This window comes from Shimia sp. R9_3 (genome assembly GCF_017743755.1).
Taxonomy (GTDB): domain Bacteria; phylum Pseudomonadota; class Alphaproteobacteria; order Rhodobacterales; family Rhodobacteraceae; genus Shimia.
Genome location: NZ_JAGHRP010000002.1, coordinates 681553 through 736025 on the forward strand (window position 1 = coordinate 681553; position 54473 = coordinate 736025).

Genomic DNA, 54473 nt, shown 5'->3' on the forward strand with positions numbered 1-54473 from the left:
GGACCAATGGCTACAAATCAAGTGTTCACGCTATCTTCTTTCATTCGCCTTTGTCAGTTGGACACCGACCAGAAGATTGCCGCCATTGACAAGAAGATAAACGGTGGAGCGAGCTATAACTTCTATCAGAGCTTAACGCGAGCCATCCGGGCTCATCTTGCAGGTGAGAGTAGCGATGTAGTCGACGATATATTGCAATCACCCACTAATGCAGTTGAGCGCGAGTACAACACAGCCGCGTACCAAGGATTTTCTGAGAGATATGCCAGCAAACGCAAGATCGAAGCCATTAAGAGGCCGCGCACATACGACATTCCCGGACACAATATTTCGATTGCCTGCGATCCGCTCTTCCTAACAGTTGAGAAGGACACCAGCTGGGTGCATTCGATTTGGGCTGCAAGAACTCCACAGCTCCAAAGAAAGTACGCCGCTGTCGGCTGTTTATTGCTGCGCGAGTGCTACCGAAGCACCGCACTTGCCAACAGCACTTTCGCAATTGCTAACCTCACCAATGGAAGCAGAACCGGGGAGAAGTCTGTATCCAATACTACACGGGCTATTCTGCGAAGCGACGCCAGCACCATTGCAAATTTGATAGCGGACGTAAGCTAATGACCCGTAAGACGTTGATCTTCGGCAATGGGCTGGGTATGGGCCTGTCGCCTGAGTTGTTTTCTCTCGACAATGCGCTTGCTTATGTGTGGGAGGATGACATCCTTTCTGATGCTCAGAAAGGAATGATCCGCGCCTGTCTTCCCGAAGATACAGAGTATGAGCGACCCAGCAGCGAGGAAGACTTGTATGTCCTGCAGCGTGTGTTGGCTTCTTGCGATTTCCTAGATGGTATTGAGCTAGAGGACGAGGCGCACTGGCTGTCAGAGCACGGTAGAGAGTTTCCGTCTTCGATCCGAAAGTTCGTGCATCAGGTTGCATGCTGCTTTCACGATACCGGAGAGGAATTGCCATATGAGTTTGTTGAGCCCCTCACTGATTTCATCCATGAAACGAAATCGCACGTGGCGACACTTAACTACGATCCTCTGCTATACGAAGCGTTTCTCGGTTCGCATGTTCTGCGCGGGTACAACGGTGACCTAATAGACGGTATGACACGGACCGGGTTCTCCAAAAACAACATGATGAGGAAAAACCCCGACAGGCTTGGTTGGTATCTACACCTGCATGGGTCACCTCTATTCTATGATGCGCCAAACGGACGTATCAAAAAGTTTCGGAGGCACCAACTCATTGGTGAGCAGGTTGACAGCACCCACTTAGTTCTCACTCATGTAAGGCATAAGACCGCTATCATTTCTGCATCAAGTTTATTGTCAGAGTATTGGCGCTTCTTGGGTAAGGCTTTGAAGGAGAGCAGTGAGGTCGTGCTCTTTGGTTACTCTGGCTATGACACTCATCTCAACAATCAGCTAGCAAGTAGGTGCGCAAACAAACATGTGCGTGTGGTGGAGTGGAGCGGGTCACAGCCCGACAATGACAGGTTGGCCTACTGGCGAGACAAACTCAAGAACGATGTCGAGGTCGTTCACTTGGATAGCATCCTTGACTTTGTCGACTGGTAGCAAGTTGTCGATTTAGATTTTTTGACAAATTTTTTCATGCCCCCATCTATGTGAGGCGACAGTCGAACGGCCCCCATACCCCTTCACTCGGTTGCATGAAGATTGCTGAGTGTATCATGCACAACCAACGTTGACGATTGCAACATCGGTGCGTACCTTGACCTCCAAAGGCAGAGTAGGGGCCAGCGGTCATGCAGCAATACATCATCTACAAGCGGGTGAGCACCAAGGAACAGGGGCGCAGTGGCTTAGGCTTGGATGCCCAAGAGCGCGACATCGACCTGTACTTGGAGCGGTTCAGTCCAGCACCCTATGACGTGGTGGGCACCTTCACCGATGTCCTCAGCGGTGCTGACAACACTAGGCCTGAGCTAGAGGCGGCATTGGCGTTGGCGCGACAGACCGGAGCCATCCTCCTCGTCAGTAAGTTGGATCGGTTGTCACGCAAAGTGTCTGTCATCGCCGCACTTATGGAAGACAAGAAGGTCACCTTCCGAGTTGCTCAGATGCCCAACGCCGACAACTTTCAGCTTCACATCTATGCGGCATTGGCAGAGCAAGAGCGCGCCTTCATCTCAGAACGTACCAAGGCGGCACTGTCGGAGGCAAAAGCACGCGGTACAAAGCTAGGTGGTTTGAGAGACAAGACCATGAAGCGCAACGATGCCGTCAAGGCCAACGCAAGAGCCCGGGCAGAGAAGGTCGCAGGACTGATCATACCTTTGCGCGATGCTGGTAAGTCATTGAGAGAGATAGCAGAACACCTCAACACAGCAGGCGTTGTAACCGCTCGGGGCGGTCGATGGCAGGCGTCGCAGATCAAACGCACTTTGGACCGATTGGAAGTGCCCCAAGAGCCGCTGTGAGCGCCTTCAGAGATGCTCAGAGGCCGCTGGGGTGTCTGGGGTTGGAACACGGTCAGAGCATCACTCTGCCGCCTCTCCGGCGCTTCCGGTTTCTTGTAGGTCATCCGAGTGTTTGATGCGCGGCGCTGGGCGTTGCCATGCTTTGAGTTCTGAACCCACAGTGCCGTAGAAATCAGGCACGATGGCTTCAAGGTCAGCGATAAAGTTGCCCTGCTGTGTGAAGCGTCCACCGAGCCTCTTGCTGTGGAACACATGAAAGCCATGAGCAACGAGATGCTCCTTGCCCTCGTTGCACAGTTCCACATTCTCACGCAGGTCTGAGACGAGGTGTTGCGTTGGCTCGCTAGCTCCGGGCCACAACAATCTCACATGTAGGTCTGTCGTGTCCTCTGTCTTTATCTGACGTAGTAGCCAGTTCACGCGGGCTTTTGTGGTCTTCTTGTCATCCGGGGCGCGCAGGCTCATTCCCACCTCTACAGTGCGACGCATAAGGTCGGCTGTGACATCCACATTCGCAGCTGCGTCAGGCACGTTGAGTGAAACGGATAAGCGGCAGTTATCTTTAAGATCGGTGAGCTCATCCTTCTGCCTCAGTGCTGGATCGCTCTGGTGCTTCCGAGGAAGCTTTTCTAGCACGATGGTCTCCGTCATGCGGCTCAATATTAAGGTCAGGTCTCGCGTCTCTTGGTGCCAAGCATAGATCACTTCTTTGGCTTCGGGTGACCGTGCGGGAATGACCCCACCGCTGGAGACAAGCCTGTTGAGCTCTGTCCAAGCCTTCGGCATCTTATCGAACCCTTTGACGCCTGCACTCTCATGGCTCAGGAAGCGGTGAAGCTCATGCAGCAAGAATGTCTGGTCGTCGTCATCGATGCCTTCTGTATTCAACAGCAGATCGGCAGTGGTGAGGACATGCATCCAAGACCAATGGTAGACAGGTATCTTAGAGCGGCTCTTCCGCACGTCCTCAATGGGGTGAGCATCAGGAGAGGTTGCGAATTGGTTTGATATGGTGATGACGCAGTCGATGCCATTCTCTTTTGCCAAAGTCCGATAGCGTTCTATCTGATCAGCATCGAGATCTGAGTTTCCAACCTTGGCTTCTACCAAAGCCTTCCACTCTCGCGAGCCGACTTTGACAACGATGAGGCCGTCTGGTCTATCACCCGACTTGCCTGTCTGGCTCTTAAAAACGACTTCTGTGTAAGTGCTGACCTTGGCCCTTGTGCCCAGCTTTTGTCCAACTCCGCCAAGCAGCGTCGCGCCAAACTCCCGCACCAAACTCAGGCAGGAAAGCACTATGGCCGTGGTGCGCCCTTCTTTCGACGTGGTTGCGAGAACAGGAAAGAGCCGAGCTTGGTCGCCTTGTACGACATTTTCGGGGAGATCAGTATTGGGCATGACAAATTCCACTTGGAAGAAATGCAGGTATTCAACGCTCTAGCCGTCAACTCTGTCAACCTTTAGGGGAATGTGCGGGTGATGCGTCGCCTTGACGCTTGGGGAGGTATTCCGGCTGCGGGGCTGGCACTTGGGCTTTTTGGGGGAAACCCGGAAGCCCATTTCGCAGGGGGAAGCTAGGGCACCATAGAAGCGCCTGAGAGCATGTTCAGAGCCTCAGAGACTGCCTTGGCCTCAGGCTTGCCGACAGAGCCTCTGAGCGGCGCTCCGGGGCGCGTCAATGGCTGCAGTCCGGGGTGGCCAATCCCCATATGATCAATCCTCTGCGCCCGGTATCTGTCTCAGCTAGTATAAATACTTAGGTCTAAAAAATGCTATCGCATGAAGATACCTATTTGAAAATCCAGCAAGTGAGCTTTACTGCTTAAAATATTGATATTAATATATAATAATGAATTTCATGTGTTTGAATATACAGGGAATACTTCTAGCCATTAGGGCTAAAGAATACCTGAGGCGTTTATGTTGGACAGTGCTCCTTGGGTTGCTGTGGTATCATACAGTTAGCTCATAACCGGATTAATAGAGTGGATTATACTAATCCGGTACAACTCGGAACTTATTGACCTCCGGATATAACTGATCGGGCAGAAACCCAGCGGTGAAATAAGTGTCATACGTCATGCCGTTCTGCTTGTGACCAAGAATGGCTTTCTGAAGCTGCTCGGGAACATTCTTGCGGGCAAGCTGGGTATTCATGGTGTGCCGAAGGCTGTGGAACACTAAAGCTTCATCGTCGATCCCAAGACGCGGCAGGAAGCTATCGCCGAACCATCTCCCAACGTTGCGCCCATAGCCATTCTTTGGGCAATAGGAGAGTGCTGGAAAAAGACGCACTGTACCTCGGGCACGGAGTTGCTCAACGAACTCCAAGAAACCCAAAGCTATCAGATCGGCATGGATAGGTATGACACGTTTGGACGATGCGTTCTTGAGGCGCTTGTTGGGGCTACCTTCAGTTGTGATGTCGATACAGGCTATCCCGCCTAGGTCTTTGACATCGGACACGTCCAGTTGAGCAACTTCGTTGAGCCGCGCACCTGTGTACATCGCCACCAACGTCACCCACTTATGTTCTGGCTTTTTCACAAGCCCGTCTGGGTTGATGGTAAGATGATGGTGCAGGCGGCTCAGTTGATCATCGCTGAAGGCTTTTCTCGCGGGCTCTGAGGTCGCGCTCTTCAGCTTCAAGCGTAAGCCATCAAACACATTATCCTCAACGTAGCCATTCAGTTTCGCCCAGCCGAGAAGGGATTGGTAATGGCCGATGTAGACGTTCACCGTACGCGCCGTGGGCGTCTCAATACCTTTCAGGTCCAAGATGTCCCTGACGGGCTTACCGCGTGTCTGAGGGTTCTTGCTGCGGTTCTTGGGCATCCTTTGCAGGATGTCTTTGATGTCACGTGCGTCAGCCTTGGTCAGACTTGCCAGAGGCTTGCTGTCGGTGAGCTCAGCCAGCAGGTTGAGGGCTTCGATTTTTTCGGAGCGCGTCTTTGCAGCCCATTCTTGTGAGCGATCTTTCTCCCGCATGTAGCGATCCACCACGTCCCAGAAAGGTTCAGCCGGGATTGTCGCTGGTGTCGAGGCTGTAGGAGTAGGCGCAGCCGCCACATTGGTTGAGGGCAGGGCTTCGGTCTGTAGGTCGTCAAAAGACTGATTGTGGGCCACAGCCTGAGAAGTGAAGGCGCGCCACATCTTGTGCAACTCCTTCAACATGAGTGTTCGTGTCTTCTCAGTAAGATCGGGTTCAAGGTCCCGGGCTTCACAGAGCGACCTCAGAGCGCGCTCAGCCCCTTCGGCACCGATGGTGTCACACCACTCCTCAAACGGCATCTCTGAAGCCCACTGGCTATTCTGCAGCGCGGTAAGGTGCAGCCCCTCCATTGGCCCATCTTGACCAATGCCTTCCCTGAAGTTTGAGAGGGCGACTTTCAGATATTCTTGGACGTGGTGTCGGATTTCATCATAGCGCATGCCGCGAGCGGATGCCGCAGCCAGAGCGGATTGTCCAGAGACCGTGAGGAGGCGGGAAAGCGTCGCGGCCACTCTTGGTTCGCGGGTCGCCAAAGAGACCTTGAGATCGGTCCTACGACGCTCCGGATGGGCGGAACGGGGGATTGGAAGGCGGAGGTAAAAGACGCCGTGACGGGACGTGCTGAGGTAACTTGCAGGACGCATATGTGTCTCACCTGTGCGGCGCACTGGGTCAAAGCATATGCTAAGTCACTGATAAGATGGAAAGTGGTGGGCGACCTTGGAATCGAACCAAGCGTGCGTCTCCGCGAGGGAGTTACAGTCCCCTGCCACACCTTGCGGCCTGTCGCCCACTCTCCTGAGGCGCGCTGGCCTCGTTGGTGTGAGGGGGTGATTACTGTGATGCGCGGGGGGCGTCAACCAGAAAAGTGGTTGCGTGAGGCGCTTCTTTTGCCCATTGGTGAAACCCTCTTATTTTGAAGGTGCAGAGCGATGAAAAAACCCAAGTGGGTCGTGGAAAAAGAACAGGCCAAGCGCAAAGAGGCGTCAGAAACCGTCTGGTTGTTCGGTTTGCACGCGGTGCGGGACGCACTGGCGAATCCCGCGCGGGAAAAATTGCGCCTGATCGTGACCAAAAATGCGGCGGATAAACTGGCCGAGGTCATCGCCGCTTCCGGCATCACGCCCGAAGTGGTCGATCCGCGTAAATTCAAAGCCCCGATTGATCCGCAATCAGTGCATCAGGGCGCCGCGCTTGAGGTGAAACCGCTCAACTGGGGTCGCCTTGCTGATGTGGCGATCGCCTCTGATGACCGTCCGCAGCGGCTGATTCTGCTCGACCGGGTGACCGACCCCCATAATGTGGGTGCGATTCTGCGCTCTGCCGAAGTGTTTGGCGCGCTGGCCGTGATTGGCACCCGTCACCACTCCGCACCGGAAACCGGCGCACTGGCAAAAACCGCCAGCGGGGCACTGGAACGCCAGCCGTATCTGCGCGAGCGCAATCTGGCGGACACCATCACGGCCCTGCAGAACATGGGCTATCTGGTGCTGGGCATGGACGGCGAGGCGGAGCACACCATTGAACATGCGCTTGAGAGCAAACGCGACATGCCCATCGCGCTGGTCTTGGGTGCAGAAGGCCCGGGCCTGCGGCAGAAAACCAAAGAGACCGTGGACCAACTGGTGAAAATCAATTTTGCCGGGGCGTTTGGCTCGCTCAATGTCTCCAACGCTGCGGCTGTCGCGCTTTATGCCTCACAGCCGCAAAGCGCACAAAGTTGAGCGCGGCGCGATGCCTCTTCCTCTTGCCAAAAATATCCCCGCCGGAGGCTCCCAAGGGCGCGGCGCAGTGCTTAGGTAGAGGCAGAAACGCCAGAACGCGGAGGAGGGGCTCATCGCACACGCATCCAAAATCGCCACTTGCTGTTATTGCGGCACCCGCGCGGCCCTTGTGCTGCGCGGCGATGCCCGCCACGAGCTCGCCTGTTCCAATTGCGGCGCGCCTCTGCATGATCTCAAACACCTGCGCGTGAGCGCAGTGCAGGAGGCAGCGCCCAGAAGCAAAGACAAGGGCGAGAAGCGGCTTAAAGCCAAATCGCCCGACTATGCTGCCTACAACGCAAAATCGGCCAGCAAGCCGCCAAAGAATAAGAAACGCCCAAAGCGCAAAAAGAAATCCACGGTGGGTTGGTTTTTGAAAGAGGCGTTTGATGTGATTGAAGACATCTTTGATTGAGCTACGGTATCGCCGCGCCAGCTTCTGCACCTGAAGATAGGCCGCTGTTATGGCCCAACAAATCCGCTCAGTTCCGCCGCGCCATAGGTGCAATTGTAAAGGTTTTGGTAACGCTATCTTCACATGAATCTGATCATCTCTTCACATCCAGTTCTGCGATCTTATGTAGAGTAACAGGAAACACAGCCATCGGAGCCGCTGTGTTTCGCTTCACTGTCCCTCGTTCCGAACCTGCGCCCAAGGTCCCCCCTTGGGCGTTTTTTTGTCTGACGCCTGAACTCGTCCGCGCCCATTTGAGTTAACCCGCTTTAAGCGCGGCGTTGCGAATAAGCGTTTCAAGTCTCACACAGGTGCACTAGCCTGCCTCCATGAGCGACACAGACGATTTTCTCCGCAAGATTCTCAAACGCAGCAAGGTGATCGCCGTTGTCGGCGTCTCCATGAATACGGTGCGGCCCAGCTACTATGTGGCGCGGTATCTGTCGCTGAAGGGCTATCGGGTCATTCCGGTCAATCCGGGCCATGCGGGCAAAACGCTCTTTGGCGAAACAGTGGTGGCTGATTTGTCCGAAATTTCAGCGCCAGTGGACATGGTGGATATCTTCCGCCGCTCAGAAGCGGTGCCGCCGATTGTCGATCAGGCGCTTGCCCAGTTGCCGACGCTCAAAACGATCTGGATGCAGATCGGTGTGGAACATGCCGAAGCCGCAGCCAAGGCAGAGGCACAGGGGATTGATGTCATTCAAAACCGTTGCCCCAAGATCGAATATCAGCGCCTCTTTGGCGAGCTGCGCATGGGCGGCTTTGCCACTGGTGTGATTTCGTCCAAACTTTAGCCGTTGAAACGGGGGCTGTGATCAAGCCGCGCTGACGTCCGTATTGCTGCGGTCCAGCAGACGGGCCATGACTTTCACCAGCTCATCTTTGCGATATGGTTTGCCCAGACAGGCATTCATACCCGCCTTCAGATAGGCGTTGGTCTGTTCGGGCAGGATGTTGGCTGACAGCGCCACAATTGGCGTGCGCTGGTTGGGACCGGGGCCGCTGCGCAGGATCGCTGCCACTTCCACACCGTCCATATCCAGAAGCTGGATGTCCATCAGGATCAGATCGTAGCGCCGCGTCGCGCAGAGCTGCAGAGCAGGGCGGCCATCATCGACCACATCCATGGTGATCTGCATGCTCTCCAGAAATCGGCGCACGATCAGCTGGTTGGTCTTGTTGTCTTCCACCACCAGCACATGGGTGCCGGCAAAATCAGTGGCTGAGGGCTCAACTACGTCACCCACGGGGAGCGCAGGCTCGCTTTCCTGTGTCTCTGCTTCGATCAGCGGGAAGGTGAACCAGAAGGTGCTGCCCAGCAATGGCGTGCTGTTCACGCCAATCCGGCCGCCCAGCAGCTCCACCAGCTCTTTACAGATCGCAAGGCCCAACCCCGTGCCGCCAAACTCGCGGCTGGTGGCGGTGCTGGCTTGCTCAAACTTGTTGAACACCCGGGTTTGCGCCTCTTCGGTGAGGCCAATGCCCCGGTCTGTAACCGAGACCCTGACAAAATCCCCATCCCGGATCATCTCGCAGCGAATGTCGCCCTCCTTGGAGAATTTGATCGCATTGCTCAGCAGATTGGTGATCACCTGATTGAGCCGCACCGGATCCCCGCGCAGGCAGCTTGGCAGGCGCGGGTCCTGATAGACTTTGAGCTCAAGGCCCGCCGCCGTGGCCGCCGCCTGCTGAGACTGAACCGCCGTGGTCAACAGCGCATCGCGCGCAAAGGGGATCTGCTCAATGGTGATGCCATCCGCAGCAATCTTGGAATAATCCAGCACACCGTTGATCAGCCCCATCAGGTTCCGCCCTGAGCTGCGCCCTATCTGCACCAGCTCTTTCTGTTCCGGGGTCAAATCCGTTTCGTCGAGCAGCTGAAGAACGCCACTTAACCCATTGAGAGGGGTGCGGATTTCATGGCTCATCTTGGCCAGAAACTCAGATTTCTGCGCATCCGCCAGCTGCGCCTCATCGCGCAGCTCTTTGAGGTGGACCTCTTTTTTGTTCACCTCGGTAAAATACATCGACAACCCTGCCATCAATGTGCAAAGCGCTGCGGTCATCGCCAATGTGCCTTCTACAGGGAAGGCATCAAACACAATCGACAGCACCAGAAAATTTGCCACCATCAGTGCCGTTGCAATGCGCGCGCTGAAACGTCCCACAAGGATGAGCAGGATAATGGGCGGCCCGATCAGAAACAGCTCCCGCCGCCAGATGTCAGAGCGATCCGCGATCAGCAGGTATTCCATGTGGACCCAGAAAATCGCCACCAGCACAAAGGCAGCCAAGCGCAGGTTATGGGTCCGGTGCCAGATCGCGGGCACGGTGAAATAGGTCAGGCAAAACAGGTTGGAAATCAGGACCCCATGATCGGGCAGCGTGTCAGAGATATAGTAGACCGGAATGCTGTGCAGCAGGCCGATTGTCCCCACAATCAGGGAAAAGACACAGACCAGGCGTGTCCGGGCGTGGTCGAAATTGTCGTCGACCGCCATCTCCGGCCAAAAGTAGGCAAGGAATGCGCTTGAAATCGCCTTGAGTGGTTTGGTCATGCTCAATCGTACTCGTGATCACTGCCGCTGTAACCCAGCAAGCGTTAAAGCCTGCTGAATACATATAGTGGAACTCTGTTCCAAAATGCGTGAATTATCTATCTGAGGCCCTTGGCGGCAAAGACTTTGTTGCGTTCTTCCCAGACGTAACGCTCATCTTCCAGAACCGACGCCCAATATAGGTATCCGCCATACCGCCAGGGGTCGAGCACGATGCCCTCGCGCATGCTGTCGCCCTTTGCACTCACAATGACCGTGCTGTGTTCGATGCGAATATTATCATGATTGGCGATGGCGCGGTGCAGCGTCAGACTTTGCAGGTCTTCCTGACGTAGGCGCGCCTCAAGGTCATCGGCCCAGTGCCAGCATAGGCCACGCGGCCTAAGCCCTTGATTGACTTTGGTGTTGTGAATCAGAGGGCCGTCGGTGACGTTATAGGCCACGCGCAGCTCCAGCGGGTATTCATAGGCGATGCGTGCCACGCGGTTGGCCTCATCGAGGTCCACATCAGCATTAAGCGAGAGGATTTCCCGTGCCAGCCCTGCGGGATTTGGCTTCAGCGCCTCTTGGGGCACGCCACATGCTGTCAGAAACAGGGCCGCAATAAGCCCCCAAATCACCAATCCCAAACGTGTCATACCGCCTGCCTCAAATACCAGTTGGCCACCTATAGGAACCCTCCGGACTTGGCAATTGCGGCCCGTATCACGCTTTGGTGCGCGCCGCTTTTTCGGCAATGCCGCTCATGCCTTGCCGCCGCGCCAGCTCCGCCAGCACATCCTCCAACGCCACATCCCGCGCCTCCAGCATCACCAGCAGGTGAAACAGCACATCCGCCGCCTCATAGGTCAGCTTCTCGCGGTCGCCCTTAACGGCTTCGATCACCGCCTCAATGGCTTCTTCGCCAAACTTCTCGGCGCATTTCTCCGGCCCTTTGGCCAAAAGCTTGGCCGTCCAGCTGCTGTCCGGGTCCGCTTTGGCGCGTTCGGCAATGGTGGCCGCAAGATCGTTCAGAACACTCATGTCAGCCTCATCGGGATACCGGCGTCATGCATATATTGCTTGGCTTCCTGCACGGTGTATTCGCCAAAGTGGAAAATCGATGCGGCCAGCACCGCGCTTGCGCCGCCTTTGGTCACGCCTTCCACCAGATGGTCCAGATTGCCCACGCCGCCCGACGCAATCACCGGCACGTTGACCGCATCGCTGATGGCTTTGGTCAGCGGCAGGTTGAAGCCCGCCTTGGTGCCATCACGATCCATCGAGGTCAGCAGGATTTCCCCTGCGCCTTTGGCCACCACCAGCTTGGCAAATTCCACCGCGTCAATTGGGTTGCCGTCCTGATCCAGCGCGGCTTTGCGACCGCCATGGGTGAAGATACCCCATTTGTTCGGCACGCCGTTCTCATCATGGCCAATGGTCTTGGCATCAATTGCACACACAATGCACTGGCTGCCAAACTGCGCTGAGGCTTCAGCGATCACATCCGGGTTGGCGACAGCAGCGGAGTTGAAGCTCACCTTATCCGCCCCCGCCAGCAACAGCCGCCGCACATCGGCCACGGTGCGCACGCCGCCACCCACGGTCAGCGGCACAAAGCATTGCTCGGCACAGCGCTGCACCATGTCGATCATCACGCCCCGGTTGTCATGGGTGGCGTGGATGTCCAGAAAGCAGATTTCATCCGCGCCAGCGGCATCATAGGCGCGCGCGGCCTCCACCGGATCCCCCGCATCGCGCAGGCCAACAAAGTTCACACCTTTGACCACGCGGCCATCAGCGACATCCAGACAGGGAATGATGCGGGTTTTTAGCATTGGGCACCTCTTTGCGCCCTCATACCCGCTTATCCGCGGGACGCCAAGAGCGCGGTTTTTCCGCTTATCGAGAAAACGTGATTGGCAAATCGCGCTATGATGTCGTGACTGATCCCACGATCTCATTTTTGGAGCAGATCACCATGAAAAATATTCTCATTGCAGGAGCCATTGCCTTGTCTTCCACCCTTCCGGCCCAAGCGGAGCTTTTGTCTGTCCCGTCCAACAAATCTGTCGCACAGACTGTTGATGCGCTGGCCGCTGCCGTGGAAAACGCCGGTGCCAAAGTCTTTGCGCGTGTGGACCACGCAGGCGGGGCTGCCAAAGTGGGCGCAGAGCTTTCTGATGCGGAGCTGCTGATTTTCGGCAATCCGAAGATTGGCACCCCCGCCATGCAGGCAGACATCAAGGCCGGGCTGTTCCTGCCGCTCAAAGTGCTGGCCTATGAGGACGCACAAGGGCAGGTCCATCTGACCTATGAGGACCCGGCGCAGATGTTCGCGGGTCTGGATATTGCCGAGGATGCCGCCTTTATCGCCACAATGCGCGGCGCTCTGGCCAAACTGACCGCCGCAGCGGCGGGCGAGTAACGCCTTTGGGGGCTGCGGGCGTCAGCCCGCGACCCGACGAAGCGCATCTCGTATGATCAGCACGTGAAAAGGCATGATCGTTGCCAGATACAGGCGGCCTGTCAGGTTGTGCCGATGCACCCATGTTGACAGATAGACATGCTCTCCCGTGCTGTAGATCGACACACGGAAATCCAGATGGTGATCGTTGAACCCGGCGATCACCTCCTGATCTGTCTGCGCCTCAATCGGGAAAATGCCAACATGATCTACACTCGCATGGGCGTCCTCGACATCTGATGGGCCTTTGAGGCCCAGCGGTGCCACCAGCTTATTGCGCAGCGCCACCAACATCTGCGCCCAGTCTGGAAAACGCGTGACTTCATCCGCCGCCACACGTGCGGGCAGGGCGCATTTTGCGCGGTAACAATCCAGAAAATCGTCCTCTGCCACGCGACTCTGCAGCAGACTGTCCGCTGGCAGCTGCGCTGCGCTGACTTTGGTGAATACGCCCAACATTTTGCAGCTCCTTTTCGTCGCCTCACCTCAAAATCTGGGAGTGCGGGAGCTTCGAAGCCAGAGGACCAATCGTCACGCCTTGGGGGCTGCGCGGCGTCTCAGGTCGGCGGCAATCATCAGGATCAGGGCCAGCATGGCCACAAATCCGATCGGCAGCGTCAGCACAACAAGCCCCGCCTTGGAGTAGGCCGCGTTAAGCTGGCTGGCGATATTGACGCCATCCACCCAGCAGCCGTTCTGCTGGAGCGCCAGCCCAAAGTCACAGCCGTGTTTTTCCGCCGTGCTTTGGGCCCAATACACATATGCCGCCGGGATCAGGGAGAGGACCAATATCAGGCCCAGCCCCCCATAAAAGATCCGGCGGCGCAGGCTCATGCCTTCAGGACTTTCAGCGCCTCAGCCAGATCAATCGCCCCGTCATAGAGCGCCCGGCCCGAAATCGCCCCGTTCAGCGCGGCACCACAGTCCTTAAGCGCCTGCAGGTCTTCCAGTGAGCTCACACCACCAGAGGCAATCACAGGGATCGAAACAGCCTGCGCAAGCGCTGCGGTGGCCTCCACATTGGGGCCTTTCATTGCGCCATCGCGCATGATGTCGGTGTAGATGATCGCCGCCACACCTGCGTCTTCAAAGGATTTGGCCAGATCGGTGACCATCACGTCGGTCTCTTCCGCCCAGCCTTTGGTCGCCACTTTGCCGTTGCGCGCATCAATGCCCACAGCCACTTTGCCAGGGAACTCCTTGGCCGCTTCGCGCACCAGATCGGGGTTCTCAACCGCCACGGTGCCCAGGATCACGCGGCTCAGGCCTTTGTCGATCCAGCGCGCGATGGTGGCCATATCGCGGATGCCGCCGCCCAGCTGAGCCGGCACATTGGTCTGCTTCAGGATCTCTTCCACCGGCGCGGCATTCACCGGCTCCCCGGCAAAGGCGCCGTTCAGATCCACCAGATGCAGCCATTCACAGCCCGCGTTGACAAACTCCATCGCCTGCGCGGCGGGGTTTTCGTTGAACACGGTCTCTTTGTCCATGTCGCCATGCAGCAGGCGCACGGCATTGCCGTCTTTGAGGTCGATGGCCGGGTAGAGGATCATAAGCGGGCCCTGTTTTGTCTGAGTGATTGTTGGCCAAGCGTGTGGCACGGTCTTGCTCAAATTGCAACGCGGCTGGGCTTGGTCAATACCGCCGCGTGACCCAAAGTCAGTGTTGATCGGAATCGCCCGCTCGCGCAGTCTTTGCCCAACATGCATGGGAGGAAACTATGAAAAAGACTTTTTTGGCAGCGGCCATGGCGATTTCAGCCGCAACAGCAGCCTTTGCAGAGCCTGTCGCAGGCACTTGGAAAACCCAACCCGGTGACACTGGCGGCTACCTGCACGTGAAAATTGCACCCTGCGGCAATGCTGTTTGCGGAAATATTGACAAGGCCTTTGACGCCAGCGGCCAAGCCATTGCCAACTATGAACATCAGGGCAAAAAGATGCTCTGGGACATGAGCGCAGATGGTGGTGGGGCCTATTCTGGAGGCAAAATCTGGGCGCCGGATGCGGACAAGACTTACAAGTCCAAAATGACACTCAAAGGCAATACACTCACAGTCAAAGGCTGTGTGGCCATTATCTGCCGCGGCCAAGACTGGACGCGTATCAACTGATCTTGGCTGAACCAGTGGGCGAAAGGCGCAGAGCAATCTGCGCCTTTTTCATTTGCGGTTCAGGCTTGAGGACGCGACCGTTTTACAGCGCGCCGGTGTATTCGCCACGCGCCGGATAGTTGTTGGCAATCGCAAAATCCAACGCCCCGACCAGTTCCGAAAAATGCGGGCGCACAAATGGCATGGTCTGCACCGAGCCGTAATAAAGCGCCTGCTCAGGGCTCACCATAAACAGCCCGGGCTCGGAAAACAGGGCCGGTTCTTCAATCCCGATCGACGTCTTGCCACGCGAGGTGGAGATGTAGAGGCCCCATTCCTTGGCCTTGGTCAGCGGCAGATCATATGCAAACCGCAACCCCTTGGCGTCAATTTTCTGGACCATCTCCGCCGCGCGCTCTTCACCATCGCTGCTGACCGCCACACAGGTCACACCACGCTCGGCAAAAGCATCAACCAGCTTTTCCAGCTCTTTCAGATAGTTGGCGCAAATTGGGCAATGCAGCCCGCGGTAAAAACACACCACAGTGCCACGCTCTGAGCCTTCACTGGCCAGATCAAATGTGCCGCCGCCCACAAGCGGCAATGTCAGGTCGGGGGTCTTCTGGCGGGGAATGAGCATGAGGAACTCCTGGTAATGGTTAAAAAAACGGCATGCTTGTGTTATTGCAGTATTCTGGGCACATTAAATCCGAATAATCATGCTGAAAATCCGAGGTGCCCTTGGACCGTTTAACCACATTAATGGATAAATTTCACCTAACGGTGCGCAGCGCCCCGCTTGCGCGCGCCAATCTGCTGGTCTTTGGCGATGACGACGGGGCGCCGCTCGACGTGGTGTTCTGGCCGCGGGGCCGCAAGGGACAGGTCGCGGACACGGCCGCGATCTTTGCTGCAGAGGTGGATTGGATGGGGCGCTCAAATCCGCTGATGGCGTCTTTGCCGGAAACGCTGCGCTATGATCTGCGCGATGAAGGGGACAGCCGCGCGCTGGTGCGGCTGATGGCCGAGGAAACCGCAGGCAACCGCTGCGGCGCACAATCGGTGGTCAATCGGCTCGGTGAGGCCCTGATGGTGCGGCTGCTGCGCGATCAGATTACCAGAGGCAGCACCGAGGCCGGGTTGCTTGCCGGGCTGGCCGACCCGCGCCTGTCCCGCGCCATTGTGGCGATGCATGATCAGCCCAGCCACCTCTGGAGCAACGCGGATCTCGCCGCGCAGGCCGGGCTTTCCCTGTCGCGCTTCTCAGAGCTCTTTGCCGCCACAGTCGGGGAAACGCCGATGGGCTATTTGCGCCGCTGGCGTTTGATTCTGGCCCATCAGGACATTTTACGCGGCGATCGTGTCGATGCCGTGGCGCGCCGCTACGCCTACGCCAGCCCGGAAAGCTTCACCCGCGCCTTTCGCAAAGCCCATGGCGCAGCCCCATCTTCCTTGCGCGCCGCCTGAGGCCCCTGCGGCCCCAAGGCTTCTCATTCTCAAAATATCCCGGGGTCGCCACCGCTTGCGGTGGCAGGGGCAGCGCCCCTATCCAAAGCGCAGCTTAAGGCGCCCACTTCAGGAAGTTGCCAATCATCCGCAGACCGATGTCCTGGCTCTTTTCGGGGTGGAACTGCATGCCCACTATTGTGTCCCGGCCAATGATCGCGGTCACGTCGCCCCCGTAGTCCACATGCGCCAGACGTTCTTCTGCCTTAGTCACATGGAACTGATAGGAATGCACAAAATAGGTGTGATCGCCATTCTTGATGCCCTCCAAAAGCGCATGGGGGTGGTCAATCACCAGGTTGTTCCAGCCCATATGCGGCACCTTCAGGGCGCTGTCGCTGGGTGTGATGTGTTTCACATCGCCTTCAATCCAGCCCAGCCCCTCGGTCAGCTCATATTCATGGCCGCGGCTGGCCATCAGCTGCATGCCCACACAGATGCCCAGAAACGGACGGCCCTTGGTTTCGACCGCTTCCACCATGGCGTCATAGATGCCCTTGTGGCCGCGCAACTCTGCGGCGCAGGCCGGGAAAGCCCCGTCACCGGGCAGCACCAGACGATCCGCCTTGGCCACCACCTCGGCGTCAGAGGTCACCACAACCTCACCGCCATCCACCTCCGTCGCCATGCGCTGAAAGGCTTTCTCGGCGGAGTGCAGATTGCCGGATTCATAGTCGATGATCGCTGTCAGCATAAGCGGATCCTCTGAAAGTCTTGACTGGTCTCAAACGTAGGGTGCGCTCTCAGAGCGCACCTTTGGTGGAGGGAATGGCATCCGCCTTACGCTGGTCCACCTCAACCGCTTCGCGCAGCGCACGCGCCACCGCTTTGAAAGCGGCTTCGGCGATATGGTGGCTGTTGAACCCGTGGATCTGATCCACATGCAGGGTGATGCCCCCATGGGTCGCAAACCCCTGGAAAAACTCGCGCACGAGCTCAGTGTCAAAGGTGCCGATCTTCTGGGTCGGCATCTCAAGGTTCCAGATCAGATAGGGGCGCGCGGAGAGATCCAGCGCGGCCCGAACCTGCGCATCATCCATCGGCAGGTGACAGGTGGCATAGCGGCGGATGCCTTTCTTGTCGCCAAGCGCCTGCGTCAGCGCCTGACCCAGCGTGATGCCCACATCCTCAACGGTATGGTGGTCATCAATGTGATAGTCACCCTCGGCGCGGATCGTCATATCAATCAGGCTGTGGCGCGACAGCTGGTCCAGCATGTGGTCAAAAAAGCCCACACCGGTTTTGTTGTCATAGGTGCCGCTGCCATCCAGATTGATGTCCACGGTGATTTTGGTTTCCGCGGTGGCGCGGGTCACGCTTGCCTTGCGCATGGGAGACGTCCTTCGCTCTCTGTATTGCCGCGTCCTTATAGGGGCGGGCAGGGGGCAGGCCAAGGGGGCGGATTTTCAGATTGTGAGGCAGGTGGCATTTGTGCCAGTTTGAGGCCAAATCAAATGAGGGCCTTCATGACCACCTGCGTCTTTATTCAGATCCGCTGCAAACCCGGCACCACCTACCGCGTCGCCGAAGAGATTGCGCTGAAGGAAATCCACTCAGAGCTGCATTCCACCAGTGGTGACTACGACCTCCTGATGAAGCTCTATATTCCGGAAGGCGAAGACGTGGGCAAGTTCATCAACAGCCACATGCTCGACATTCCCAACATCGAGCGCACGCTCACGACGCTGACATTTAAGGCGTTTTGATCCCACAAGCCGCAGGGGACAGCGCAGCGTGGCCTCTGTTGGAGGCCTTCGGCGAGAGTATTTTGGCAGAATGAAGGCTCAGCCTAGGTGAGCCTTCCGCCAATCCAGGTTGCCGCAATCGCGCGGTCATCTCCCATCATGATCGTCGGGAAGAGCGCTTCCCAGAGGTCCTCTGCCCGCGCGCTGCGTTGGGCAATCTCCGGTGTGCTGGCGAGGTTCAGCACCACAAGGTCCGCCTCCATCCCCGCCGCCAAATTTCCGATCTGATCTGCCATATGCAGGGTCTGCGCGGAGCCTTGGGTGGCGAGCCACATCAGCTCGGCCGCATGCAGCGGGTGGTGGCGCAGCTGTGCCACCTCATAGGCCGTCGCCATGGTGCGCAGCATGGAAAAGCTCGACCCGCCGCCGGTGTCAGAGGCCAGCCCGATCTTCTGCCCTTGGGCCATCAGCCCTTTGAGGTCAAACAGCCCGGAGCCAATAAACGTGTTGGAAGTGGGGCAATGGATCAAACCCGCGCCAACCTCGCGCAGCCGGTCTTTCTCACGCGGCTCCAGATGGATCGCATGCCCATAAAGCCCGCGCGCGCCCAGCAAGCCAAACTGCTCATAGGTATCAAGGTAATCCCGCGCCTCAGGGAACAGCTCCCGCACCCAGGCGATCTCATCGGTCTGCTCGCTCAGGTGGGTCTGCATCAGGCAATCAGGATGCGCGGCCCAGAGCGCGCCAAGGGCTTCGAGCTGTTCAGGGGTTGAGGTTGGCGAAAACCGTGGCGTGATCGCATAGCTGATCCGCTCCACACCGTGCCACCTCTCAATGAGCGCCTTGCTGTCGTCATAAGCGCTCTGCGGTGTGTCGCGCAGCCCCTCAGGCGCATTGCGATCCATACAGGTCTTGCCCGCCACAACCCGCTGGCCCCGGCGCTGGGCCTCGCTGAAAAACGCCTCCACCGACTCCGGATGGATGGTGCCATAGCTTGCCATTGTGGTGACCCCATGACGGGCGGTCAGATCAAGATAAGTCTTGGCGATTTCATCCGCATAGGCGCGATCCTTGAACCGCATCTCTTCAGGGAAAGTGTAGCTGTTGAGCCAATCAATCAGCCGCTTGCCCCAGCTCGCGATGATGCCGGTCTGCGGGTAATGCACATGGGCATCGACAAAGCCTGCACAGATCAGCTGATCGCGATAGTCCACCACCTGCGCCTCGGGATGGGCGGCTCTCAGCTCTGCGCCATCCCCAACCGCGGCGATCTTGCCATCCCTGATCAAAACGCCCCCATGGGTCAGGTGCCGCACCGCGCTCTCAATTGGCGTTTCAAACGGGCTGGCGGCAAAAGACAGGGTCTGACCAAGCAGCAAAACAGGAGGGGGCATCACGGCAAACTCCGCAGTATCGGGCATCATTTGATCACGGGGCGCAGGCCGTTCTTAGAGGGGGCCTTTTTTGGCGTCAAAACCGTCGCATCCCATTGAGTTCTCTCCCTGCTTTAAACTATGGTCCGGGCCAAGTCCAAGCCTCGTCCGCGCATCGCCAGAGGGCTGGACGGATCAGAGCAAACGCCCCGCAGCCACCGATGAAATTCGCGGCGCTCAAGCGGCAGAACGAGAGAGCAGGTGCCATGACCCAAGCCATCGATCAGACCGCTGAGATTGCTGCTGAGACCGAAGAGCAGGACGACTACACCCTAAGCCCGAAACTGGTGGCCGGTGTGCTCTACGCCATTGAGGCGGGCGACCGGGCCACGCTGCTCGATCTGATGGAGCCGCTGCACGCGGCGGACATCGCCGACCTTCTGGAACAGATCAACGCCTTTGACCGCCGCCGCCTTGTGCAGCTTTACGGGGCGGAGTTTGACGGGGAGATCCTCTCCGAACTGGATGAAGGTCTGCGCGAAGAGGTGATGAACGTCCTGCGCCCGGATGTGCTGGCCGAAGCGGTGCGCGAGCTGGAAAGCGATGACATCGTGGATCTGGTCGAGGATCTCGATGAGCCGCAGCAGGAAGCCATTCTTGATCAGCTTGAGGATGCCGACCGTGTCGCGGTGGAACAGGCGCTCAGCTATCCGGAGAACACCGCCGGCCGTCTGATGCAGCGCGAGACCGTGTTTGCCCCGGAGCACTGGAGTGTGGGGGAGACCATCGACTTCCTGCGCAACGCCGAAGAGCTGCCCGAGCAGTTTTACCATGTGATCCTTGTGGACCCGCGCATGAAGCCTGTGGGCAATGTCACGCTCGGCAAGCTCATGTCTTCGCGCCGCGATGTGCTGATGGCGACCTTGGTGGAAGAGGTCTTTCAGGTCATCCCGATCACACAGGACGAAGAAGACGTCGCCTATGCCTTCAACCAGTATCACCTGATCTCCGCCCCTGTGGTGGATGAGGACGAACGTCTGGTCGGGGTGATCACCATTGATGACGCCATGGTGGTTCTGGATGAGGAACACGAGGAAGACATCCTGCGCCTCGCCGGTGTGAGCGATGAATCGAGCCTCTCAGACACGATTTTCAACGCCGCCAAGGGCCGTGCCACATGGCTGTTTGTGAACCTGCTCACCGCCATTCTGGCCTCAGGCGTCATCAACCTCTTTGCCGATACGGTGGATCAGATGGTGGCCCTTGCGGTCTTGATGCCGATTGTCGCCTCCATGGGCGGCAATGCCGGCACCCAAACCATGACGGTGACCGTGCGCGCGCTCGCCACCAAAGACCTCACAGCGCAAAACGCCATGCGGGTGATCTGGCGGGAGCTCTCTGTGGGTGCGCTTAATGGGGCGCTCTTTGGCTTCATCATGGCGCTGGTGGCAGGCGCGTGGTTTGGCGTGCCGATGCTGGCGGTGGTGATTGGCGTGGCCATGCTGCTTACCCAGATTGCCGCCGCGCTGGGCGGCATCCTGATCCCCATGGCGCTCGACCGTATGAACATCGACCCGGCTCTGGCCTCCGGCCCCTTTGTCACCACGGTGACAGATGTTGTCGGCTTCTTCCTTTTCCTCGGGCTCGCCGCCCAGGTCCTTTTGTGAGTGACTGACCATGACCCCTGAAATGACATTGAACGATCAGAAAGCCGCCGCCCGCAAAGCCGCATTTGCCCGCCGCAAGGAGGCCTTTGCCATGGCAGGCCCCGGTCAGGCCGGGCATCTCTCTGAAGTGCTCGCAGGCCATCGTGGCGTGCCGCTGGCGGGCTATATGCCGATCCGCACAGAGATTTCGCCGCTGGCCGCCATGGCAGAGGCCGCGGCCCATGGCCCGGTCGGGGTGCCTGTCATTCAGGGCGAAGCCATGCCGCTCAAATTTTCCCGCTGGGAACCTGATGCGCCGCTGCGCGATGGACCGTTTGGGGCCAAGGTGCCAGAGGTGGATGATTATTTTGAGCCGGAAATCGTGATCGTCCCGCTGGTGGGCTTTGATCTCAAGGGCGGGCGTCTGGGCTATGGAGGCGGCTTTTATGACCGCACGCTGGAGCTGCTGCGCAGCCGCCGCGCCACATTGGCAATCGGCTTTGCCTTTGAAGAGCAAATGGCCGAGGCCCTGCCGCTGGAAGCCACCGATCAGCCACTGGATATGGTGATCACCCAAAGCCGAGTGATCGAGTTTTCTCGCTGATCAGGCACCGCCCGTCGTGCCACATCGCACGCGCTGGGCGATGTGATCGTAAGGATCAGGTTGCCCGTTTAAATCAGGTCGCCTGCGTGCGGAAGTATTCCCAGCCATCCACCGCCTGACCGCTTGGCAGGATGCAATAGCCCACGGCATTGCCCTCCGCATCTTGGCGGATCTCATACTGGTTGCCCTTGTCCACACAGAGCGTCGCCGCCGGATTGGCCAGATTGGTGGGATCATTGGGGTAAGGCTCGGTGCAGCCCGCAAGGGCGAGGGCACCAGCGGCGGCAGTCAGGGCTAGGATGGGTTTCATAATTCACCTGTGGTTGGAATGACTTGCCCCAAGATACCGCGTCAGGCGCATAGGGCAAGATTGGATGTGGCCTGCGCGCTCCGGCGCTGTTGTCGCTGGCAAAATGTGGCTTGCGCAGTCTTTCCGCAGTTCGCGCCAAATTCAGCCATAATTGGTTGTGATTAAGCTTCATACACGCATAGCGAGTTTTGAACTATGATCAAAGATCTGGCGCAGGCCCTTCAGGTTGTCCTTGTGTTTGACAATACACGACAGTTCAAGCGCCAGTTCAAAGCGCTTGAGCGCCTCATTCCGCGCCTGCAGGACGCGCTGAAGGACTATGGCCCCTGGACCAGCTTGAAAGGCTATAACTCGCCTCATCATCTGGGGCTGGCCACGGATCAGGTGAACGTCACACTGGAGCGGTTTGACAAGCCACTGCCGCAGGATGGGTTCTCCTCGGTGTTGTCCAACGCGCTAACAGCGGCGCTGCGCCCTGATCTGTTTCAGGCGGTCAAACAGCATAAGCGGGCCATCCTGATTGAGGTCGCTCCGGGCTCTGTGCCCGGCTTTGCCGCTGCAATGGCCAACAGCGGCGCGGACAGTGACTTCATTGCCAGTCTCGGTCCTATGTTGGGGGATATTGCCAACACCGACAGCTTTGAGCGCCGGTTGCTCATTGCCCAGACCGTTGCCACGGCCCTGATTGGCGAAATGATGCCCTCTGCGGTGCATTGGTGTCAGTCCCACCAGCTGCTGGACGGGGCCACATTTGTGAAACTGGCCTCCGTCGGCTTTAATCCCGTGCTCTATGTCGCGCCCTTTCCCTTTGGGGCTGGGGCAGGGCCTGACGGCACACAGAAGGTCGGCCTGCGCGCCCTCGGGTCACAGTATTTTCTGGGAAAAGAGGTGATCTTTGCCCCGGACGCCACTGAACCGCAGCAGCTGTTTCAAAACCATCAGCATATTCTGGAGTTCCTGACCTATTGCCGCGCGCTGGGGCGCATTTTGGGAGATATGGAAACCTTCAGCACTGACGCGCCGGGGGCTGATGTGATCGAGGTGCGCCACAATGCAGACAACCCGCAGTTTCCCAACGGCTACATAGAGTTGCGCAGACGGTTGCCCGACGCGCCCAAGCCCCGCAGCGTGGTGACCACACAAATGCTGAGCGAACAACAGCTCAGCGCGGCGGTGCGCGGTGACCGCAACGCCCTGCCGAAAAATACGCAGCAACCGGCAGAGGTCGGCCCCCAAAGCCTGCGCAGCAAGCTCCGGTTCCTCTATGCCACCCTGCGTTATCACAGGGTTGGCCGCCTGCTTGCTGGGCTTGTGTTTCTCTACATCCTCTTCACCCAATTCCCCGCGCCGGAGTTTCTGGTCGCCTATGTGGAGGGGCGCTGATTGGTGCGCTGATTGGTGTGCGGCGCCACAGGATGCGCAGGAATGCGCGCCGGTGGTGGTTCCTCCCTTGAGGTGAGCCGCGATCAGGGATAGGACCATCCCCCATGAAAATGCTCTTTCTAGGTGATGTGATGGGCCGCGCCGGGCGCGCGGCTGTGGTGGAACGCCTTCCCAAGCTGCGGGAAGACTGGCGGCTCGATTTTGTCGTGGTGAACGGCGAAAACGCTTCCAACGGCATGGGGCTGTCTGGCGCCCACGCCAAGGCGCTGCTCGATGCCGGGGCCGATTGTCTCACGCTTGGCGATCACGCCTTTGATCAGAAAGACATGCTGCAGTTCATCCAGTCAGAGCCGCGCATCATCCGCCCGCTCAATTACGCTCGTGGCGATGTGCCGGGCAAAGGCTTCCGCGTGTTTGAAGCGCGCGGCGGGCGTAAGGTGCTGGTCACCCAGGCGCTGGGGCAGGTCTTTATGAAGCAGCCTTATTCCGATCCGTTTTCCGCCGTGGATCAAGTGCTTCGCGCCCATCCGCGCGGCGGCATGGTGCAGGCCGCCATCGTCGATATGCATTGTGAGGCCACTTCCGAGAAGATGGGCATGGGGCATTACTGCGATGGCCGCGTGAGCCTTGTGGTGGGCACCCACACCCATGTGCCAACGGCAGACACCCAGATCCTGCCCAAAGGCACGGCCTTTCAGGCGGATGCGGGCATGTGCGGTGATTACAACTCCGTCATTGGCATGGAGAAAGAAGAGCCCATGCGCCGCTTTGTCACCGGCATGCCCAAGGCGCGGTTCACACCCGCGCTGGGGGAGGCGACGCTCTCAGGGGTTTATGTGGAAACCGACGACCGCACCGGCGCCGCCACCCGCATCGAGATGGTGCGTCAGGGCGGCAGGCTCAGCCAGTCCGGCCCAAGCTGACGCCTTTAACAGCCCATGTCGCCCCTGCAGTTTAGCGCAATCCTGCTGGCCATTGGCACCGGTTGGGGGCTCACACAGCCGCTGGCCAAAATCGCGGTGTCTGAGGGGTATCAACCGCTTGGGCTGATCTTCTGGCAAATGCTGATCGGCGCAGTGTTTCTGTTTGTGTTGCGGCTGCTCACCGGCAAATCCGTCGCCCTGCCACGTGACAAACTGTGGTTCTTCCTGCTGATCGCCGCGCTTGGCACATTGATCCCCAACAGCTTTTCCTATCGGGCGGCGGCGGAACTGCCCTCCGGTGTCATGTCCATTGTGATTGCGCTGGTGCCGATTGTCGCCTTTCCCATGGCGCTTCTCTTTGGGGTGGACAGGTTCAACTGGCCGCGCCTGATTGGATTGCTGGCAGGGCTTGCGGGCGTGGTGATCCTGTCAGAGCCCGCCGCGTTGCCGGATCCCGCCATGGCGCTCTGGTTGCCCATCGCGGTGATTGCCCCTGTCTGTTACGCGCTGGAAGGCAATGTGGTGGCCAAATGGGGCATGCAGGGGCTGGGCGCTGGCCATGTGCTTTATGGGGCAAGCGTGGTGGGCGCCATATTGGCCCTGCCGCTGGCGCTTGCCTCTGGCCAATTCATTGATCCGCGCACCGAGTGGACCGCGCCGGAGTTTGCGCTGGTGCTGTCGTCAATCATTCACGTCTGTGTCTACACCGCCTATGTCTGGTTGGTGTCCCGCGCAGGCGCGGTCTTTGCGGCGCAGGTCTCTTATGTGGTGACCGGCACAGGCGTGCTCTGGGCGATGCTCCTGCTGTCAGAGCGCTACTCGCTCTGGGTCTGGGCGGCGCTCGCGCTGATCCTGACCGGCATGACCCTCGTGCGTCCGCGACAGTCTTCCTGATCTGCAGAGGAGGGGGCTTTGCCCCCATCGCCGCCAGGCCGCGATCCCCCCAGAGTATTTTGGGCAGAATGAAGAGCGCTATGAAGCGTGGAACGCCATGACGTTGCTGTCAGACTGGGCAAAGCGCTCTATTCCTGCTGATTGGAAACGAAAACCGCTTGCCCGGCATCGGCGCCATGATAAAACTTGCCCGCTGATAAGGGCTGAGCACTATGGATCTTTTTGCGTTTTCTCAAACCACACAGGCGGTCTTGGCTCTGCTGACGGTGGCCAGCATGTTTGTGCTGTTCCTCAAGGAAGTCTACCCTACAGAGGTGGTTGCCATTGGTGGCGTGGCGGTTCTGCTGTTCCTCGGCGTGCTGCCCTACGAGGCCGCCTTGGGTGTGCTCTCAAACCCTGCGCCATGGACAATTGCCGCAATGTTCATTGTCATGGGCGCTTTGGTGCGCACCGGGGCCCTTTCGACCTTCACACAGCTCGCGGACGGGCAAGCCAAAAGAAACCCCGCGCTGGCGATTGTGATGCTCTTGGGGTTTGTGATCGTCGCCTCGGCCTTTGTGTCCAACACACCGGTGGTGGTGGTGATGATCCCGGTCTTCACCCAGCTTGCGCGCACATTGGGAACTTCGGCCTCTAAGCTGCTGATCCCGCTCAGTTATGCCGCGATCATGGGCGGGACATTGACCCTGATTGGTACCTCCACCAACCTGTTGGTGGACGGCGTGGCCCGCGATCAGGGGCTGGAGCCGTTCTCGATTTTTGAGGTTACACCGTTGGGCCTGATCATTGTGGCCTGGGGGATGCTCTACCTCTATGTCATCGGCCGCCGCCTGCTGCCGGAGCGCGCAAGCATGGCAGACCTGCTGTCCAACCGCAGCCAGATGAAATTCTTCACCGAAGCGGTGATCCCGCCGGAAAGCAACCTTGTGGGCCGGGAGGTCACCGGGGTGCAGCTTTTCAAGCGCGACGGCGTGCGTCTGATCGACGTGATCCGCGGGGACACCTCCCTGCGCCGCAACCTCAAAGAGGTGACCCTGCAGGTTGGCGACCGCGTGGTGCTGCGCACCAAGATGACCGAGCTTCTGAGCCTGCAACGTAACAAATCTCTGAAACGACTGGATCAGGTGGGCGCGGTGGAAACCACCACGGTTGAGGCGCTGATCACACCGGGCTGCCGCATGGTGGGCCGTCGCCTTGGCTCCCTGCGCCTGCGTCGCCGCTATGGTGTCTATCCGCTGGCGGTGCATCGCCGGAACCAGAACATCGGCCAACAGCTTGATCAGCTTGTGGTGCGGGTGGGCGACACGCTCCTGCTGGAAGGCGCGCCGGAAGACATTCAACGCCTGTCGGCAGACATGGATATGGTGGATGTGTCCCAGCCCTCTGAGCGGGAATACCGCCGGGGCCACGCGCCGATTGCCTTGGGCGCCATGGCGGGCGTGGTGGTGCTGGCAGGCTTTGGTCTGGCCCCGATCCTGCTGCTGTCGCTGCTTGCGGTGGCTGTTGTTCTGCTGACCCGCTGCATTGATGCGGATGAGGCCTTTTCCTTTGTGGATGGCCGGCTCCTGTCCCTTATCTTTGCCATGCTGGCGATTGGGGCGGCCTTGTCCTCCTCAGGGGCGGTCTCGCTGATTGTCACCAGCCTTGCTCCGGCGCTTGAGAACCTGCCGCCCTTCCTGCTGGTCTGGGCGATCTACTTGCTGACCTCTGTGCTGACCGAGCTTGTCTCCAACAACGCTGTGGCGGTGGTGGTCACCCCCATCGCGGTGGGTCTGGCGCAGGCCATTGGCGTTGATCCGCGCCCGCTGGTGGTGGCGGTGATGATCGCGGCCTCGGCAAGCTTCGCCACGCCAATCGGCTATCAGACCAACATGCTGGTGTTCGGCCCGGGCGGCTACAAGTTCACCGATTTCATGCGCGTGGGCATTCCCTTGAACCTGTCGATCGGGCTGTTGGCCTCGCTGTTGATCCCGGTCTTCTGGCCGCTGTAAGGGGCAAGGCGGCCGCGCGTTGCGCAGCGAGGTTTTTGAGGCGGAGGCGACGCGCGCTCCGTTAAACTCTCGCCATACGTGCATTCCGCATACCAACACCGACGCAATACCGTAGGGATACCGACGCAATACCGAACCGCCTTTTGGGCGCAGTGAGTCGGATTAACCTTTCCCAAAAGAAAAAGCGCGCCCTCAAGGAAGGCGCGCTTTGGCAGAAAACAGATGTTTTCTTATTTCTTTTTGCGGGGCGGCATCAGATCGGTGATCGTGCCTTCAAACATTTCCGCCGCGAAATTCACCGTCTCACTCAGGGTTGGGTGGGGGTGAATCGTGTGGCCCAGATCAACCGCATCCGCGCCCATTTCGATGGCCAGCGCCACCTCGGCGATCAGGTCACCAGCGTTGGGCCCAACGATCCCCGCGCCAATCACGCGCTCGGATTCTTCGTCGAAAATCAACTTGGTAAGCCCTTCAGAGCGGCCCAGGCTGAGCGAGCGACCAGACGCGGCCCATGGGAACACACCCTTGCCAACCTTCAGCCCTTCGGCCTTCGCTTGGGTCTCTGTGACGCCCACCCAGGCAACCTCAGGATCGGTGTAGGCCACAGACGGGATCACCCGCGCATCAAAGTGGCGTTTGTGCCCTGCGGCCACCTCTGCAGCGACTTTGCCTTCATGCACAGCCTTGTGGGCGAGCATCGGCTGGCCAACCACATCGCCAATGGCAAAAATGTGAGGCACACCAGTGCGTTGCTGGCTGTCGACCGCGATAAAGCCGCGCTCATCCACTGTCACGCCAGCCGCAGCGGCATTGATTTTTGCACCATTCGGACGGCGGCCCACCGCAACAAGAACTTTGTCAAAAGTATCAACCACTTCGCCCTTAGGGCCTTCCATGGTGACCTCAAGACCAGCGTCCGTTGCATTAACCGCAGTGACTTTGGTCTTGGTTAGGATCGCCTCATAGCGCCCCTCAATCCGCTTGTGCAGCGGTTTGACCACATCCTTGTCAGCCCCGGGAATGATCTGATCCATGAACTCGACAATTGTGACTTTGGAGCCAAGCGCATCGTACACCGTAGCCATTTCCAGGCCGATGATCCCGCCACCCAGCACCAGAAGGCGCTCTGGCACGTCTTCCAGCTCCAGCGCGCCGGTGCTGTCGATCACGCGGGGATCGTCATGCGGGATGAAGGGCAGGGTGACCGGCTCTGAGCCTGCTGCGATCACACATTGATCAAAGCTGACAGTGGATTTTGCGCCGTCGTTGTCCACTTCGATCATATTGGGGCCGGTGAAGGTGCCAAAGCCGTTCACGACCTGCACCTTACGCGCCTTGGCCAATCCAGAAAGGCCGCCAGTCAATTGATTGACAACGCTTTCTTTCCAGCCGCGCAGCTTGTCGAGATCGACCTCAGGCTTGGCAAAGCTGATGCCGTGATCGCCCATTTCCTCTGCTTCGGTGATGACTTTCGCCGAGTGCAGAAGCGCCTTGGACGGGATACAGCCCACGTTGAGACAGACACCACCAAGCGAGCTGTCTTTTTCAATCAGTACTACTTTCTTGCCAAGGTCTGCTGCGCGGAAAGCCGCTGTGTAACCGCCGGGACCAGAGCCCAAAACAACCACTTCGGCATGCACATCACCGGCACCGGTCGCGGTGCCAGTTGCGGCCACGGTTTGTGGTGCAGCAGGCGCTGCCTGAACTGCCGCCTTGGGCGCTTCTTCTGCGCCTTCAGCGTCCAGGACAACGATCAGGCTGCCCTCAGAGACATTGTCGCCTTCGGCCACTTTGATCTCTTTCACCACGCCAGCGGCGGGGGAAGGCACTTCCATGGTGGCCTTGTCGCTTTCCAGCTCGATCAGCGGATCCTCTGCGGCGACAGTGTCGCCAACAGAAACCAGAACGGAAACCACAGGAACTTCGGAAAAGTCACCAATATCAGGTACTTTGACGTCCATAGTGAAGTCCTCCCTTAGAGCATCAGGCGACGCACGTCGCCCATCAGGTGCTTCAGCGTGGCGCAGAAACGCGCCGCCAGAGCACCGTCAATCGCACGGTGGTCATAGCTCAGAGACAGCGGCTGCATCAGGCGTGGCTCAAACTCTTCACCGTTCCAGGCCGGCGCCATTTTGGAGCGGGTCAGGCCGAGGATCGCAACTTCAGGCGCGTTCACAATCGGGGTGAAAGACGTGCCGCCAATGCCGCCGAGGCTGGAGATGGTGAAGGTCGCGCCGGACATGTCGTCGCCCTTCAGCTTGCCTTCGCGCGCTTTGGCGGAAAGCTCCATCAGGTCTTTGGAGATTTCGATGATGCCTTTGCGATCCGCATCTTTGATCACCGGAACCACCAGACCATTGGGCGTGTCTGCCGCAAAGCCGATGTTGTAGAAATCCTTCTTGATCAGCTTGTCACCATCCGGATGCAGCGAGGAATTGACTTCCCAATGCTGCTTCAGCGCGGAGACAGAGGCCTTGATAACAAAGGACAAAAGCGTGACGCGGTAGCCGTCTTGCTTAGCCTGTGCATCCAGCTCACGGCGGTAGCCGTCCAGCTCAGAGATGTCGGCTTCTTCGTTGTGGGTGACATGCGGAATGTTGAGCCAGCTGCGGTGCAGGGCCGGGCCGGAGATCTTCTTGATCCGGGGCATATCCACATTTTCGGTTGGACCGAATTTGGAGAAGTCCACCGCGGGGATCGGTGGGATGCCCATGCCGCCCTGTACCGCACCAGCAGGCGCTGCCGCTGTCGTAGTGGACTTCAGGAAGGCGGTGACGTCTTCGCGCAGGATGCGTCCTTTGCGGCCTGTGCCGTTGACTTTGGCCAGATCCACATCCAGCTGACGCGCAAAGGCGCGCACCGATGGGGACGCATGTGCTTTGCCAAACCCAGCGTCTGTCACAGCTGCCGGAGCAGGTGCCGCTGGCGCAGGTGCCGCAGCAGGTGCCGCCGCCGGGGCGACCTCAGCTTTGGGTGCCGGTGCTGCGTCTGCGGCCTCTTCTGCTTCCAGAAGCAGAACCAGCGAACCTTCAGAGACATTGTCCCCTTCGGCCACTTTGATCTCAAGCACCTTGCCCGCAGCCGGGGAGGGCACTTCCATGGTGGCCTTGTCGCTTTCGATTTCGATCAGGGGATCTTCTGCCGCGATCACATCGCCTGCGCTGACCAAGACGGAAACCACTGGAACTTCAGTGAAATCACCGATGTCGGGAACTTTGACTTCAATTGCCATGTTTAAAATCTCCTCTCTTCCCGATCACACCAGGCGCGGGTTCGGCTTGGCGCCGTCGATGTCATATTTGGCCAATGCGGCCTCAAGGTCTTTCTTGGTCACAGCGCCTTCGCGGTAGAGATCCACCATTGCGGCAGCGGCGATGTGGTTGGCATCCACCTCAAAGAAGCGGCGCAGGTTCACACGGCTGTCTGAGCGGCCAAAGCCGTCTGTACCCAGAACCGTATAGCGGCCCGGCACACATGTGCGGATCTGCTCTGCGTAGTTCTTCATGTAGTCCGTCGCGGCGATCACCGGACCTTTTGCTTTGGCAAGTTGCTCCGCAACAAAGGACACTTTTGGTTCCGCCAGCGGGTTCAGGCGATTGTGGCGGGCCACATCCTGACAATCCCGTGCCAGCTCGTTGAAGCTCGTGGCAGACCAGATCTCTGCGGTCACACCAAAGTCTTCCTTGAGCATGTCTGCGGCCTTCATAGCCTGCACAAGAATGGTGCCAGAACCCATCAGCGTGACGTGCTTCTTGGTTGGCTTTTTGACTTCCTGGAAGCGGTAAAGGCCTTTGATGATCTCATCCTCCACACCCATAGGCATATCTGGATGGGCGTAGTTTTCGTTCATCAGGGTCAGGTAGAAGAACACATCTTCCTGATTTTCATACATTCTCTTGAGGCCATGCTGCACGATCACAGCAACCTCGTGCTGGAAGGTCGGGTCATAGCTGACGCAGTTTGGAATGGTGCCCGCGAGGATATGGCTGTGGCCGTCCTCATGCTGCAGACCTTCGCCGTTCAGCGTGGTGCGTCCTGCGGTGCCACCCAGCATAAAGCCGCGTGCCCGGCTGTCGCCTGCCGCCCAAGCCAGATCGCCGATCCGTTGGAAGCCAAACATGGAGTAGTAGATGAAGAAGGGGATCATCGGCACGCCATGGTTTGAATAGGAGGTTGCTGCCGCGATCCAATCGGCCATGGCGCCCGCTTCGTTGATGCCTTCCTGCAGAACCTGACCAGAGGTCGATTCCTTGTAGTACATCATCTGATCTGCGTCTTCCGGCGTGTAGTTCTGCCCTTCAGGGTTATAGATCCCCACCGAGCGGAACAGGCCTTCCATCCCGAAAGTACGGCTTTCGTCCGGCACGATTGGCACCACGTTTTTGCCGATCTGCTTGTCACGCAGCAGCGTGGTCAGGATGCGGACAAAAGCCATAGTGGTGGAGATTTCCCGCTCGCCGGTGCCTTTCAGCTGCGCGGCAAATTTGTCGAGCGCGGGGATTTCCATCTTGGGCGATTGGCTCTCACGCTTGGGGAATTCCCCGCCAAGCGCTTTGCGGCGATCCGCCAGATAGGCTTTCTGCGCGTTGTTGAGCTTCACAAACGGCGCTTTGGGCAGATCTTCGTCGCTCACTGGGATCTCAAAGCGATCCCGGAAGGCGCGCAGTTGATCTTCGGCCATTTTCTTTTGCTGGTGCGTGGTGTTCTGACCTTCACCAGCGCTGCCCATACCGTAGCCTTTGACGGTCTTGATCAGCAGGCAGGTTGGCATGCCCTTGGTGTCGGTTGCGCGTTTGAACGCGGTGTAGACTTTCTGCGGATCGTGGCCGCCGCGGCGCAGTGCCCAGATTTGCTCGTCTGTCCAGTCTTTGACCAGTTCCGCAGTTTCCGGATATTTGCCGAAGAAATGCTCGCGAATGTAGGCGCCATCTTTGGACTTGAAGGTCTGGTAGTCGCCATCAACGGTTTCATCCATCAACTGGCGCAGCTTGCCGGAGGTGTCTTTCTCCAGCAGTTCGTCCCAGCCTTTGCCCCACAGAAGCTTGATGACATTCCAGCCCGCGCCGCGGAAGTCACCTTCGAGTTCCTGCACGATCTTGTGGTTGCCGCGCACTGGGCCATCAAGCCGTTGCAGGTTGCAGTTTACAACGAAGATCAGGTTGTCGAGACCTTCGCGCACGGCGAGGTCGATGGCACCACGGCTTTCCGGTTCGTCCATTTCGCCATCGCCAAGGAAGCACCAGACCTTGCGGTCTGCCATGTCGATGAGGCCGCGGTTGTGCATGTATTTCATGAACCGCGCTTGGTAGATCGCCATCAGCGGACCAAGGCCCATAGATACGGTTGGGAACTGCCAATAGTCAGGCATCAGCCAAGGGTGTGGATAAGAGGACAGACCTTTGCCATTCACCTCAGAGCGGAAGTTCTCAAGCTGCTCCTCGGTCAGGCGACCTTCCATGAACGAGCGTGCATAGATGCCCGGGATCACGTGGCCTTGGAAGAACACAAGGTCGCCGCCATGGATTGCAGATTTGCTGCGCCAAAAATGGTTTAACCCTATATCATACATCACCGCGGAGGAGGCGAAGGAGGCGATATGGCCGCCATATTCGCTGCTCTCTTTGTTGCGGCGCACCACGGTCGCCATGGCGTTCCAGCGGTTGATGGTGCGGATGCGCCATTCCATATCGAGATCGCCAGGGAAATCTTCCTGATCATCCGCCGGGATGGTGTTCTGGTATGGGGTGGTTGCCGAGAAGGGTAGTGTCGCACCGGCCGCACGGGCCTGTTGAACCGCTTTGTCCAGCAGGTAATGGGCTCTGTCTGGGCCGTCCCGCGCAATCACGTCTTCGATTGCATCTTGCCATTCTTGGGACTCGATTGGGTCGATGTCAGAAATCTCGTTCGCCATGCGGCGTCTCCTCCACTGAAATCCGCGTTTCAGACACTATAGTTTAACATTAAACAATCAAGCTAGTGGGGCAGTTGCATGGCTCCCATGCGCTCAGATCATGTCTGATACGGGTTATGGCGGAAGCGTTAAAGACGGATGAGCTGACAAAGAAAAAGGGGCGCGAACGCCCCTTTTAGATCGGATTTGCAGATGGTTAGTTGTCTTCTTGCGGCAGCACAAGGTTGAGCACAATGGCGCAAAGAGCAGTGGGGGCCACTGCGGATGTCATCAGCGTTTTCACAACGCCCGGCAGATATTGCACGGCGGTTGGCACAAGGTTGAGCCCGAGACCTGCCGCAAGCGAGACCGCAATGATTACCATATTGCGGCGGTTCATGTTCACCTCGGTCAGCACATTCAGGCCGGCCGAAGCCACCATGCCAAACATCACGATCACACCGCCACCCAGCACTGGAAGCGGCATAGAAGCGATGACCGCGCCGATCTTGGGCAGCAAGCCGCAGACGATCAGGACGATGCCACCAATGGTGACCACATGGCGGCTCATCACACCTGTCATGCCGACAATGCCAACGTTTTGGCTGAAGGATGTGTTGGGCAGACCGCCAAACACGCCTGCCACGGCTGTGCCGAGGCCATCTGCGTAGGTCGCGCCCTGGATCTCTGCATCCGTTGCGTCACGGCCGGCGCCCGCTTTCGCGGTCGCCGAGGCGTCGCCAACAGTTTCAATGGCGGACACGATGGAAACCAAGGTGATCGCTATGACCGCGCCAAGACTGAATTCAAACCCATAAGGCAGAGGCGTGATGCCTGTCACCCATGAGGCTTTACCGACGGCTGCGAAGTTTACCATACCGAGCGCAAAAGCCAGAACGTAGCCCGCCAGCAGGCCCACCAGGATGGCTGCATTGGACAGGACGCCTTTGGTGTAGAACTTAAGCACCAAAGCGACGATCACGACGGTGAGGGCCACCGACCAGTGCTTCAGAGAGCCGAAGCTTTCGGCTTCCATTTGAAAGCTTGCCGCGCCGCCTGCTGCATATTTGATGGCCACTGGAATCAGGTAAAGACCGATTGCAAGGATCACCAGGCCCGTCACCAGCGGCGGGAAGAGCCAGCGTAGTTTGCCGATCACGGATCCAAGCGCAAAGTGGATAACGCCGCCAATGATACAGGCGGTGAGCGCAACGCTCAGACCTTGGGTCGCGGCGACACCCGCCAGAACGCCCACAAAGGCAAAACTGGTGCCTTGCATGATGGGCAGGCGCGCGCCAATGGGACCAATCCCAACAGTCTGAAAGAGCGTGGCGATGCCTGCAAAAAGCATCGCCATCTGAATGAGATAGACCTGTTCCGGCCCGCCAAAGGCCAGACCAGCCGCTCCGGCGACGATGATCGAAGGGGTCACGTTGGAGGCGAACATCGCCAAGACGTGCTGAAAGCCAAGCGGAATTGCCTGGCCTAAAGGTGGCGTGACATTGGGGTCGGCATACTGCCCCAATGTCTGCGTGTTGGTAGCTGTGCTATCAGCCATTTTGCTTCTCCTGTCGGTCGTTACGCCCTGCCACTTCTGATATTGAGCGGCTTGAGGCAAGAGGGTCAGGTGAGGCCTGACCGGGGGATTTGGTCGGCCACCACGCGGTACGGGGTGTTGAACCAAAACTCTTCTAAGTTGGCGGTGTCTCCGATGCGATCTACCACGGCGAACAGACCGGGTGCGCTCAGAGGTGTCAGCACCCCGTGCCATATGTTGCGATGAAAGTTGATGCCCTGGCCGGGCACCGTGAGGAAAGCTTGGGGCACATCGGGGGTGCCGCCTAAATCTTTGGCAACAATCACCAAAAACGCATGTTCCGTCATCGGAATGAAAGCCTGTGAGCCGTCTGGGTGCCGCTCGACCATGTCTAATGTATAAGGCAGCGTGCGCGGCGTGGCATTAAACAGCGAGATGCCCGCACGCCCCATTGGTCCAAAATCCATTTGCGCCAAGTCGTGATGCCGACCGCACATGCCTTGATTGATGATCTTGTCAGGAGCGTCCCGCAGCGTGATGACATCACCAAATGGCGCGAAGGCTTCTGCGGTCAATGGGAGTGCGTTGATATCGGTCAAGGCAGCAAGTCCTGCAGGCGGAACTCGGCAATCCGCTCTACCTGTCGGCAGGCTTCTGCAAATTCGGTTGTGCTGTCGTTGCCGATCCGCCGCTCAAAGGCGGCCATGATGGAGGGTTTGTCGTGATCGCGCACTGCGATGATGAAGGGAAAGCCGTGTTTCGCAACGTACTCCGTGTTGAGTTGCGTGAAACGGGTGCGCTCGTCGTCGGTCAGCATGTCCAAACCTGCGCCGGCCTGCTCTGAGGTGCTTTCAGCGGTCAAACGGCCCGCCGCCGCGAGTTTGCCAGCCAGATCAGGGTGCGCCTGAAGAACTTTTAGGCGGGCTTCTTTTGGCGCGCGCCGGAAAGCGCGGCAAAGCACATTGTGCACCCCGGCAGCGCAATCGTGCGCCGGACCAAGTTCCAAATCGTGCGCTTGCTCGGCAACCCAGGGGGAGTGCTCAAAGATGCCGCCATAGCTTTCCACAAAGCGGGCCTTGTCCATCATGCTTGGACGCTCGATCCGCTGATGCGGGTGATGCGCCTGCCAATGCTCGGCGATGTCGACCCGCCGCGGTGTCCAAACCCCTTCAAAGCTCTGGATGTATTCCACAAACTGCTTGAGCGCCGCGAGTTTGCCCGGTCGCCCGACCAGGCGGCAATGCAGCCCGATGGAGAGTATCTTGGGTGCGCCGTCGGTCCCCTCGGCGTAGAGCGTATCAAAGGCATCTTTGAGGTAGGTGTAGAAGTCCTGCCCAGTCACCCAGCCCGGTGCCGTGGCAAAGCGCATGTCATTGGCCTCAAGCGTGTAGGGAATGATCAACTGATCACGCTCCTCCAGTTCCAGCCAATAGGGCAGGTCGTCGTCGTAAGTGTCTGAGATATAGTCAAAGCCACCTTCCTCAGCGACGAGCTGCACCGTGTTCTCAGAGCACCGGCCTGTGTACCAGCCGCGCGGGCGTTCGCCGACCACCTCGGTGTGCAGGCGGATCGCTTCCGCAATTGCGGCGCGCTCTTCATCCGCCGCCATATCTTTGTGCTCGACCCACTTGAGGCCGTGGCTGGCGATCTCCCAGCCTGCGCTTTTCATGGCGGCAACCTGTTCGGGGCTGCGGGCAAGTGCGGTGGCGACGCCATAAATCGTGACGGGGATGTTCGCGCCGGTGAAAAGGCGATGGAGCCGCCAGAAGCCGGCCCGTGCGCCATATTCGTAGATCGACTCCATGTTCCAGTGGCGTTGCCCGGGCCATTGCGCGGCACCTGGGATGTCTGACAGGAATGCCTCCGAGGCGGCGTCCCCGTGCAGAACGCAGTTTTCGCCGCCTTCTTCATAGTTCAGCACAAATTGTACGGCGATTTTGGCATCATTCGGCCAAGCGGCGCGGGGTGGGTTTTGGCCATAGCCCCGCATGTTCCGGACGTAACGAGTCACGTTGTCGGCTCCCTCACATTTTTGTCATTATGTTCTAACCCGTGCAAATGCCCAAGACTTTCTCTTTATTCATGAAAGTGTTGTTGGCACTCTGGCTTTGCTTGGCAGAGCATCATCGGCGATAGACGATGCACAAGAAATGTGAGGGAATTTTATGGCTGGCTATCTGACAACCCATATTCTGGACACGGCGCGGGGCGTTCCGGCAAAAGGTATTCGTATTTCGCTGTATCGCGTCAGCGGCAATTCACACCGCAAAATTGCCGAGACTGTCACCAATGATGACGGTCGCACAGATGCGCCAATCTTGCCAGAAGGCGATTTCAAAACAGGTACTTACGAGCTGATCTTCCATTGCGGTGACTACCTGCGCGAAACTGGTCAAGCGGGAGATGATCCGCTCTTCTTGGATGAGGTTCCGATCCGCTTTGGCATGGCGGATGCTGAGGCGCACTACCATGTGCCGCTATTGCTGTCCCCATTTGGGTATTCCACCTATCGCGGCAGTTAACCTTCGGAAACCGAAAGGTTTCCGGAGAGCGCAGCTTGCACGCGTGGGGTCATGAACTCGATCAAAAGCCGTGTTTTGGGGTCTTGGTGACGACGGTGTGTGTAAAGCAGCGCCATCTGGATCGGTATCGGAGGCGTATCTTGCAGGACGGGCACCAGAGCGCCTGAGTTGAGATGTTCTGCGATCTCAAACACCGGCTTGAGGGTGATGCCAAAGCCCTCAAGCGCCCAGTCTGTCAGGACATCTCCATCGTCTGACTCAAACGGCCCTTTCACTGCAAAACGCTGTGTTCCGTTCGACGTTTCCAGAGGCCATTGGAATTCGGGCGCACCGGGGTAGCGAAGGTTGAGGCAATCATGGGTTCCATCCGTAAGGGCCTCAGGCGTCTCAGGTGTGCCACGCTGCGCGAGGTAGCTCGGGGATGCACAAAGGACACGCGGGCAATCCGCAATCTTTCTGATGCGCAGAGTGCTGTCTTCTGGCACACCTAAGAAAAAGGCGACATCCAAGCCCTCTGCGGTGAGGTCCAGCTTCCGGTCGGACAGGCGCAGCCTCAGGTCGACAAGCGGATATTCATTTTTGAATGCTGGCACCAAGGGCGCAATCAGTCGTCGGCCAACCCCCAACGGGGCGGCGATGTGAAGCAAACCACGTGGGCTTTGCGTAATGGAGTTCACTGCGGCTTCGGCGTCTTCTATCGCCTCCAGAACCTTACATGCGCCATCATAGAAAGTGTTGCCCTGCTCCGTGGGGTTAAGCTGCCGCGTTGTGCGGTGAAAGAGACGCACGCTAAGATATTCTTCCAATTGGGAAATTCGCGAGGATGCCACGGCCGCAGATATCCTCTGATCACGGGCCGCGGCGGACATGCTGCCCAGTTCATAGACACGTACAAAGGTTCGGATGTTGTCGATGTAGGACATGTATCTTCAGGATTTTCTTGAAATAGGTCGGAGTTCTTCATGTTAGTGAAGAAAACCAGAATGCACCAGCATGTCGCGGCGACGGATTGCAGAAACCGCTCGCCAGATCCTTTCAGGGCAGATTGAAAGCCCTCTGGCTACGAGTTAGGGACTGGTTCGCTGTTGTCATCAAGGCACGTAGTTAGAGCACCCCATGCGCTTGCCTTTGTTCTCCAAGATTGTTTCTGTGCGCCGAAAGTTTTGGGGAGCAATAAAGATGATCAAGGCAGTGGTATTCGATTTGGACGGCACACTGGTGGACAGCGCGCCGGATATTCAGGCCTCAGTCAACTTGATGCTCAGCGAAGAAGGCATTGAACCTCTTGATCTCGCGACGACAATTTCTTTTGTGGGCAATGGTTTGCCCAAGCTTGTTGAGCGCGTGATGGCCGCACGCGGCATGCCGCTAGAAGAGTTTGATCGCGTGCACGCGCGGGTGTTGGCAATCTACAATGCATCAAATTCCGACAAGACCGTCGTGTATGACGGTGTTTTGGACGTACTGCGGTTGCTCAAGGAAAATGGAGTGTTTCTCGCCGTATGTACCAACAAACCGGATGAGCCCGCGCGGCATGTGTTGGCCGGGGTTGGTCTTGAAGGCTTTTTTGATGTCGTTATCGGTGGGGATACTTTGCCAGTGCGCAAGCCTGATCCTCAGCCGCTGTATGAGGCGATGGGCAACTTCTCCGCCGCTGAAGTTCTCTATGTGGGCGACAGCGAAGTGGATGCTGGAACCGCAGAGAATGCGGGGGTGAGATTTGGCTTGTTTACGGAAGGCTACCGCAAATCTCCGGTCGAGGAAATCGCGCATGATGTGCGGTTTTCGCATTGGAACGACTTCCTGCGTGCGGCGGAGCTGAGTGCCATCGCCTGACGCGCGGCAGGTTCCGTATTCTGTCGCTGAACTGTGACTTGCCCCGCGGGTGTCAAAGATTCTAGGCTGCGATAGAAGAATGCGACACCAGGGAGGTTGCACAGTGAAGTCTTTTATTTTCAGTGCGTTGGCGGCAGTTTCTGTTATGTTTTCTAACGCGCTTTCTGCGCAGGTGATTGAGTTGACACCTGCAGATCCACAACCCAAAGGTCTCAAGACCGGGCTTGCAGTTGTCTATGCGGTTAATGACCGGAGTGTGCGCAACCTGCATCCGGCGCAGCGCCGGATTGAGCGCTTTGGTGAGCCGGGAACGCCGCTGCCGGGTTTGAACTTTCCAGACAAGGGCAAGGGCGCGCCGGTGATGACGTCAGGCCGTGCAGAGTTGGTTGGCGCAGAGGTGACCGGCTACATCAAATTTCCGTCTGCTGGGGTCTATGGTGTTGAATTCTATACAAATGATGGCGCGCAGATCTGGATCAGCGGGCAGACCGTGGGCAAGATTGACGGCATCACCGCCTGTGCCAGCGCAGGGCGGCCGCAGGTGAATGTGCCTAAGGCAGGCTGGTATGACATTAAGGTGCTGTATTTCCAGAAAGAAGGCACGGCCTGCTTTGAGAGCGAGTGGACACCGCCGGGCGGCAAGCGACAACTGATCCCGGACAGCGCCTTCGGATACAAATAGGCGCAGGAACACAGAAGGGGGCCTTGGCCTCCTTCTTTGTGGGCAGGTCCACATATGTATCGCGTCGGTATTGCGGCTGTAACGCGGTGGTATCACGGCTGTGGACCGTAAGTGCAAATACCGACTGGTTTAGCGGCAAATGCCTTCTAGTTCCGCCCCTTCCCAAGGCAGGATCACGGACTCCAGACGGGGCAGATCATCGACAGGGAAGTGATCGTCCAGAAGGGAGCGAAGGCGCGCGGTGCGGGGGGCGTCCGGATCTAGGATCGCGCAGCAAAGGTACTCTTCGACCACTGAGGCCTGCTGTTCATAGCCGTAATCCAGGAAGGTCTCGGCCGAGGCGGTTTCAAACTGATAGGGATCTACGCCGCGTTTGTGCTCACTCGCGGCGCGGCGGGGTGAATATCCGGTGACGTCGCGGTTTTGCCATTGCCAGACGTGGGTCATTTCGTGAGCAAAGAACAGCGCGGCGCTCATGTGCACTTTCTCCGGGTAGTCCGGCAGGTAGTTGGGGACAGACCAGTCCTCGGTGGTGAAGAGGCGGTTGAAGAGCACGACGCCGGCGGGGGAGGCGGTGATGACCTCTTCCTTGGGTTCGGGGTTGATGCGTTCCCGACAGGCAAGGCGCGGGCGCTTTTTGTATTCAAAGGTGGCCACACCCAGAGGCACATCGCGGGTGATACGCACGCGGCTGGTGTTCAGCCCGTCGCCATGCACATCGCGCGCAAAGGCGGTCTCGGTCTCCGTGAGGGGACGGGTGCAGGAAATCAGCGTCAGGGAGAGGAGGCAAAGCAGGCGGCGCATGAAAGAAGAGTAGCAAAGGCCGCAGATCGGACAAGGCGCAAATCGATCACGTCACAGTCAGATCAGCCCGTCGATGGTGCGGCCCAGCCGGAAGGGTGCGGCAAAGGCCACCAGACAGATGGCGACAAATTGCAGGATCAGAAGGGCGCGGCCTGATTGCAGCACCTCCCAGGCCTCGCGCAGGGCGCTGACATCTTCGATCAGCGCGTCATAGGTCAGCGCCAGAACACGGTAGTCAGCGGCGATCTCCGGACGGGTCGGGGCGATGTCTTTGAGCGCCATAACCGTGGGCACATCGCGGGTGTCAAAGGCGAGAAACTCCGCCTCTTCCAGTTGGGCGGCGGCCTGCTCCATAGTGTCCATGTCGTCGCGGTTTTTGAACAGCAGGGTGAAGCCTTCGAGCGGCGCGCGGCGCTCAGTCACGGAGACAAAGAGCGGGAGTGCAGTGTTGCTGGCGGAACTGGCAGAAAGATATTCAACTTTCTCGCAGAGCTTTTGCAGCTCGTCTGCGGACACATCGTTGCAATAGCGTAGGCGGAAGCGCGCGGCATCCGTGTCAAAGGCGCGCGACGCGGTGTAGGCGACGGTGACCTGACGGTTCAGCGCCGTGCTGTCCTCCTGATAAATGCCAACGGCGATGGCAACCACAGCCCCCAAGCCGCCAAGCGCCACCCAGATCACATCGGCCAATTCCCATGCCTTTGAGCGGTGCGCGAATTTGAATAGTAGCAGCGCGCCGACACTGCCGATCATAAAGAAAAGCAGGATTAGAGGCAGTTGATAGATGTGAATGAAGTCAGCCATGGGGCGAGCATAGCGGGTTCCCGTTGAAACAGGGTTCACAGGTGGGTCAGGGGTGCTTCAATAGCTGATTGGCTTATTTCGGGGTGGGGACAAGGCGCCCGCCCGCGCGGCATTCCTGAAAGTGGTAGCTGTAAAATTCCTGATCCTGCGCGCGGCCTTCAGACGCCCCAAGAGTTGCGCCGATCATGCCAAAAGCCTCGGCCTGTTTGCGGTCGCGCGTTCCGATGTGGCCGAGACCCTGGCCAAGATTGGTGCCGGTGCGGCTGCCTTGCTCGGTGCCGTGCATGCCGGTGGCGGCGCGGGCGTATTGGTCACAGAAAATCTCGGTGCGGGGTTCATTCTGCGGCCATTGATGGAGGTTTGAGGTCTGTGATTTGGGTGCCGCGGGTTGGGACAAGTGGTTGTTTTGATAGCGTTCACTGTCCGCACGGGCCTGTGCGAGGGCCGAAGTCGGGAGCAGGAGAGCGAAGAGGGGGATCAGGCGCATGGGTGTGAAAGGCGTTAGGTGACAAGCTCTTGACCTGTGCCGAACAGCGCTGAAGATTCATTCAGCGTTTTTTGTCACCGTTGGTCTTGGTGAACAGAGCACCTGCTGCAAAACCCATTAACGCAGTCAAGCTTTGGCGTGACCAGTCACGTGAAGTTTCGTCGTCAGAAAGCCCCAGCGTGAAAAGCCCGGCAAGCAAAATTGCGACAATTACAAAGATGGAAAGAAGGACGATAGCCCGTTCCTTCCACCAATGATGTCTGATTTCGCTTTCCGCATTTAGCTCTTGTAGCGAACTGTTGTCTGACTCACCAAGTTTCCCCGCTTCGTTCTCAATATCAACCTGTTCTGAAACGACGGGTCTCTTGGTGGGTTCACTCATGGCACTAATCTCAGCCGAAGTTCACGAATTCGCGTTCGCGTCGATGGTCGTCGGTGTCTTCCCAGGCTCCGACGTGCATTCCTTCTCTGCGTGCTTCTCTGGCAGTTGACAAAAGCTCAATAGCCAAACGAAAGACTTCTGCTTTACTGCGGCCAGTGTCTTTCGCAATGTTCTCGATTTCATCGGCGAGTCTTCGAGACACATCCACAGTGAACCTAAACTTTGAGTTTTCGCTGCTAACTCGTTGTGCGTTAGCCATGTTTCCGCTCCTTGATCGTGTCGGTATAAGAAATCATGAAATAAATAAGTACTTATGAATGGGTTTACATTGTGGCGTGGTGTCACTTCTTGTGATTTTCATTGTTTTCCTCCCTGTTTGGGGCCGGGATGTATCAATCCTTCACGGCCTCAGCAAGAACATTTCAGTACTTTTCGCGTAGAATGTAAAGAAAAAGCATTGACCGATGTATCTTTTGGCGCCTACCGTGACGATAGGTTAACAAACACTCAACTTTTGGTTACCGAGCGGCTGGGGATGAAGGAACACAAGAAGCAAACAGCTATCGAAATTGAGGCCGAAACATCTTTAGGTGCTTCGTACCAAGGCGCTGTAGTCGCCAATATCGACGCGCCGTATGATATCGGAATTTCTGACAGAGCGCACGGCCGCTGGGCGGAACTTCCTGATAGCGTTCGAGCCGATATTCAAGAAGGGCTCGTTGGTGCGTGGGCGAAAATTACAAAATTCCTAGTTTTAGCAACTTCGCAAACCTACTTATCGCGAGAACAGGTTTTCCAACTTAACTACCTAACAAATACTTACCAAACAGTGATGGCGGCTGGGTACCCGATCAGAGTAAAAATCTGTGAAATATCATTTTCTTGGACTATTGTGAGCATCGGCGATCCCGAGAGCGCTGATGCTTTTGATATTGTTAAACTCTTATAGTCTTTCTCAAACATCCAATTCCTCAACAAACCGCGCATTCTCTTGAATGTACTGGAAGCGTTTCTCGGGCTTCTTGCCCATCAGATCGCCCACCAGCGCGTCGGTTTCGCCGGGTTCATCCTCGTCAATCGTCACGCGGATCAGTTTGCGGGAATTCGGGTCCATCGTGGTCTCTTTGAGGTCTTTGGCGTCCATTTCCCCAAGACCCTTAAAGCGGCTGACGTCGATTTTGCCTTTGCCACCAAGGCCTTTGGCGAGCCACTCGTCTTTTTCCGCTTCGTCCACACAATAGACGCGTTTGGCGCCCTGGGTGAGGCGAAAGAGCGGGGGGCAGGCCATGTAGAGGTGGCCTGCGTCGATCATCGGGCGCATCTGGGTGTAGAAGAATGTCATCAGCAGCGCGGCGATGTGGGCGCCGTCCACATCCGCGTCGGTCATGATGATGATTTTGTCATAGCGCAGATCGTCAACGTTGAATTTGGTGCCAAGCCCGACGCCAAGTGCTTGGGTCAGGTCGTTGATTTCCTGGTTGGTGCCGATCTTGGAGCTGGCCGCGCCAAGCACGTTGAGGATCTTACCACGCAGGGGCAGTAGGGCCTGTTTTTTGCGGTCGCGCGCCATTTTGGCAGAGCCGCCCGCGGAGTCCCCTTCCACGATAAAGAGCTCGGTGCCCTCACGGTTGGTGGCGGAGCAATCCACCAGCTTGCCCGGCAGGCGGAGCTTTTTGGTGGCGGTTTTGCGGGCGGTTTCTTTTTCCTGACGGCGGCGCAGACGCTCTTCGGCGCGCAGCACGAGGAAATCGAGGATTGCACCGGCGGATTTGGTGTCTGCCGCCAGCCAGTTGTCAAAGTGGTCGCGCACGGCGTTTTCCACCAGACGCTGGGCCTCAACGGTGGCGAGGCGGTCTTTGGTCTGGCCGACAAATTCCGGCTCGCGGATGAAGCAGGAGACCAGAGCGCAGCCGCCGGTGATCAGATCGTCACGGGTGATCTGGGCGGCCTTTTTGTTGTTCACCAGCTCGCCGTAAGCCTTGATGCCTTTGAGCACGGCAGCCCAGAAGCCAGACACATGCGTGCCGCCTTCAGGCGTGGGGACGGTGTTACAGTAAGACTGGATGAAGCCGTCGCGGGACGGGGTCCAGTTGATGGCCCATTCGACTTTGCCCGGCGTGTTGAAGCGCTCCTGAAAATCCACGGTGCCCGCAAAGGGCTGTTCGGCGTAGGTGGTGGCGCCGTTCATGGTTTCTTTGAGGTAGTCAGACAGGCCGCCGGGGAAGTGGAAAGTGGCTTCCGTTGGGGTTTCGCCGTCATCAATTGCGGTTTTCCAGCGGATTTCGACACCTGAGAAGAGGTAGGCTTTGGAGCGGATGGATTTGAAGAGGCGCGCCGGTTTGAAGCGGTGTGAGCCAAAGATCTGTTCATCGGCGTGGAAGGTCACCGTGGTGCCACGGCGGTTGGGGGCTGCGCCGACTTTCTCGACCTTGCCCTGCGGAATGCCGCGGGAGAAGCGTTGCTCATAGAGCTCCTTGTTGCGCGCAACCTGCACAACCATCAGATCCGAGAGCGCGTTCACAACCGAGGCACCCACGCCGTGCAGACCGCCCGAGGTCTGATAGGCTTTGCCCGAGAATTTGCCGCCCGCGTGCAAGGTGCAGAGGATCACCTCAAGTGCGGATTTGTCCGGAAACTTGGGGTGGGGATCTACAGGGATGCCGCGCCCGTTGTCGCGTACGGTCAGGGAATAATCCTCATGCAGCTCCACTTCGATGCGGTTGGCGTGGCCTGCCACCGCTTCGTCCATGGAGTTGTCGAGGATCTCGGCGACCATGTGGTGCAGCGCGCGCTCATCCGTGCCACCGATATACATGCCCGGACGCTTGCGGACAGGTTCAAGCCCCTCAAGGACTTCAATCGAGGAGGCGTCATAATCGGTCGGCTGGGCTTCGGCCAGAAGGTCGTTGGGCATTCGCGGGCTGCTCTTGTTCATGTTGCTTGGTAAGCATTATGGCAGGAGCGCGCGGCAGGGGGAAGAGGAAGAACGCGCAGATACGCCATCAGAGTTGCTCTCTCTATGGTCACGGAAAATTCTATGGCTCGCGCCCACGCGGATGCCTATCTTTGAGACATCTGAGGGAGAGCCGGTAATGTGGCGTAGCATCTTGTTTTTCATTCTGGTTGCGACAGGGGCTGCGGCGCAGGAAAGGCCGCAGGGTCTGCTTTGGAACAAGACGGGTCTGCCGGCCACAATCCCATTGCAGGTCAAGACAACAGCGGAGGCGGATTATGTGCTGCGTCTGCGGGCCTATGAAACCGGGGAGATGGCGCTGGCTGCCTATATACGCGGCGGAGAGTTCTTCCGCGTCTTGGTGCCGCCCGGGTTTTATGAGCTGGTGTTTGCCTCTGGGCAAGATTGGCAGGGCGAGCCGGAGCTGTTCGGGTCTGAAACACGAGAGTTCCGGTTGGACCCACCGCTGATTTTCAACAGCACGGCAACCCGTCGGGAAGGCTACCTGATTGACTTGCAGGATCAGGAGGCGATCACGATCCGCCTGTTGGCGACATGTGACCGGCGTGCGGTGGATCCTAACAGCTTGCGTGGGACGCGCGATCCGGAAGATCGGGTGATTGGCCGCCCACAGACCTTTGACAGGCCGGAACGTCCGGACAAAATCCCCTTCGCCCGCTACGAGGTGCAGGGCCGGTTCTGTGATTAAAGTGCGCAGCAGGTTGGGAGCGCCTTTTGCATGGGCAGGGCGCTCGCCGCACCAACAACAGGCTACATAGACAGGTAGTTGTTGCCCAATGTGTCTCGGTATTTGTCGACCCATTTGGCGTTGATGGCAGTGATGGTTCCGTCCGCCTCAAGCTCTGCAAAGCAGCGATCAAAATCGGCGGCCAGGGCGGGATCGCGGAAATTCATCGCATAATTGGACGGCTCAAAAATGGCGCGGAACTCAAGCGGTTGGGACGCGTCAATGCCCGCGCTGGAGCCTGCGTCCCGCAGAGAGGCAGTATAGGCCGCAAACAGCATACCATCGCCCAGAATGCCATCCACGCGCCCGCCGAAGAGCAGTTTGGATTGAGTTTCCTGATCGGTCATTTCCCGATAAGAGGCGAAGGTGCCAGAAGCCTCTGCGAGTCCGGGCAGGATGTTGGACGCGCCTTGGAACGCGGCAACGCTGAGACCTGCAAGATCGCTGAGCGCGCCATAGTCGCTGCCAGAACCGGCCAGGAAGGACACGCCGTTCTGATAGGCAATATAGGCTGCGCCTTGGGTGCCTTCCATTGGCATCCCCACGGGTACGGTCATCACAGCGTCCCCCTTGCCCGCCTCAAATGAGGCCCAGTGGCGTGTGAACGGCTGCACCTCAAAAGCCACTTCGTGACCGCAGTGGCCCATCACAGCGGTCACGATCTCTGCTTCGCGGCCTGTGCCGTCAGCGTAGACCATCGGTGGCAGATCGGCTGCCATGATGGTGAGTGTGTCAGCAAAGACGGGCGCGGTAAGTGTGAGGGATGTTGTGGCCAAAGCGGCGGCAAAAAGTTTCATGATCTTAGGGTCCTCTTAAGTGTGAGGAGAGCCTAGGGGCGCGAATCTTAATGGAAAGCTACTGGCTGCGACACTTGTCTCGCCTTTTCAATGGCTTTCGCTTCCTTCTTCGCGTTGTTTTGTGGTGGATTTTATATGGATTTGATAGGCCGATATCTGAGAGCTTCAATCTTCCAGTGAGGGGGCGATCGGCGCACTCCTCCGATAGAGGCTAGTCCTCCCAGTTGTCGACATGGTTAAGGCGCAGAGATCAGTGCAATAAGTTCACTGACTATTTCTCTGGAAATTGACGTGAGTCAAAGCGCGAAATTGCAACCTTTGCTATATGTCTGTCGAATTTATCAGGACAGGGATTAGCTTATGGAAAAACAACTTGAACAGCGTGTTGTTGAAGAGGAACTGGTGCTGGACGTCGCTGCGGAACCTTCTGAAATTGCAGAGGCTCCAAAGGTAGAGAGCGAATCCGAGGCCGTGCAAGTTGTCGAGGAAGCTGCGGCTCCAGCGGCACCTGCCGTTGCCAATAAGGAGTCCGTGGATGAGATGCGCCGCGCCTTTGAACGTGGCGAGTATCCTTATCCGAAAAAAATGTCGCGTCGTGCTTATGAGACGCAAAAGGCTAAGCTGCAGTCCGAGCTGCTGAAAGTTCAGCTCTGGGCGCAGGAGACCGGCCAGAAGTTTGTGATGCTTTTTGAGGGGCGCGATGCGGCCGGTAAGGGCGGGACCATCAAGCGGTTTACCGAGCACCTCAACCCGCGGACTGCACGTGTGGTGGCGCTGAATAAGCCCACTGATCAAGAACGCGGCCAATGGTATTTTCAGCGCTATATCGAGCACCTGCCGACTGCCGGTGAAATCGTGCTCTATGACCGCAGCTGGTACAATCGCGCGGGTGTTGAGCGGGTGATGGGGTTCTGTGAACCCGGAGAATATCTTGAATTTATGCGCCAGACCCCTGATCTGGAGCGTATGCTGGTGCGGTCAGGCATTCGGCTCTATAAATATTGGTTCTCAGTCACCCAAGATGAACAGAAGCGCCGCTTTGAAAGCCGCGAAACCGATCCGCTCAAACAGTGGAAGCTCAGCCCGATTGACAAAGCATCGCTGAACAAATGGGAAGACTATACAGAAGCCAAAGAGGCGATGTTCTTCTACACCGACACGGCTGATGCGCCTTGGACCGTGATCAAATCCAACGACAAGAAGCGGGCGCGTCTGAACTGTATGCGTCACTTCCTGAGCACGCTGGACTATCCGGGCAAGGATCCGAAGATTGCGCAACCCGCTGACCCGCTGATTGCGAACACCGCAAGCCATGTGATCCACAACTCAGATCATATTCTAGGTACTGCGTTGCATCCGGACAGTCGTAAGGACCGCTGAGGTTCAGATCTCAGACAGGATCCGGTTGAGTGGATCAAATGTGTGAAATGCGGAGGCGATCTCGGAAACGAGGTCGCCTTTTGACGCTTCTTCCTCCGTCACCTCAAACCACATGGCCAGGCCTTTGCGACGCAACAGGGCTTCCTGTGGGTGATCTTTGCCATAAGGTGCAGGTACGCGCTTGAGCGCAGGCTCATCCAGACGCGCCCCCCATCCAAGCAGGCGATCCACCTCTGCGGCGATCTCTACTCCTCTGGGGCCGTCCACAGCTGCACGCCAGCGGGTTAGCCTTTCTTTGTCAAATCCCATGATGCCAGCACCGGCGGTGATGTGGTCCTGTCCGATGCCAAAGAACCAGCTGGTTGGCGCCGTGGACCAGGACATGTGCAGGTGCAGGTGATAAGGCGTCTTGTCCTTGGAGAAGCGGACATCGCGATTGGGGCGAAACAACTTTGTGGTCGGCACTTGGCCCGTCTGTTTTTGCAAATGGGCGGCGACCTTATCCAGCAATTCAAGCGCGGGCGCTTTGAGCGCTTTGTCATAGGTCTCCTTGTGGGCAAGGAACCAGTCGCGAGTGTTGTTTTCGGCCAGCTCACCAAGGAACTGTCGGGTGTCTGGAATGAGACCGTCTAACGCTGCTGTGGACATTTGCTGCTCCAATGCGGATCACATGTATTGATGGTGTCAGAGCCGCGAGAAGCGATCAACTGCAACTGGCGGCTTGCTCTGCACAAACAACGGGCATATGGCTGAGAGATGAGCGAGACAACCAGAACTTCTATAAAATCTTCCATGGCCACGCGGGATCACATCCGGGCCCTTGCGCGCTTGGGCTTGCCGCTGATTGGCGGCCATGTGGCGCAATTTGCCATCGGTCTGACCGACACAATCATGTTGGGCTGGTACTCGGTAGAGGCGCTGGCATCGGTTGTGCTTGGACACACGTTTTTCTTCGTGATTTTTATCCTCGGGTCAGGCTTTGCCATTGCGGTGATGCCGCTGGTGGCTGAGGCCGACGCTGAAGGCAATGAAGCTGCGCTGCGTCGCATCACGCGCATGGGGCTTTGGCTGTCAGTCACCTACGGGCTGGTGGTTCTGCCGCTCTTTTTCCTGTCCGGAGCGTTGCTGCTGGGATTGCAGCAGGGGCCGGAAGTGGCCGATTTGGCGCAGGCCTATTTGCGCATCGCCGGATTTGGGCTGATGCCCGCGCTGCTGGTGATGGTGCTTAAGTCGTATCTGGCCGCATTGGAGCACACGCGCGTGGTGTTCTGGGTTACGGTTGTTGCGGTGCCGGTGAATGCGCTTGTCAACTATGGCCTGATTTTTGGCAATTGGGGACTGCCGGAGCTTGGCGTGCGCGGGGCGGCGATTGCCTCAATCATTGTGCAGTTTGTCTCGCTGCTTGGCGTGATCCTCTATGCGGTGCGTGCTCTGCCGCAACATGAGCTGTTTGCCCGCATCTGGCGCCCGGATTGGGATGTGTTTGCGCAGGTCTTTAAACTGGGGCTGCCGATTGGCCTCACCAACCTCGCAGAGGTCGGGCTGTTTTCCGCCTCTTCTGTCATGATGGGCTGGCTTGGCACCGTGGCGCTTGCGGCTCACGGCATTGCGTTGCAGCTCGCGAGCCTGGCCTTCATGTTGCATCTGGGGCTGTCAAACGCCGCCACCGTACGCGTTGGCAATGCGATGGGCCGCAAAGACGCGGATCATATGGCGCGAGGGTCACTGGTGGCGATTGTCATGTCGCTTGCGGTCTCCCTTATTACGGTCGCCGTCTTTCTAGCGTTCCCACAGCAGCTTCTGGGGATGTTCATTGACCCAGAAGAGCCTCAGCGCGTGGCGATCCTCGCGACAGGCGTGAGCCTGCTCTATGTGGCCGCGCTCTTTCAGGTCGTGGATGGCGCGCAAGTCATGGCGCTGGGGCTGCTGCGCGGTGTACAGGACACGCGCGGCCCCATGGTGATCGCCGCGATCAGCTACTGGTTGCTGGGCGTCACCTGCGCTTATGTGCTGGGCTTTAAAGCTGAGCTGGGCGGCGTGGGTGTTTGGCTGGGTTTGGTTCTGGGGCTGACGGCTGCTGCGGTGTTGCTGATGTATCGTTTCTGGCGGACTGATCTCAGTCGTCTACGGGAAAAGTTTGCCCAGGCCTGAAGCCCGCAGGGGCAGTCTTCTCATTCGAAAAATATCCCGGGGTAGCCACATCGCAGATGTGGCAGGGGCAGCGCCCCAAATAACCGAACCTTTGAAGTAACCGGGGGCTCATAGAGAAGAGTGCCGTAGTGCTACTTTCCCTTGAGCAAGCGGTCGGCTTTTTTGCGCACCAGCACCGAGCGTAGATCATGCATGGTCAGCAAAAGCGTGTCGGTGATCTCTTCTAGCTGCTCAGGCGTAGCCTTGGATTGCGCCCATTGGGTGGTCAGGTTCAAATGATCCACCGTGCGCAGGATGTCGTCGATGTCGCGCTCTGCAAGCAAGGCACGACGCTCTTCCATCCAAACCTCAATCGCGGCTTTGTCTTCTTTGGAAAGCGTGCGTTCCCCGTGGGGTTTGACCTCACCATTCCGGATGTTGAGAACGGCGATCTGATCCATCTCGATCCGGCGGTGGCGGTTTTCCGTGTCCACACGAAACACCGCCGCGCCATTTTCGCGCACGCGAAAATAATAGTCTGGAAGATCGCCGCTCATCTGTTCCCTCCGGATGCCCCCGGTTGTCCGGTTTTTATGTCAGAGAAGCACAGAACGCCTGAATGCGCTGGCAGGCTTTGGTCAGTGCCTCGTCAGAGGTAGCGTAGCTGACGCGGAAGTTTGGCGAAAGCCCGAAGGCAGCCCCAAACACAACGGCAACGTCTGCCTCTTCAAGCAGGGCGTTGGCGAAGGCTTCGTCGTTTTCTATCACGGTGCCTTTGGGCGTGGTCTTGCCAATCAGCCCGGCAATCGACGGATAGACATAGAAGGCGCCCTCTGGCGTGGGGCAGGAAACACCTTCGATTTCGCTCAGCATGGAGATCACCAGATCGCGGCGACGTTTGAAGGCCTCGTTGTTGGGAGCAAGAAAGTCCTGAGTGCCGTTCAGCGCTTCCAAAGCGGCCCATTGGCTGACGGAGCAGGGGTTCGATGTGCTCTGGCTTTGGATTTTGCGCATTGCGGCAATAAGCTCCACGGGTCCTGCCGCATAGCCGATGCGCCAGCCGGTCATGGCATAGGCTTTGGACACGCCGTTGCAGGTCAGGGTGCGCTCATAAAGCCCTGGCTCGACCTGCGCCGGTGTGCAGAATTCAAACCCGTCATAAGCAAGGTGCTCATACATGTCGTCGCTCATCACCCAGACGTGGGGATGGCGCATCAGCACATCGGTGAGTTCCTTAAGCTCGTCCCGCGAGTAGCCCGCGCCGGTCGGGTTGGAGGGCGAGTTGAAGATGAACCATTTGGTCTTTGGCGTGATCGCGGCTTCCAGCTGATCTGCTGTCAGTTTGAAATTGGTTTGCAGCGATGTTTCAGCCACCACAGGTGTGCCGCCCGCGAGCAGCACCATATCGGGATAGCTCACCCAGTAGGGTGCAGGGATGATCACTTCATCGCCGGGGTTCAGCGTTGCCATCAACGCATTATAGAGCGTCTGTTTGCCGCCGGTGCCGACAGAGACCTGCGCGGGTGTGTATTTCAGCCCGTGATCACGCAGCATTTTGGCGCAGACCGCCTGCTTCAGTTCCGGGATCCCATCAGGGGCGGTGTATTTGGTTTTTCCTGCCGCGATGGCCTCAACAGCGGCATCCTTGATGTTTTGCGGGGTGTCAAAGTCCGGTTCACCCGCGCTCAGGCCAATAACGTCACGTCCGGCGGCCTTCAATTCTGCGGTCTTTGCTGTCATAGCGATGGTCGGGGACGGTTTGACACGCGATAGGGTCTCAGACAGGAAAGACATGGCTTGGCCTCTTTTTGTAATCTCTGGTCCCATGTCTTAGGGTGCCCACCAAGGCCATTCAAGGTCGAAGCGCTAAGGAGTAAACTATGCCACAAGATCAACTGGAAGTGATGCCTGAAGACGACTGGTATGGTGAGGAGGTTGCCACCTTCGGCGATCGCCTGGCAGCCGCCAGAGAGGCTGGAGGCCTGAAGCGCGGCGAGTTTGCCAAACGCCTTGGCGTCAAGAAGTCGACCATCGCGGCTTGGGAAGACGATCTTGGGGAGCCACGCGCCAATCGCCTGTCGATGATGGCCGGATTGCTGAATGTTTCGGTCGGTTGGTTGCTGACCGGGGAGGGCGACGGCGTTGACATGAGCGAGGAGGGCGAGAGCGTGGAAGCAGATCTGCTTGCCATTCTGAAAGAGATCCGCGATATCCGCGCACGCATGAAAAATGATCTGGATCGTCTGGCACGGCTTGAGAAAACGCTGCGCAAAAAGATTTGAGCAAAAGGTGTGATGATGTCTGACGCCCCCAAAGAGGCCGCAAATTCCGGCGAGGAAACATATGAGAATCGTCTCAAGCGCATGAAAATGCGCTCCATGCGGCGGGGCATCAAAGAGATGGACATCATCCTTGAGCGGTTTGCAGATGATAATCTGGCGCAGATGGATACCGCTGCGCTGGATCTTTATGATGCTCTGCTCTGTGAGAATGACCAGGATTTATATCAATGGGTTACCGGGCAAAAACCAACGCCTGAACCTTTCAAAGCTCTTATTTCTCGCATTGCGACCACCATCAGCGGTGCAAATTGACGCGAATTTGTCATGTCTTTTGGACGGTTTAACCTCTTGTTGGGCTTTTTCCGTCACTCTGGCTGCTAGATAAGCTGACGGAGACTAAGAATGAGCTTTCATTCATCGATGCCCAGCGGGACAGAACAGAGCTTTATGGCCGACTATCTGGACTCGCTGGCGCTTGTAGAGCGGTTGCACCGGCTGTTGCTGGATGTGATCAAGGACGAATTTGAGCGTGTGGGCGTGATTGAGATCAACGCTGTGCAGGCGTTGCTGCTGTTCAACATTGGCGACAATGAGGTGACAGCCGGCGAACTCAAAAGCCGCGGATACTATCAGGGCTCAAACGTGAGTTACAACCTGAAGAAACTCGTTGATGCAGGCTATATGCATCACCAGCGTTGTGAGATTGACCGCCGTTCGGTGCGTGTCCGCCTGACCGAAAAGGGCCGTGAAATTCGCGATGTGATTTCTGCGCTGTTTGCGCGCCATGCAGAAGGTCTGCAGTCCAAAGGTGTGCTGGGCGATGATGGCATCGAACAGATCACCCACGCGCTGCGCCGTGTGGAACGCTATTGGACGGATCAAATCCGCTACATCTACTGACATAGCCGGCAGCCCCAGAACGGGGACTCCGTAGCTTTTTGCGCGCCTGCCCCAGAATGGGGCGCGGCGTGCGTTTGCATTTGTGCGCCAAATTTGCATAAAGACTGAGTTGCAACCATTTGAAAAATAACTGTTAGTTTGATTTTTTAGTTGGGCGGGGCCCGGCTTGACCGATCACAGTAACAGACAGCTCGCGCGACAGCTTACGGCGCATAGCGTTTTCAAAACCTTCAAAACCCTTGGCCGTTTCCACAAAGGCATCAGGCCCCTTGATCAGCTCACGGCGATAGTAATCTGTCATATCTCCGGGACGGGCCGCAAAATCGGCCGCTTTGACGCCAAATGTCTCAATCGCCAGTGCGTTTACGATCACGCCGTCCAGCGGAAAGGCCGCATAGGCCTGTTTGGGTGTGAAACCATCGTTGTTTTCCCCATCTCCGCTCACGTCCAACACTTGAACATCGCACGCGGGTGCCTGGCGGAAGAGCGTGGCGGCATGGCCGACCGCATGGCCAAGGGCTGTAGGAAATTCCGAAGTGCCACGTTTGGAAAGTCCAAGTTTGGCGGCGCTTTCGTTGAGGATCTGGCGGGTTTCGATCAGGGTCCAGTCCAGCAGGGTTTTCTGCTTGTGACGGCCACTCCATTCATAAACCGCAAGGGCCACCGGGCGTGCATCGCTAAGGAAGCCTGCCTGAATTTCAGGCGCGGTCAGAGCGGCGGCGAGGCCGAGACGCTGAAGCGCGTCTTCATCGCTGTCCACGGAAGAGCTCACATCCAGTGCCAGCAAAAGCGCCATGCGGCAGTCCGAAGCGAGGGTGGGAGTGGCCGCAAGAGCCACCCCGATTGCGGCGATATGCGCCGCCGCTCTTACCAATGACCGGTGCTTTCCATGCTGGCCCATGGTTCAGCCGGTGCGAGCGCTTCGCCCTGTTGCAGCAACTCAATAGAGATGTTGTCCGGTGAGCGAACAAAAGCCATGCGCCCGTCGCGCGGCGGACGGTTGATCACCACGCCATTGTCTGCCAGATGCTGGCACATTTCGTAGATATTGCCGACCTCATAGGCGAGATGGCCGAAGTGGCGGCTGTCAGAGGGCAGGCCGTCATCACCATCCCAGTTGTAGGTGAGCTCCAATGGGGCGTCATGGTCGCCGTCCGCGGCAAGATAGACCAAGGTGAAGCGGCCCTGTTCGCTGTCGTAGCGCTTGATCTGCTTCAGACCAAAGAGCGCATAAAAAGCCATGGAAGCCTCCAGATCAGAGACA

Annotated in this window: 60 protein-coding genes and 1 tRNA gene (1 of these 61 running past the window's edge); 26 read left to right on the forward strand and 35 right to left on the reverse strand. The window is 57.9% G+C overall.

The genetic code is table 11. The annotated features are described in order from the left end of the window. Positions 1–6: 6 nt before the first annotated feature. The 3 genes from J7412_RS07785 (at position 7) to J7412_RS07795 (ending at position 2449) form a co-directional block, all read left to right on the forward strand. On the forward strand, positions 7–615 hold the full coding sequence (locus J7412_RS07785) for a hypothetical protein (RefSeq protein WP_209078126.1): 609 nt from the start codon (positions 7–9) through the stop codon (positions 613–615). After that, the gene (locus tag J7412_RS07790; protein WP_209078127.1) at positions 615–1583 is read left to right on the forward strand and encodes an SIR2 family protein; all 969 of its coding nucleotides are present in this window, start codon (positions 615–617) and stop codon (positions 1581–1583) included. The genes J7412_RS07785 and J7412_RS07790 overlap by 1 nt, the downstream gene beginning before the upstream one ends. Before the next feature lie 191 nt (positions 1584–1774). Then, entirely contained in the window at positions 1775–2449 is a 675-nt protein-coding gene (locus J7412_RS07795; protein WP_209078128.1) for a recombinase family protein, read from the forward strand. A 60-nt stretch (positions 2450–2509) separates the two neighbouring features. Here J7412_RS07795 and J7412_RS07800 read toward each other — a convergent pair whose 3' ends face one another. The 4 genes from J7412_RS07800 to J7412_RS07810 form a co-directional block, all read right to left on the reverse strand. Next, a complete protein-coding gene (locus J7412_RS07800) occupies positions 2510–3850 on the reverse strand; it encodes a hypothetical protein (RefSeq protein ID WP_209078129.1) in 1341 nt (446 codons plus the stop codon). A gap of 176 nt (positions 3851–4026) precedes the next feature. Next, positions 4027–4161, reverse strand: coding sequence for a hypothetical protein (locus J7412_RS22015; RefSeq protein ID WP_280637721.1), 135 nt, complete (start codon positions 4159–4161; stop codon positions 4027–4029). A gap of 286 nt (positions 4162–4447) precedes the next feature. After that, entirely contained in the window at positions 4448–5884 is a 1437-nt protein-coding gene (locus tag J7412_RS07805; RefSeq protein WP_209078130.1) for a site-specific integrase, read from the reverse strand. Between the two features lie 268 nt (positions 5885–6152). Then, a tRNA-Tyr gene (locus tag J7412_RS07810) sits at positions 6153–6236 on the reverse strand. 140 nt (positions 6237–6376) lie between these two features. Here J7412_RS07810 and rlmB point away from each other — a divergent pair. The 3 genes from rlmB (at position 6377) to J7412_RS07825 (ending at position 8458) form a co-directional block, all read left to right on the forward strand. Then, a complete protein-coding gene (gene rlmB / locus J7412_RS07815) occupies positions 6377–7168 on the forward strand; it encodes a 23S rRNA (guanosine(2251)-2'-O)-methyltransferase RlmB (protein WP_209078131.1) in 792 nt (263 codons plus the stop codon). 169 nt (positions 7169–7337) lie between these two features. Further along, a complete protein-coding gene (locus J7412_RS07820; RefSeq protein WP_348540481.1) occupies positions 7338–7622 on the forward strand; it encodes a hypothetical protein in 285 nt (94 codons plus the stop codon). A 368-nt stretch (positions 7623–7990) separates the two neighbouring features. Further along, positions 7991–8458, forward strand: a complete 468-nt coding sequence (locus J7412_RS07825; protein ID WP_209078132.1) for a CoA-binding protein — start codon at positions 7991–7993, stop codon at positions 8456–8458. Positions 8459–8479: 21 nt separating this feature from the next. Here J7412_RS07825 and J7412_RS07830 read toward each other — a convergent pair whose 3' ends face one another. The 4 genes from J7412_RS07830 to hisF all read right to left on the reverse strand — a co-directional run bounded on the left by J7412_RS07830 (position 8480) and on the right by hisF (position 12039). Further along, positions 8480–10222 carry an ATP-binding protein gene (locus J7412_RS07830; protein WP_209078133.1) on the reverse strand — a complete coding sequence of 581 codons (1743 nt, stop codon included), beginning with the start codon at positions 10220–10222 and terminating at the stop codon, positions 8480–8482. 98 nt (positions 10223–10320) lie between these two features. Continuing rightward, positions 10321–10860, reverse strand: a complete 540-nt coding sequence (locus J7412_RS07835; RefSeq protein ID WP_209078134.1) for a hypothetical protein — start codon at positions 10858–10860, stop codon at positions 10321–10323. Between the two features lie 67 nt (positions 10861–10927). Next, positions 10928–11245: a phosphoribosyl-ATP diphosphatase gene (locus J7412_RS07840; protein WP_209078135.1), complete on the reverse strand. Its 318-nt coding sequence runs from the start codon at positions 11243–11245 to the stop codon at positions 10928–10930. Next, positions 11242–12039, reverse strand: a complete 798-nt coding sequence (gene hisF, locus J7412_RS07845) for an imidazole glycerol phosphate synthase subunit HisF (protein WP_209078136.1) — start codon at positions 12037–12039, stop codon at positions 11242–11244. Before hisF ends, J7412_RS07840 begins: the two co-directional genes overlap by 4 nt. A 143-nt stretch (positions 12040–12182) precedes the next feature. Between hisF and J7412_RS07850 the strand changes: the two genes are divergently transcribed. Further along, positions 12183–12629 (forward strand): DUF302 domain-containing protein, encoded by a 447-nt coding sequence (locus J7412_RS07850; protein WP_209078137.1) that lies wholly within the window; start codon positions 12183–12185, stop codon positions 12627–12629. A gap of 21 nt (positions 12630–12650) precedes the next feature. Here the strand turns inward: J7412_RS07850 and J7412_RS07855 are convergent, their stop codons facing one another. The 3 genes from J7412_RS07855 to hisA form a co-directional block, all read right to left on the reverse strand. Further along, on the reverse strand, positions 12651–13127 hold the full coding sequence (locus tag J7412_RS07855) for a DUF2867 domain-containing protein (RefSeq protein ID WP_209078138.1): 477 nt from the start codon (positions 13125–13127) through the stop codon (positions 12651–12653). Positions 13128–13199: 72 nt separating this feature from the next. After that, positions 13200–13502 carry a hypothetical protein gene (locus J7412_RS07860; protein ID WP_209078139.1) on the reverse strand — a complete coding sequence of 101 codons (303 nt, stop codon included), beginning with the start codon at positions 13500–13502 and terminating at the stop codon, positions 13200–13202. Then, positions 13499–14221 carry a 1-(5-phosphoribosyl)-5-[(5-phosphoribosylamino)methylideneamino]imidazole-4-carboxamide isomerase gene (hisA, locus tag J7412_RS07865; RefSeq protein ID WP_209060597.1) on the reverse strand — a complete coding sequence of 241 codons (723 nt, stop codon included), beginning with the start codon at positions 14219–14221 and terminating at the stop codon, positions 13499–13501. The genes J7412_RS07860 and hisA overlap by 4 nt, the downstream gene beginning before the upstream one ends. A gap of 167 nt (positions 14222–14388) precedes the next feature. Here hisA and J7412_RS07870 point away from each other — a divergent pair, with 167 nt between their 5' ends. Continuing rightward, positions 14389–14781 carry a DUF2147 domain-containing protein gene (locus J7412_RS07870; RefSeq protein ID WP_209078140.1) on the forward strand — a complete coding sequence of 131 codons (393 nt, stop codon included), beginning with the start codon at positions 14389–14391 and terminating at the stop codon, positions 14779–14781. A gap of 82 nt (positions 14782–14863) precedes the next feature. Here the strand turns inward: J7412_RS07870 and J7412_RS07875 are convergent, their stop codons facing one another. Beyond that, complete coding sequence (locus tag J7412_RS07875) at positions 14864–15400, reverse strand: peroxiredoxin-like family protein (protein WP_209078141.1); 537 nt, start codon at positions 15398–15400, stop codon at positions 14864–14866. 122 nt (positions 15401–15522) lie between these two features. On the opposite strand from J7412_RS07875, the gene J7412_RS07880 reads away from it, so the two are divergent. After that, a complete protein-coding gene (locus J7412_RS07880; RefSeq protein WP_247743803.1) occupies positions 15523–16227 on the forward strand; it encodes an AraC family transcriptional regulator in 705 nt (234 codons plus the stop codon). Positions 16228–16321: 94 nt separating this feature from the next. Here J7412_RS07880 and hisH read toward each other — a convergent pair whose 3' ends face one another. Both hisH and hisB read right to left on the reverse strand, forming a co-directional pair. Further along, positions 16322–16960, reverse strand: a complete 639-nt coding sequence (gene hisH, locus J7412_RS07885) for an imidazole glycerol phosphate synthase subunit HisH (protein WP_209078143.1) — start codon at positions 16958–16960, stop codon at positions 16322–16324. Between the two features lie 49 nt (positions 16961–17009). After that, positions 17010–17597, reverse strand: coding sequence for an imidazoleglycerol-phosphate dehydratase HisB (gene hisB, locus J7412_RS07890; protein ID WP_209078144.1), 588 nt, complete (start codon positions 17595–17597; stop codon positions 17010–17012). Positions 17598–17732: 135 nt separating this feature from the next. Between hisB and J7412_RS07895 the strand changes: the two genes are divergently transcribed. After that, positions 17733–17972, forward strand: a complete 240-nt coding sequence (locus tag J7412_RS07895) for an Lrp/AsnC ligand binding domain-containing protein (protein WP_209060590.1) — start codon at positions 17733–17735, stop codon at positions 17970–17972. An 83-nt stretch (positions 17973–18055) separates the two neighbouring features. On the opposite strand, the gene guaD is transcribed toward J7412_RS07895, so the two are convergent. Further along, the gene (guaD, locus tag J7412_RS07900; RefSeq protein ID WP_247743804.1) at positions 18056–19372 is read right to left on the reverse strand and encodes a guanine deaminase; all 1317 of its coding nucleotides are present in this window, start codon (positions 19370–19372) and stop codon (positions 18056–18058) included. A 218-nt stretch (positions 19373–19590) separates the two neighbouring features. On the opposite strand from guaD, the gene mgtE reads away from it, so the two are divergent. Beyond that, positions 19591–20991, forward strand: a complete 1401-nt coding sequence (gene mgtE / locus J7412_RS07905; protein ID WP_209078145.1) for a magnesium transporter — start codon at positions 19591–19593, stop codon at positions 20989–20991. Positions 20992–21013: 22 nt separating this feature from the next. Continuing rightward, positions 21014–21574, forward strand: a complete 561-nt coding sequence (locus J7412_RS07910) for a 5-formyltetrahydrofolate cyclo-ligase (RefSeq protein ID WP_209062000.1) — start codon at positions 21014–21016, stop codon at positions 21572–21574. 73 nt (positions 21575–21647) lie between these two features. Here J7412_RS07910 and J7412_RS07915 read toward each other — a convergent pair whose 3' ends face one another. Then, positions 21648–21884 (reverse strand): DUF333 domain-containing protein, encoded by a 237-nt coding sequence (locus J7412_RS07915; RefSeq protein ID WP_209060586.1) that lies wholly within the window; start codon positions 21882–21884, stop codon positions 21648–21650. A gap of 195 nt (positions 21885–22079) precedes the next feature. Here J7412_RS07915 and J7412_RS07920 point away from each other — a divergent pair, with 195 nt between their 5' ends. From J7412_RS07920 to J7412_RS07935, 4 genes are all read left to right on the forward strand, one after another. After that, positions 22080–23267, forward strand: coding sequence for a hypothetical protein (locus J7412_RS07920; protein WP_209078146.1), 1188 nt, complete (start codon positions 22080–22082; stop codon positions 23265–23267). A 104-nt stretch (positions 23268–23371) separates the two neighbouring features. Beyond that, on the forward strand, positions 23372–24190 hold the full coding sequence (locus J7412_RS07925) for a TIGR00282 family metallophosphoesterase (protein WP_209078147.1): 819 nt from the start codon (positions 23372–23374) through the stop codon (positions 24188–24190). A gap of 15 nt (positions 24191–24205) precedes the next feature. After that, on the forward strand, positions 24206–25084 hold the full coding sequence (locus J7412_RS07930; RefSeq protein ID WP_209078148.1) for a DMT family transporter: 879 nt from the start codon (positions 24206–24208) through the stop codon (positions 25082–25084). A 212-nt stretch (positions 25085–25296) separates the two neighbouring features. Then, complete coding sequence (locus J7412_RS07935; RefSeq protein WP_209078149.1) at positions 25297–27075, forward strand: SLC13 family permease; 1779 nt, start codon at positions 25297–25299, stop codon at positions 27073–27075. A gap of 230 nt (positions 27076–27305) precedes the next feature. On the opposite strand, the gene lpdA is transcribed toward J7412_RS07935, so the two are convergent. The 6 genes from lpdA to puuE form a co-directional block, all read right to left on the reverse strand. Further along, positions 27306–29036 carry a dihydrolipoyl dehydrogenase gene (gene lpdA, locus J7412_RS07940; RefSeq protein WP_209078150.1) on the reverse strand — a complete coding sequence of 577 codons (1731 nt, stop codon included), beginning with the start codon at positions 29034–29036 and terminating at the stop codon, positions 27306–27308. Positions 29037–29050: 14 nt separating this feature from the next. Then, positions 29051–30307 carry a dihydrolipoyllysine-residue acetyltransferase gene (gene aceF / locus J7412_RS07945; RefSeq protein WP_209078151.1) on the reverse strand — a complete coding sequence of 419 codons (1257 nt, stop codon included), beginning with the start codon at positions 30305–30307 and terminating at the stop codon, positions 29051–29053. Between the two features lie 24 nt (positions 30308–30331). Then, positions 30332–32986 (reverse strand): pyruvate dehydrogenase (acetyl-transferring), homodimeric type, encoded by a 2655-nt coding sequence (aceE, locus tag J7412_RS07950; RefSeq protein ID WP_209078152.1) that lies wholly within the window; start codon positions 32984–32986, stop codon positions 30332–30334. Between the two features lie 196 nt (positions 32987–33182). Then, positions 33183–34523, reverse strand: coding sequence for a nucleobase:cation symporter-2 family protein (locus J7412_RS07955; RefSeq protein WP_209078153.1), 1341 nt, complete (start codon positions 34521–34523; stop codon positions 33183–33185). A gap of 65 nt (positions 34524–34588) precedes the next feature. Further along, entirely contained in the window at positions 34589–35101 is a 513-nt protein-coding gene (locus J7412_RS07960) for an ureidoglycolate lyase (RefSeq protein WP_209078154.1), read from the reverse strand. Continuing rightward, positions 35098–36513: an allantoinase PuuE gene (gene puuE, locus J7412_RS07965; RefSeq protein WP_209078155.1), complete on the reverse strand. Its 1416-nt coding sequence runs from the start codon at positions 36511–36513 to the stop codon at positions 35098–35100. The genes J7412_RS07960 and puuE overlap by 4 nt, the downstream gene beginning before the upstream one ends. Before the next feature lie 154 nt (positions 36514–36667). Between puuE and uraH the strand changes: the two genes are divergently transcribed. Then, positions 36668–37024: a hydroxyisourate hydrolase gene (gene uraH, locus J7412_RS07970; RefSeq protein ID WP_209078156.1), complete on the forward strand. Its 357-nt coding sequence runs from the start codon at positions 36668–36670 to the stop codon at positions 37022–37024. Here the strand turns inward: uraH and J7412_RS07975 are convergent. Then, a complete protein-coding gene (locus J7412_RS07975) occupies positions 37021–37947 on the reverse strand; it encodes a LysR family transcriptional regulator (RefSeq protein WP_209078157.1) in 927 nt (308 codons plus the stop codon). The genes uraH and J7412_RS07975 overlap by 4 nt on opposite strands. A gap of 259 nt (positions 37948–38206) precedes the next feature. Here J7412_RS07975 and gph point away from each other — a divergent pair, with 259 nt between their 5' ends. Both gph and J7412_RS22100 read left to right on the forward strand, forming a co-directional pair. Next, on the forward strand, positions 38207–38860 hold the full coding sequence (gph, locus tag J7412_RS07980) for a phosphoglycolate phosphatase (protein WP_209078343.1): 654 nt from the start codon (positions 38207–38209) through the stop codon (positions 38858–38860). A gap of 103 nt (positions 38861–38963) precedes the next feature. Continuing rightward, entirely contained in the window at positions 38964–39542 is a 579-nt protein-coding gene (locus tag J7412_RS22100) for a PA14 domain-containing protein (RefSeq protein ID WP_209078158.1), read from the forward strand. A 129-nt stretch (positions 39543–39671) separates the two neighbouring features. Here the strand turns inward: J7412_RS22100 and J7412_RS07990 are convergent, their stop codons facing one another. The 5 genes from J7412_RS07990 to J7412_RS08010 form a co-directional block, all read right to left on the reverse strand. Then, a complete protein-coding gene (locus J7412_RS07990) occupies positions 39672–40346 on the reverse strand; it encodes a hypothetical protein (RefSeq protein ID WP_209078159.1) in 675 nt (224 codons plus the stop codon). Positions 40347–40403: 57 nt separating this feature from the next. Next, positions 40404–41150, reverse strand: a complete 747-nt coding sequence (locus J7412_RS07995) for a hypothetical protein (protein ID WP_209078160.1) — start codon at positions 41148–41150, stop codon at positions 40404–40406. A 73-nt stretch (positions 41151–41223) separates the two neighbouring features. Further along, positions 41224–41547, reverse strand: coding sequence for a hypothetical protein (locus J7412_RS08000; protein WP_209078161.1), 324 nt, complete (start codon positions 41545–41547; stop codon positions 41224–41226). Between the two features lie 151 nt (positions 41548–41698). Beyond that, positions 41699–42019, reverse strand: a complete 321-nt coding sequence (locus J7412_RS08005) for a hypothetical protein (protein ID WP_209078162.1) — start codon at positions 42017–42019, stop codon at positions 41699–41701. Between the two features lie 10 nt (positions 42020–42029). After that, the gene (locus tag J7412_RS08010; RefSeq protein ID WP_209078163.1) at positions 42030–42278 is read right to left on the reverse strand and encodes a ribbon-helix-helix protein, CopG family; all 249 of its coding nucleotides are present in this window, start codon (positions 42276–42278) and stop codon (positions 42030–42032) included. A gap of 198 nt (positions 42279–42476) precedes the next feature. Here J7412_RS08010 and J7412_RS08015 point away from each other — a divergent pair, with 198 nt between their 5' ends. Further along, the gene (locus tag J7412_RS08015; protein WP_209078164.1) at positions 42477–42968 is read left to right on the forward strand and encodes a hypothetical protein; all 492 of its coding nucleotides are present in this window, start codon (positions 42477–42479) and stop codon (positions 42966–42968) included. Between the two features lie 6 nt (positions 42969–42974). Here J7412_RS08015 and parE read toward each other — a convergent pair whose 3' ends face one another. Continuing rightward, complete coding sequence (gene parE / locus J7412_RS08020; protein ID WP_209078165.1) at positions 42975–44933, reverse strand: DNA topoisomerase IV subunit B; 1959 nt, start codon at positions 44931–44933, stop codon at positions 42975–42977. Positions 44934–45111: 178 nt separating this feature from the next. Here parE and J7412_RS08025 point away from each other — a divergent pair, with 178 nt between their 5' ends. Then, positions 45112–45681, forward strand: a complete 570-nt coding sequence (locus tag J7412_RS08025) for a hypothetical protein (RefSeq protein ID WP_209078166.1) — start codon at positions 45112–45114, stop codon at positions 45679–45681. A 62-nt stretch (positions 45682–45743) separates the two neighbouring features. Here the strand turns inward: J7412_RS08025 and J7412_RS08030 are convergent, their stop codons facing one another. Next, entirely contained in the window at positions 45744–46517 is a 774-nt protein-coding gene (locus J7412_RS08030; protein WP_209078167.1) for a transporter substrate-binding domain-containing protein, read from the reverse strand. A gap of 360 nt (positions 46518–46877) precedes the next feature. Here J7412_RS08030 and ppk2 point away from each other — a divergent pair, with 360 nt between their 5' ends. Then, complete coding sequence (gene ppk2 / locus J7412_RS08035; RefSeq protein ID WP_209078168.1) at positions 46878–47897, forward strand: polyphosphate kinase 2; 1020 nt, start codon at positions 46878–46880, stop codon at positions 47895–47897. Between the two features lie 3 nt (positions 47898–47900). Here ppk2 and J7412_RS08040 read toward each other — a convergent pair whose 3' ends face one another. Beyond that, positions 47901–48545, reverse strand: a complete 645-nt coding sequence (locus J7412_RS08040) for a DUF2461 domain-containing protein (RefSeq protein ID WP_209078169.1) — start codon at positions 48543–48545, stop codon at positions 47901–47903. 144 nt (positions 48546–48689) lie between these two features. Between J7412_RS08040 and J7412_RS08045 the strand changes: the two genes are divergently transcribed. Beyond that, the gene (locus J7412_RS08045; protein ID WP_209078170.1) at positions 48690–50048 is read left to right on the forward strand and encodes an MATE family efflux transporter; all 1359 of its coding nucleotides are present in this window, start codon (positions 48690–48692) and stop codon (positions 50046–50048) included. Positions 50049–50179: 131 nt separating this feature from the next. Here the strand turns inward: J7412_RS08045 and J7412_RS08050 are convergent, their stop codons facing one another. Together J7412_RS08050 and J7412_RS08055 are read right to left on the reverse strand one after the other, a co-directional pair. Beyond that, positions 50180–50584 carry a hypothetical protein gene (locus J7412_RS08050; RefSeq protein ID WP_209078171.1) on the reverse strand — a complete coding sequence of 135 codons (405 nt, stop codon included), beginning with the start codon at positions 50582–50584 and terminating at the stop codon, positions 50180–50182. 34 nt (positions 50585–50618) lie between these two features. Next, entirely contained in the window at positions 50619–51821 is a 1203-nt protein-coding gene (locus J7412_RS08055) for a pyridoxal phosphate-dependent aminotransferase (RefSeq protein ID WP_209078172.1), read from the reverse strand. 86 nt (positions 51822–51907) lie between these two features. Here J7412_RS08055 and J7412_RS08060 point away from each other — a divergent pair, with 86 nt between their 5' ends. The 3 genes from J7412_RS08060 (at position 51908) to J7412_RS08070 (ending at position 53209) form a co-directional block, all read left to right on the forward strand. After that, positions 51908–52309: a helix-turn-helix transcriptional regulator gene (locus tag J7412_RS08060; protein ID WP_247738639.1), complete on the forward strand. Its 402-nt coding sequence runs from the start codon at positions 51908–51910 to the stop codon at positions 52307–52309. An 81-nt stretch (positions 52310–52390) separates the two neighbouring features. After that, entirely contained in the window at positions 52391–52621 is a 231-nt protein-coding gene (locus J7412_RS08065) for a succinate dehydrogenase assembly factor 2 (RefSeq protein ID WP_247743806.1), read from the forward strand. Between the two features lie 90 nt (positions 52622–52711). Beyond that, complete coding sequence (locus tag J7412_RS08070; protein ID WP_209060533.1) at positions 52712–53209, forward strand: winged helix DNA-binding protein; 498 nt, start codon at positions 52712–52714, stop codon at positions 53207–53209. 133 nt (positions 53210–53342) lie between these two features. Here J7412_RS08070 and J7412_RS08075 read toward each other — a convergent pair whose 3' ends face one another. Together J7412_RS08075 and J7412_RS08080 are read right to left on the reverse strand one after the other, a co-directional pair. Beyond that, the gene (locus tag J7412_RS08075; protein ID WP_247743807.1) at positions 53343–54005 is read right to left on the reverse strand and encodes a DUF1194 domain-containing protein; all 663 of its coding nucleotides are present in this window, start codon (positions 54003–54005) and stop codon (positions 53343–53345) included. Positions 54006–54076: 71 nt separating this feature from the next. Continuing rightward, positions 54077–54473, reverse strand: the 3' portion of a protein-coding gene (locus J7412_RS08080; protein WP_209078175.1) for a VOC family protein. Its footprint extends 32 nt past the window's final position; only the last 397 of its 429 coding nucleotides appear in the window; the start codon falls outside the window, past its right edge; the stop codon is at positions 54077–54079.

Excerpts from the sequence above, each read along its gene's own strand:
- J7412_RS07785 (WP_209078126.1), top strand. The coding sequence starts at position 7 with ATGGCTACAAATCAAGTGTTCACGCTATCTTCTTTCATTCGCCTTTGT.
- J7412_RS07790 (WP_209078127.1), top strand. The coding sequence starts at position 615 with ATGACCCGTAAGACGTTGATCTTCGGCAATGGGCTGGGTATGGGCCTG.
- J7412_RS07795 (WP_209078128.1), top strand. The coding sequence starts at position 1,775 with ATGCAGCAATACATCATCTACAAGCGGGTGAGCACCAAGGAACAGGGG.
- J7412_RS07800 (WP_209078129.1), bottom strand. The coding sequence starts at position 3,850 with ATGCCCAATACTGATCTCCCCGAAAATGTCGTACAAGGCGACCAAGCT.
- J7412_RS22015 (WP_280637721.1), bottom strand. The coding sequence starts at position 4,161 with ATGGGGATTGGCCACCCCGGACTGCAGCCATTGACGCGCCCCGGAGCG.
- J7412_RS07805 (WP_209078130.1), bottom strand. The coding sequence starts at position 5,884 with ATGCGCTATGATGAAATCCGACACCACGTCCAAGAATATCTGAAAGTC.
- rlmB (WP_209078131.1), top strand. The coding sequence starts at position 6,377 with ATGAAAAAACCCAAGTGGGTCGTGGAAAAAGAACAGGCCAAGCGCAAA.
- J7412_RS07825 (WP_209078132.1), top strand. The coding sequence starts at position 7,991 with ATGAGCGACACAGACGATTTTCTCCGCAAGATTCTCAAACGCAGCAAG.
- J7412_RS07830 (WP_209078133.1), bottom strand. The coding sequence starts at position 10,222 with ATGACCAAACCACTCAAGGCGATTTCAAGCGCATTCCTTGCCTACTTT.
- J7412_RS07835 (WP_209078134.1), bottom strand. The coding sequence starts at position 10,860 with ATGACACGTTTGGGATTGGTGATTTGGGGGCTTATTGCGGCCCTGTTT.
- J7412_RS07840 (WP_209078135.1), bottom strand. The coding sequence starts at position 11,245 with ATGAGTGTTCTGAACGATCTTGCGGCCACCATTGCCGAACGCGCCAAA.
- hisF (WP_209078136.1), bottom strand. The coding sequence starts at position 12,039 with ATGCTAAAAACCCGCATCATTCCCTGTCTGGATGTCGCTGATGGCCGC.
- J7412_RS07850 (WP_209078137.1), top strand. The coding sequence starts at position 12,183 with ATGAAAAATATTCTCATTGCAGGAGCCATTGCCTTGTCTTCCACCCTT.
- J7412_RS07855 (WP_209078138.1), bottom strand. The coding sequence starts at position 13,127 with ATGTTGGGCGTATTCACCAAAGTCAGCGCAGCGCAGCTGCCAGCGGAC.
- J7412_RS07860 (WP_209078139.1), bottom strand. The coding sequence starts at position 13,502 with ATGAGCCTGCGCCGCCGGATCTTTTATGGGGGGCTGGGCCTGATATTG.
- hisA (WP_209060597.1), bottom strand. The coding sequence starts at position 14,221 with ATGATCCTCTACCCGGCCATCGACCTCAAAGACGGCAATGCCGTGCGC.
- J7412_RS07870 (WP_209078140.1), top strand. The coding sequence starts at position 14,389 with ATGAAAAAGACTTTTTTGGCAGCGGCCATGGCGATTTCAGCCGCAACA.
- J7412_RS07875 (WP_209078141.1), bottom strand. The coding sequence starts at position 15,400 with ATGCTCATTCCCCGCCAGAAGACCCCCGACCTGACATTGCCGCTTGTG.
- J7412_RS07880 (WP_247743803.1), top strand. The coding sequence starts at position 15,523 with ATGGATAAATTTCACCTAACGGTGCGCAGCGCCCCGCTTGCGCGCGCC.
- hisH (WP_209078143.1), bottom strand. The coding sequence starts at position 16,960 with ATGCTGACAGCGATCATCGACTATGAATCCGGCAATCTGCACTCCGCC.
- hisB (WP_209078144.1), bottom strand. The coding sequence starts at position 17,597 with ATGCGCAAGGCAAGCGTGACCCGCGCCACCGCGGAAACCAAAATCACC.
- J7412_RS07895 (WP_209060590.1), top strand. The coding sequence starts at position 17,733 with ATGACCACCTGCGTCTTTATTCAGATCCGCTGCAAACCCGGCACCACC.
- guaD (WP_247743804.1), bottom strand. The coding sequence starts at position 19,372 with ATGCCCGATACTGCGGAGTTTGCCGTGATGCCCCCTCCTGTTTTGCTG.
- mgtE (WP_209078145.1), top strand. The coding sequence starts at position 19,591 with ATGACCCAAGCCATCGATCAGACCGCTGAGATTGCTGCTGAGACCGAA.
- J7412_RS07910 (WP_209062000.1), top strand. The coding sequence starts at position 21,014 with ATGACATTGAACGATCAGAAAGCCGCCGCCCGCAAAGCCGCATTTGCC.
- J7412_RS07915 (WP_209060586.1), bottom strand. The coding sequence starts at position 21,884 with ATGAAACCCATCCTAGCCCTGACTGCCGCCGCTGGTGCCCTCGCCCTT.
- J7412_RS07920 (WP_209078146.1), top strand. The coding sequence starts at position 22,080 with ATGATCAAAGATCTGGCGCAGGCCCTTCAGGTTGTCCTTGTGTTTGAC.
- J7412_RS07925 (WP_209078147.1), top strand. The coding sequence starts at position 23,372 with ATGAAAATGCTCTTTCTAGGTGATGTGATGGGCCGCGCCGGGCGCGCG.
- J7412_RS07930 (WP_209078148.1), top strand. The coding sequence starts at position 24,206 with ATGTCGCCCCTGCAGTTTAGCGCAATCCTGCTGGCCATTGGCACCGGT.
- J7412_RS07935 (WP_209078149.1), top strand. The coding sequence starts at position 25,297 with ATGGATCTTTTTGCGTTTTCTCAAACCACACAGGCGGTCTTGGCTCTG.
- lpdA (WP_209078150.1), bottom strand. The coding sequence starts at position 29,036 with ATGGACGTCAAAGTACCTGATATTGGTGACTTTTCCGAAGTTCCTGTG.
- aceF (WP_209078151.1), bottom strand. The coding sequence starts at position 30,307 with ATGGCAATTGAAGTCAAAGTTCCCGACATCGGTGATTTCACTGAAGTT.
- aceE (WP_209078152.1), bottom strand. The coding sequence starts at position 32,986 with ATGGCGAACGAGATTTCTGACATCGACCCAATCGAGTCCCAAGAATGG.
- J7412_RS07955 (WP_209078153.1), bottom strand. The coding sequence starts at position 34,523 with ATGGCTGATAGCACAGCTACCAACACGCAGACATTGGGGCAGTATGCC.
- uraH (WP_209078156.1), top strand. The coding sequence starts at position 36,668 with ATGGCTGGCTATCTGACAACCCATATTCTGGACACGGCGCGGGGCGTT.
- J7412_RS07975 (WP_209078157.1), bottom strand. The coding sequence starts at position 37,947 with ATGTCCTACATCGACAACATCCGAACCTTTGTACGTGTCTATGAACTG.
- J7412_RS07990 (WP_209078159.1), bottom strand. The coding sequence starts at position 40,346 with ATGCGCCGCCTGCTTTGCCTCCTCTCCCTGACGCTGATTTCCTGCACC.
- J7412_RS07995 (WP_209078160.1), bottom strand. The coding sequence starts at position 41,150 with ATGGCTGACTTCATTCACATCTATCAACTGCCTCTAATCCTGCTTTTC.
- J7412_RS08005 (WP_209078162.1), bottom strand. The coding sequence starts at position 42,019 with ATGAGTGAACCCACCAAGAGACCCGTCGTTTCAGAACAGGTTGATATT.
- J7412_RS08010 (WP_209078163.1), bottom strand. The coding sequence starts at position 42,278 with ATGGCTAACGCACAACGAGTTAGCAGCGAAAACTCAAAGTTTAGGTTC.
- parE (WP_209078165.1), bottom strand. The coding sequence starts at position 44,933 with ATGCCCAACGACCTTCTGGCCGAAGCCCAGCCGACCGATTATGACGCC.
- J7412_RS08025 (WP_209078166.1), top strand. The coding sequence starts at position 45,112 with ATGTGGCGTAGCATCTTGTTTTTCATTCTGGTTGCGACAGGGGCTGCG.
- J7412_RS08030 (WP_209078167.1), bottom strand. The coding sequence starts at position 46,517 with ATGAAACTTTTTGCCGCCGCTTTGGCCACAACATCCCTCACACTTACC.
- ppk2 (WP_209078168.1), top strand. The coding sequence starts at position 46,878 with ATGGAAAAACAACTTGAACAGCGTGTTGTTGAAGAGGAACTGGTGCTG.
- J7412_RS08040 (WP_209078169.1), bottom strand. The coding sequence starts at position 48,545 with ATGTCCACAGCAGCGTTAGACGGTCTCATTCCAGACACCCGACAGTTC.
- J7412_RS08045 (WP_209078170.1), top strand. The coding sequence starts at position 48,690 with ATGGCCACGCGGGATCACATCCGGGCCCTTGCGCGCTTGGGCTTGCCG.
- J7412_RS08050 (WP_209078171.1), bottom strand. The coding sequence starts at position 50,584 with ATGAGCGGCGATCTTCCAGACTATTATTTTCGCGTGCGCGAAAATGGC.
- J7412_RS08055 (WP_209078172.1), bottom strand. The coding sequence starts at position 51,821 with ATGTCTTTCCTGTCTGAGACCCTATCGCGTGTCAAACCGTCCCCGACC.
- J7412_RS08060 (WP_247738639.1), top strand. The coding sequence starts at position 51,908 with ATGCCACAAGATCAACTGGAAGTGATGCCTGAAGACGACTGGTATGGT.
- J7412_RS08065 (WP_247743806.1), top strand. The coding sequence starts at position 52,391 with ATGAAAATGCGCTCCATGCGGCGGGGCATCAAAGAGATGGACATCATC.
- J7412_RS08070 (WP_209060533.1), top strand. The coding sequence starts at position 52,712 with ATGAGCTTTCATTCATCGATGCCCAGCGGGACAGAACAGAGCTTTATG.
- J7412_RS08075 (WP_247743807.1), bottom strand. The coding sequence starts at position 54,005 with ATGGCGCTTTTGCTGGCACTGGATGTGAGCTCTTCCGTGGACAGCGAT.